General features: G+C 63.0%; 64 protein-coding genes and 2 tRNA genes (2 of these 66 running past the window's edge). 42 read left to right on the top strand and 24 right to left on the bottom strand.

Features of this window, described 5'->3' with window-relative positions; all coding sequences use genetic code 11:
* Both ACS0VV_RS00845 and ACS0VV_RS00850 read left to right on the top strand, forming a co-directional pair.
* Window positions 1-759: the 3' portion of a zinc-ribbon domain-containing protein gene (locus ACS0VV_RS00845; protein ID WP_483530856.1), read on the top strand. Its footprint begins 147 nt before the window's first position; the window shows 759 of its 906 coding nt (coding positions 148-906); the start codon falls outside the window, past its left edge; its stop codon occupies window positions 757-759.
* Between the two features lie 110 nt (window positions 760-869).
* Window positions 870-956 (top strand) — tRNA-Leu (locus ACS0VV_RS00850).
* Window positions 957-1,015: 59 nt separating this feature from the next.
* Here the strand turns inward: ACS0VV_RS00850 and ACS0VV_RS00855 are convergent.
* The gene (locus ACS0VV_RS00855) at window positions 1,016-1,234 is read right to left on the bottom strand and encodes a hypothetical protein (protein ID WP_483530857.1); all 219 of its coding nucleotides are present in this window, start codon (window positions 1,232-1,234) and stop codon (window positions 1,016-1,018) included.
* A 638-nt stretch (window positions 1,235-1,872) separates the two neighbouring features.
* Between ACS0VV_RS00855 and ACS0VV_RS00860 the strand changes: the two genes are divergently transcribed.
* The 5 genes from ACS0VV_RS00860 to ACS0VV_RS00880 all read left to right on the top strand — a co-directional run bounded on the left by ACS0VV_RS00860 (window position 1,873) and on the right by ACS0VV_RS00880 (window position 5,030).
* A complete protein-coding gene (locus ACS0VV_RS00860) occupies window positions 1,873-3,894 on the top strand; it encodes a ribonucleoside-diphosphate reductase subunit alpha (protein ID WP_483530858.1) in 2,022 nt (673 codons plus the stop codon).
* An 84-nt stretch (window positions 3,895-3,978) separates the two neighbouring features.
* On the top strand, window positions 3,979-4,152 hold the full coding sequence (locus ACS0VV_RS00865) for a DUF4160 domain-containing protein (protein WP_483533472.1): 174 nt from the start codon (window positions 3,979-3,981) through the stop codon (window positions 4,150-4,152).
* Window positions 4,133-4,399: a DUF2442 domain-containing protein gene (locus ACS0VV_RS00870; protein ID WP_483530859.1), complete on the top strand. Its 267-nt coding sequence runs from the start codon at window positions 4,133-4,135 to the stop codon at window positions 4,397-4,399. The genes ACS0VV_RS00865 and ACS0VV_RS00870 overlap by 20 nt, the downstream gene beginning before the upstream one ends.
* 50 nt (window positions 4,400-4,449) lie before the next feature.
* Window positions 4,450-4,632, top strand: a complete 183-nt coding sequence (locus tag ACS0VV_RS00875; RefSeq protein WP_483530860.1) for a hypothetical protein — start codon at window positions 4,450-4,452, stop codon at window positions 4,630-4,632.
* Between the two features lie 119 nt (window positions 4,633-4,751).
* A complete protein-coding gene (locus ACS0VV_RS00880) occupies window positions 4,752-5,030 on the top strand; it encodes a hypothetical protein (RefSeq protein WP_483530861.1) in 279 nt (92 codons plus the stop codon).
* 6 nt (window positions 5,031-5,036) lie between these two features.
* Here ACS0VV_RS00880 and ACS0VV_RS00885 read toward each other — a convergent pair whose 3' ends face one another.
* Window positions 5,037-5,888, bottom strand: coding sequence for an arylamine N-acetyltransferase family protein (locus ACS0VV_RS00885; RefSeq protein ID WP_483530862.1), 852 nt, complete (start codon window positions 5,886-5,888; stop codon window positions 5,037-5,039).
* A gap of 104 nt (window positions 5,889-5,992) precedes the next feature.
* On the opposite strand from ACS0VV_RS00885, the gene ACS0VV_RS00890 reads away from it, so the two are divergent.
* From ACS0VV_RS00890 to ACS0VV_RS00920, 7 genes are all read left to right on the top strand, one after another.
* Window positions 5,993-6,298: a hypothetical protein gene (locus tag ACS0VV_RS00890; protein ID WP_483530863.1), complete on the top strand. Its 306-nt coding sequence runs from the start codon at window positions 5,993-5,995 to the stop codon at window positions 6,296-6,298.
* A 64-nt stretch (window positions 6,299-6,362) separates the two neighbouring features.
* Entirely contained in the window at window positions 6,363-6,836 is a 474-nt protein-coding gene (locus ACS0VV_RS00895; protein WP_483530864.1) for a hypothetical protein, read from the top strand.
* A 132-nt stretch (window positions 6,837-6,968) separates the two neighbouring features.
* A complete protein-coding gene (locus tag ACS0VV_RS00900; RefSeq protein WP_483530865.1) occupies window positions 6,969-8,033 on the top strand; it encodes a ribonucleotide-diphosphate reductase subunit beta in 1,065 nt (354 codons plus the stop codon).
* A gap of 3 nt (window positions 8,034-8,036) precedes the next feature.
* The gene (locus ACS0VV_RS00905) at window positions 8,037-9,770 is read left to right on the top strand and encodes an AIPR family protein (protein ID WP_483530866.1); all 1,734 of its coding nucleotides are present in this window, start codon (window positions 8,037-8,039) and stop codon (window positions 9,768-9,770) included.
* A 67-nt stretch (window positions 9,771-9,837) separates the two neighbouring features.
* Window positions 9,838-10,092 (top strand): HP1242/YdcH family protein, encoded by a 255-nt coding sequence (locus ACS0VV_RS00910; RefSeq protein WP_483530867.1) that lies wholly within the window; start codon window positions 9,838-9,840, stop codon window positions 10,090-10,092.
* A gap of 233 nt (window positions 10,093-10,325) precedes the next feature.
* Entirely contained in the window at window positions 10,326-11,195 is an 870-nt protein-coding gene (locus ACS0VV_RS00915) for a M28 family metallopeptidase (RefSeq protein WP_483530868.1), read from the top strand.
* Window positions 11,196-11,436: 241 nt separating this feature from the next.
* Complete coding sequence (locus ACS0VV_RS00920) at window positions 11,437-11,601, top strand: excalibur calcium-binding domain-containing protein (protein WP_483530869.1); 165 nt, start codon at window positions 11,437-11,439, stop codon at window positions 11,599-11,601.
* A gap of 18 nt (window positions 11,602-11,619) precedes the next feature.
* On the opposite strand, the gene ACS0VV_RS00925 is transcribed toward ACS0VV_RS00920, so the two are convergent.
* Window positions 11,620-12,270 (bottom strand): hypothetical protein, encoded by a 651-nt coding sequence (locus ACS0VV_RS00925; RefSeq protein WP_483530870.1) that lies wholly within the window; start codon window positions 12,268-12,270, stop codon window positions 11,620-11,622.
* Window positions 12,271-12,648: 378 nt separating this feature from the next.
* Between ACS0VV_RS00925 and ACS0VV_RS00930 the strand changes: the two genes are divergently transcribed.
* The 5 genes from ACS0VV_RS00930 to ACS0VV_RS00950 all read left to right on the top strand — a co-directional run bounded on the left by ACS0VV_RS00930 (window position 12,649) and on the right by ACS0VV_RS00950 (window position 15,691).
* Window positions 12,649-12,834, top strand: a complete 186-nt coding sequence (locus ACS0VV_RS00930; protein ID WP_483530871.1) for an HP1242/YdcH family protein — start codon at window positions 12,649-12,651, stop codon at window positions 12,832-12,834.
* Between the two features lie 128 nt (window positions 12,835-12,962).
* A complete protein-coding gene (nhaA, locus tag ACS0VV_RS00935) occupies window positions 12,963-14,171 on the top strand; it encodes a Na+/H+ antiporter NhaA (RefSeq protein WP_483530872.1) in 1,209 nt (402 codons plus the stop codon).
* 77 nt (window positions 14,172-14,248) lie between these two features.
* Window positions 14,249-14,545 carry a pentapeptide MXKDX repeat protein gene (locus ACS0VV_RS00940; protein WP_483530873.1) on the top strand — a complete coding sequence of 99 codons (297 nt, stop codon included), beginning with the start codon at window positions 14,249-14,251 and terminating at the stop codon, window positions 14,543-14,545.
* The gene (locus tag ACS0VV_RS00945) at window positions 14,529-15,149 is read left to right on the top strand and encodes a DUF6969 family protein (RefSeq protein WP_483530874.1); all 621 of its coding nucleotides are present in this window, start codon (window positions 14,529-14,531) and stop codon (window positions 15,147-15,149) included. Before ACS0VV_RS00940 ends, ACS0VV_RS00945 begins: the two co-directional genes overlap by 17 nt.
* A gap of 41 nt (window positions 15,150-15,190) precedes the next feature.
* Window positions 15,191-15,691 (top strand): YegJ family protein, encoded by a 501-nt coding sequence (locus ACS0VV_RS00950; RefSeq protein WP_483530875.1) that lies wholly within the window; start codon window positions 15,191-15,193, stop codon window positions 15,689-15,691.
* A gap of 22 nt (window positions 15,692-15,713) precedes the next feature.
* Here the strand turns inward: ACS0VV_RS00950 and ACS0VV_RS00955 are convergent, their stop codons facing one another.
* The 3 genes from ACS0VV_RS00955 to ACS0VV_RS00965 form a co-directional block, all read right to left on the bottom strand.
* A complete protein-coding gene (locus tag ACS0VV_RS00955; protein WP_483530876.1) occupies window positions 15,714-16,241 on the bottom strand; it encodes a thermonuclease family protein in 528 nt (175 codons plus the stop codon).
* A 3-nt stretch (window positions 16,242-16,244) separates the two neighbouring features.
* On the bottom strand, window positions 16,245-17,018 hold the full coding sequence (gene ppk2 / locus ACS0VV_RS00960; RefSeq protein ID WP_483530877.1) for a polyphosphate kinase 2: 774 nt from the start codon (window positions 17,016-17,018) through the stop codon (window positions 16,245-16,247).
* Window positions 17,019-17,081: 63 nt separating this feature from the next.
* Window positions 17,082-17,249 carry a hypothetical protein gene (locus ACS0VV_RS00965; RefSeq protein WP_483530878.1) on the bottom strand — a complete coding sequence of 56 codons (168 nt, stop codon included), beginning with the start codon at window positions 17,247-17,249 and terminating at the stop codon, window positions 17,082-17,084.
* 179 nt (window positions 17,250-17,428) lie between these two features.
* Here ACS0VV_RS00965 and argB point away from each other — a divergent pair, with 179 nt between their 5' ends.
* From argB to ACS0VV_RS00985, 4 genes are all read left to right on the top strand, one after another.
* The gene (argB, locus tag ACS0VV_RS00970) at window positions 17,429-18,307 is read left to right on the top strand and encodes an acetylglutamate kinase (protein WP_483533473.1); all 879 of its coding nucleotides are present in this window, start codon (window positions 17,429-17,431) and stop codon (window positions 18,305-18,307) included.
* A 93-nt stretch (window positions 18,308-18,400) separates the two neighbouring features.
* Window positions 18,401-18,658 (top strand): YggT family protein, encoded by a 258-nt coding sequence (locus ACS0VV_RS00975; RefSeq protein ID WP_483533474.1) that lies wholly within the window; start codon window positions 18,401-18,403, stop codon window positions 18,656-18,658.
* A gap of 31 nt (window positions 18,659-18,689) precedes the next feature.
* Window positions 18,690-19,463, top strand: a complete 774-nt coding sequence (locus ACS0VV_RS00980; protein ID WP_483530879.1) for a hypothetical protein — start codon at window positions 18,690-18,692, stop codon at window positions 19,461-19,463.
* Between the two features lie 3 nt (window positions 19,464-19,466).
* Window positions 19,467-20,090, top strand: coding sequence for a MarC family protein (locus tag ACS0VV_RS00985; protein ID WP_483530880.1), 624 nt, complete (start codon window positions 19,467-19,469; stop codon window positions 20,088-20,090).
* A gap of 133 nt (window positions 20,091-20,223) precedes the next feature.
* Here ACS0VV_RS00985 and ACS0VV_RS00990 read toward each other — a convergent pair whose 3' ends face one another.
* Window positions 20,224-20,835, bottom strand: a complete 612-nt coding sequence (locus ACS0VV_RS00990) for an LON peptidase substrate-binding domain-containing protein (RefSeq protein WP_483530881.1) — start codon at window positions 20,833-20,835, stop codon at window positions 20,224-20,226.
* A 126-nt stretch (window positions 20,836-20,961) separates the two neighbouring features.
* Complete coding sequence (locus ACS0VV_RS00995) at window positions 20,962-21,921, bottom strand: tetratricopeptide repeat protein (RefSeq protein WP_483533475.1); 960 nt, start codon at window positions 21,919-21,921, stop codon at window positions 20,962-20,964.
* Window positions 21,922-22,151: 230 nt separating this feature from the next.
* Here ACS0VV_RS00995 and ACS0VV_RS01000 point away from each other — a divergent pair.
* A tRNA-Gly gene (locus tag ACS0VV_RS01000) sits at window positions 22,152-22,226 on the top strand.
* 73 nt (window positions 22,227-22,299) lie between these two features.
* Here ACS0VV_RS01000 and ACS0VV_RS01005 read toward each other — a convergent pair.
* On the bottom strand, window positions 22,300-23,199 hold the full coding sequence (locus ACS0VV_RS01005) for a LysR family transcriptional regulator (RefSeq protein WP_483530882.1): 900 nt from the start codon (window positions 23,197-23,199) through the stop codon (window positions 22,300-22,302).
* Between the two features lie 111 nt (window positions 23,200-23,310).
* On the opposite strand from ACS0VV_RS01005, the gene ACS0VV_RS01010 reads away from it, so the two are divergent.
* From ACS0VV_RS01010 to trxB, 4 genes are all read left to right on the top strand, one after another.
* Window positions 23,311-24,012, top strand: coding sequence for a pirin family protein (locus tag ACS0VV_RS01010; RefSeq protein ID WP_483530883.1), 702 nt, complete (start codon window positions 23,311-23,313; stop codon window positions 24,010-24,012).
* Between the two features lie 127 nt (window positions 24,013-24,139).
* Entirely contained in the window at window positions 24,140-24,733 is a 594-nt protein-coding gene (locus ACS0VV_RS01015) for an FMN-dependent NADH-azoreductase (RefSeq protein ID WP_483530884.1), read from the top strand.
* A 53-nt stretch (window positions 24,734-24,786) separates the two neighbouring features.
* A complete protein-coding gene (locus tag ACS0VV_RS01020; protein WP_483530885.1) occupies window positions 24,787-24,993 on the top strand; it encodes a hypothetical protein in 207 nt (68 codons plus the stop codon).
* 165 nt (window positions 24,994-25,158) lie between these two features.
* Entirely contained in the window at window positions 25,159-26,130 is a 972-nt protein-coding gene (gene trxB, locus ACS0VV_RS01025; RefSeq protein WP_483530886.1) for a thioredoxin-disulfide reductase, read from the top strand.
* A gap of 174 nt (window positions 26,131-26,304) precedes the next feature.
* Here the strand turns inward: trxB and ACS0VV_RS01030 are convergent, their stop codons facing one another.
* Both ACS0VV_RS01030 and hisC read right to left on the bottom strand, forming a co-directional pair.
* Window positions 26,305-27,210, bottom strand: coding sequence for a prephenate/arogenate dehydrogenase family protein (locus ACS0VV_RS01030; protein WP_483530887.1), 906 nt, complete (start codon window positions 27,208-27,210; stop codon window positions 26,305-26,307).
* Entirely contained in the window at window positions 27,200-28,303 is a 1,104-nt protein-coding gene (hisC, locus tag ACS0VV_RS01035; RefSeq protein WP_483530888.1) for a histidinol-phosphate transaminase, read from the bottom strand. The genes ACS0VV_RS01030 and hisC overlap by 11 nt, the downstream gene beginning before the upstream one ends.
* A gap of 214 nt (window positions 28,304-28,517) precedes the next feature.
* Here hisC and metX point away from each other — a divergent pair, with 214 nt between their 5' ends.
* From metX to metW, 3 genes are read left to right on the top strand one after another with little or no spacing between them, the layout of a single operon-like run.
* A complete protein-coding gene (gene metX / locus ACS0VV_RS01040) occupies window positions 28,518-29,621 on the top strand; it encodes a homoserine O-acetyltransferase MetX (RefSeq protein ID WP_483530889.1) in 1,104 nt (367 codons plus the stop codon).
* Window positions 29,618-30,058 (top strand): GNAT family N-acetyltransferase, encoded by a 441-nt coding sequence (locus ACS0VV_RS01045; protein WP_483530890.1) that lies wholly within the window; start codon window positions 29,618-29,620, stop codon window positions 30,056-30,058. The genes metX and ACS0VV_RS01045 overlap by 4 nt, the downstream gene beginning before the upstream one ends.
* Window positions 30,055-30,642, top strand: a complete 588-nt coding sequence (gene metW, locus ACS0VV_RS01050; protein ID WP_483530891.1) for a methionine biosynthesis protein MetW — start codon at window positions 30,055-30,057, stop codon at window positions 30,640-30,642. The genes ACS0VV_RS01045 and metW overlap by 4 nt, the downstream gene beginning before the upstream one ends.
* On the opposite strand, the gene fghA is transcribed toward metW, so the two are convergent.
* From fghA to ACS0VV_RS01070, 4 genes are read right to left on the bottom strand one after another with little or no spacing between them, the layout of a single operon-like run.
* Window positions 30,639-31,478, bottom strand: coding sequence for an S-formylglutathione hydrolase (gene fghA, locus ACS0VV_RS01055; RefSeq protein WP_483530892.1), 840 nt, complete (start codon window positions 31,476-31,478; stop codon window positions 30,639-30,641). The two genes, metW and fghA, sit on opposite strands and share 4 nt — an antisense overlap.
* A complete protein-coding gene (locus ACS0VV_RS01060; RefSeq protein WP_483530893.1) occupies window positions 31,478-31,873 on the bottom strand; it encodes a VOC family protein in 396 nt (131 codons plus the stop codon). The genes fghA and ACS0VV_RS01060 overlap by 1 nt, the downstream gene beginning before the upstream one ends.
* Window positions 31,874-31,885: 12 nt before the next feature.
* Window positions 31,886-32,992 carry an S-(hydroxymethyl)glutathione dehydrogenase/class III alcohol dehydrogenase gene (locus tag ACS0VV_RS01065; protein ID WP_483530894.1) on the bottom strand — a complete coding sequence of 369 codons (1,107 nt, stop codon included), beginning with the start codon at window positions 32,990-32,992 and terminating at the stop codon, window positions 31,886-31,888.
* A 12-nt stretch (window positions 32,993-33,004) separates the two neighbouring features.
* Window positions 33,005-34,435, bottom strand: coding sequence for an NAD-dependent succinate-semialdehyde dehydrogenase (locus tag ACS0VV_RS01070; protein ID WP_483530895.1), 1,431 nt, complete (start codon window positions 34,433-34,435; stop codon window positions 33,005-33,007).
* A gap of 111 nt (window positions 34,436-34,546) precedes the next feature.
* On the opposite strand from ACS0VV_RS01070, the gene ACS0VV_RS01075 reads away from it, so the two are divergent.
* From ACS0VV_RS01075 to ACS0VV_RS01090, 4 genes are all read left to right on the top strand, one after another.
* A complete protein-coding gene (locus tag ACS0VV_RS01075) occupies window positions 34,547-34,897 on the top strand; it encodes a hypothetical protein (RefSeq protein WP_483530896.1) in 351 nt (116 codons plus the stop codon).
* 56 nt (window positions 34,898-34,953) lie between these two features.
* Window positions 34,954-35,625: a glutathione S-transferase family protein gene (locus tag ACS0VV_RS01080; RefSeq protein ID WP_483530897.1), complete on the top strand. Its 672-nt coding sequence runs from the start codon at window positions 34,954-34,956 to the stop codon at window positions 35,623-35,625.
* Window positions 35,626-35,898: 273 nt separating this feature from the next.
* A complete protein-coding gene (gene msrB / locus ACS0VV_RS01085) occupies window positions 35,899-36,321 on the top strand; it encodes a peptide-methionine (R)-S-oxide reductase MsrB (RefSeq protein ID WP_483530898.1) in 423 nt (140 codons plus the stop codon).
* A 110-nt stretch (window positions 36,322-36,431) separates the two neighbouring features.
* Complete coding sequence (locus ACS0VV_RS01090; RefSeq protein WP_483530899.1) at window positions 36,432-38,564, top strand: transglycosylase domain-containing protein; 2,133 nt, start codon at window positions 36,432-36,434, stop codon at window positions 38,562-38,564.
* Between the two features lie 87 nt (window positions 38,565-38,651).
* Here ACS0VV_RS01090 and ACS0VV_RS01095 read toward each other — a convergent pair whose 3' ends face one another.
* The 3 genes from ACS0VV_RS01095 to hflK all read right to left on the bottom strand — a co-directional run bounded on the left by ACS0VV_RS01095 (window position 38,652) and on the right by hflK (window position 42,366).
* Window positions 38,652-40,184 carry a trypsin-like peptidase domain-containing protein gene (locus tag ACS0VV_RS01095; protein ID WP_483533476.1) on the bottom strand — a complete coding sequence of 511 codons (1,533 nt, stop codon included), beginning with the start codon at window positions 40,182-40,184 and terminating at the stop codon, window positions 38,652-38,654.
* A 150-nt stretch (window positions 40,185-40,334) separates the two neighbouring features.
* Complete coding sequence (gene hflC, locus ACS0VV_RS01100) at window positions 40,335-41,195, bottom strand: protease modulator HflC (protein WP_483530900.1); 861 nt, start codon at window positions 41,193-41,195, stop codon at window positions 40,335-40,337.
* Window position 41,196: 1 nt separating this feature from the next.
* Complete coding sequence (gene hflK, locus ACS0VV_RS01105) at window positions 41,197-42,366, bottom strand: protease modulator HflK (protein ID WP_483530901.1); 1,170 nt, start codon at window positions 42,364-42,366, stop codon at window positions 41,197-41,199.
* 94 nt (window positions 42,367-42,460) lie between these two features.
* On the opposite strand from hflK, the gene ACS0VV_RS01110 reads away from it, so the two are divergent.
* The 3 genes from ACS0VV_RS01110 to hemH are packed head-to-tail and all read left to right on the top strand — an operon-like array spanning window position 42,461 to window position 46,727.
* Window positions 42,461-43,426 (top strand): Mrp/NBP35 family ATP-binding protein, encoded by a 966-nt coding sequence (locus ACS0VV_RS01110; protein WP_483530902.1) that lies wholly within the window; start codon window positions 42,461-42,463, stop codon window positions 43,424-43,426.
* Window positions 43,423-45,696 (top strand): molybdopterin cofactor-binding domain-containing protein, encoded by a 2,274-nt coding sequence (locus ACS0VV_RS01115; protein WP_483530903.1) that lies wholly within the window; start codon window positions 43,423-43,425, stop codon window positions 45,694-45,696. The genes ACS0VV_RS01110 and ACS0VV_RS01115 overlap by 4 nt, the downstream gene beginning before the upstream one ends.
* Window positions 45,693-46,727 (top strand): ferrochelatase, encoded by a 1,035-nt coding sequence (hemH, locus tag ACS0VV_RS01120; protein ID WP_483530904.1) that lies wholly within the window; start codon window positions 45,693-45,695, stop codon window positions 46,725-46,727. The genes ACS0VV_RS01115 and hemH overlap by 4 nt, the downstream gene beginning before the upstream one ends.
* On the opposite strand, the gene ACS0VV_RS01125 is transcribed toward hemH, so the two are convergent.
* The 3 genes from ACS0VV_RS01125 to ACS0VV_RS01135 form a co-directional block, all read right to left on the bottom strand.
* Window positions 46,724-46,951, bottom strand: coding sequence for a BrnA antitoxin family protein (locus ACS0VV_RS01125; protein ID WP_483530905.1), 228 nt, complete (start codon window positions 46,949-46,951; stop codon window positions 46,724-46,726). The genes hemH and ACS0VV_RS01125 overlap by 4 nt on opposite strands.
* Window positions 46,932-47,216, bottom strand: a complete 285-nt coding sequence (locus ACS0VV_RS01130; protein WP_483530906.1) for a BrnT family toxin — start codon at window positions 47,214-47,216, stop codon at window positions 46,932-46,934. The genes ACS0VV_RS01125 and ACS0VV_RS01130 overlap by 20 nt, the downstream gene beginning before the upstream one ends.
* Before the next feature lie 148 nt (window positions 47,217-47,364).
* Window positions 47,365-47,520 carry a DUF1674 domain-containing protein gene (locus ACS0VV_RS01135; protein ID WP_483530907.1) on the bottom strand — a complete coding sequence of 52 codons (156 nt, stop codon included), beginning with the start codon at window positions 47,518-47,520 and terminating at the stop codon, window positions 47,365-47,367.
* Window positions 47,521-47,670: 150 nt separating this feature from the next.
* On the opposite strand from ACS0VV_RS01135, the gene ACS0VV_RS01140 reads away from it, so the two are divergent.
* Window positions 47,671-48,885 carry an RsmB/NOP family class I SAM-dependent RNA methyltransferase gene (locus ACS0VV_RS01140; RefSeq protein WP_483530908.1) on the top strand — a complete coding sequence of 405 codons (1,215 nt, stop codon included), beginning with the start codon at window positions 47,671-47,673 and terminating at the stop codon, window positions 48,883-48,885.
* Window positions 48,886-48,934: 49 nt separating this feature from the next.
* Here the strand turns inward: ACS0VV_RS01140 and ACS0VV_RS01145 are convergent, their stop codons facing one another.
* Both ACS0VV_RS01145 and msrA read right to left on the bottom strand, forming a co-directional pair.
* The gene (locus tag ACS0VV_RS01145) at window positions 48,935-49,357 is read right to left on the bottom strand and encodes a DUF4259 domain-containing protein (protein WP_483530909.1); all 423 of its coding nucleotides are present in this window, start codon (window positions 49,355-49,357) and stop codon (window positions 48,935-48,937) included.
* A gap of 6 nt (window positions 49,358-49,363) precedes the next feature.
* A complete protein-coding gene (gene msrA, locus ACS0VV_RS01150) occupies window positions 49,364-49,891 on the bottom strand; it encodes a peptide-methionine (S)-S-oxide reductase MsrA (protein WP_483530910.1) in 528 nt (175 codons plus the stop codon).
* Between the two features lie 99 nt (window positions 49,892-49,990).
* Between msrA and ACS0VV_RS01155 the strand changes: the two genes are divergently transcribed.
* The 3 genes from ACS0VV_RS01155 to folK all read left to right on the top strand — a co-directional run bounded on the left by ACS0VV_RS01155 (window position 49,991) and on the right by folK (window position 52,273).
* The gene (locus tag ACS0VV_RS01155; RefSeq protein WP_483530911.1) at window positions 49,991-50,848 is read left to right on the top strand and encodes a class I SAM-dependent methyltransferase; all 858 of its coding nucleotides are present in this window, start codon (window positions 49,991-49,993) and stop codon (window positions 50,846-50,848) included.
* Window positions 50,849-50,854: 6 nt separating this feature from the next.
* Entirely contained in the window at window positions 50,855-51,718 is an 864-nt protein-coding gene (gene aguB, locus ACS0VV_RS01160) for an N-carbamoylputrescine amidase (protein WP_483530912.1), read from the top strand.
* Window positions 51,719-51,787: 69 nt separating this feature from the next.
* Window positions 51,788-52,273 (top strand): 2-amino-4-hydroxy-6-hydroxymethyldihydropteridine diphosphokinase, encoded by a 486-nt coding sequence (gene folK, locus ACS0VV_RS01165; RefSeq protein WP_483530913.1) that lies wholly within the window; start codon window positions 51,788-51,790, stop codon window positions 52,271-52,273.
* A 146-nt stretch (window positions 52,274-52,419) separates the two neighbouring features.
* Here folK and ACS0VV_RS01170 read toward each other — a convergent pair whose 3' ends face one another.
* On the bottom strand, window positions 52,420-52,530 hold the final stretch of the coding sequence (locus ACS0VV_RS01170) for a hypothetical protein (protein ID WP_483530914.1). It continues 489 nt past the right edge of the window; only the last 111 of its 600 coding nucleotides appear in the window; the start codon falls outside the window, past its right edge; the stop codon is at window positions 52,420-52,422.

The raw sequence follows: 52,530 nt of genomic DNA on the forward strand, positions 1-52,530 counted from the left end.
CCGGCGAGCGAGGTCTCTCCGGTGGTGCCGCGCCCCGTTGCGCCAGTGGCAAAGCCGGAGCCTGAGCCTGAGCCCGAAGTCGCTCCGCCGCCCGCGCCGCGTCCGCCGATCCCCGAGCATCCGCAGGTCGAAGATAGCGTCACCGGGCCGGATGGCGAACTTGCCGACACGGTTGAAGACCCGCCGCTCCCCGAAACCGATAATACGGTGCCCGAAGGCCCTTCGCGTGAAAGCCTGCGCGATGAAATCCGCCCGCCACGCCAGTCGGCCCCCGCCGATTTCGGCGATCCGCCTGCATCGCCCTTCGATCCCGAGCCGCCCTTCCGCCCGCGCCGCAATCCTCTGAAAGTGCTCAACTGGGCTGCGGGGATTTTCGCGGTGGTCGCTGCCGCGCTGATCTTTGCGGTGTCCTATTGGGGCCTGCCCGACTGGGTGCCGGTCGAGCGCCCGACCTTCGCGGCGGGCGAGCCCGATCTGCAGCTCGATTTTCCGGCCGACCAGCAGGACCGGCGGCAATTGCCCAACGGCACCGAATTCTTCGGCGCGAGCGGTACGATCACCAACATAGGCAGCGAAACGCGCACCATCCCGACGATCCTGATCGTGCTGCGCGACGCGCGCGGGCGCGAAGTCTACAGCTGGGAAGTCCCCCCGCCGCAGCGCACGATTGCGCCCGGCGAATCGGTGCCCGTGGCCGAAGCCGTCACCGATATTCCGCGCAGCGCCCGCGAAGTGCAGATTGGCTGGAAACCGGAGTAACCGGCACCTTTGTCACCACGGTAAAGAGTGTGCTTGCAGGGGGCAGACCCTTTTGCTAGTGGCGCGCTCCTACCGAGGCGGGCCAAGGCTGCTCGCCCCATCATTGATGTGCGGTCGTGGCGGAACTGGTAGACGCGCAACGTTGAGGTCGTTGTGGCCGAAAGGCCGTGGAAGTTCGAGTCTTCTCGACCGCACCATCTTTTCCTGAACTGCAGCCGGAATGCCCGCGCCCTTGGCGTGTCGCGTTGCGCTGTTGTCAGTCCAGCATCAGCACGATGAAGAACGCCAGCAGCGTGCCGCCGATGAACAGCATCCAGCTCCAGTAGAAATCGAAATCGATCCCGTATTCGGGGAAGTAGACGTCGACGCGAAAGATCTCCAGCATCCCGCCGGTCGCGCCGCCCGATCCCATGAACAGCGCGATCAGGATGGTGAGCAGGGCGCCAAACGGCACGGCTTTGAAGAATGCGATCATCGGACACCTGTCTTCATTCGGGCCAACATAGCCGGTCGCGCGGGCGATCCGGCATCAGGGCCTGCCCGCATTGACGCAAAATTGGCTCCATCGCCAGAGCGCGTCCAGCCCCTGCGGACAAAAAGTTCACAAATTGCGCGATGCGATTCGATTGATTCAAAGCCCTGTTCGAAAGATTCCCACATCTGAAACCGCACAGATTTTTTTCCAGAGATTGATTTACCCTCTTGCGCACCGCGCCAGCCGTGGATTTTCCACGCGTCGCGGCGTGTTACAAGCGCGATACACCCCTGCGAAATGGCCTGCGGTCGCGGTAAATGCACTTTAACCCTCTTGCGCCCGACTCCCCGCTGATTCACTATGGGTTGTGGTCGCGATGCCGGGGGCACCCACTAGACCTAGTTTCCGAAGCCAAACCGCCGATTCGGCGAACGGGCCCGGAGTCACTATGGTTGCGGGACAAATCCGGGGATGCGGCGTGGAAAAGCCGGGACAAATAAAGTCTCGGACAGGCGTGTAGATTGGTGCGTGAACGACTACATAGGGGGCTTGGCTCCGAGTCGAACACAAATAGAACAAAGCGGCGGGCTGTCCGGTCAGGATGAACCCGCGCCAGGGCAAGAACAGGAACGGGGCACATGGAATTCAGAAGCGGAGACGAAGCAGCAATGGGACTGGGCGAAAATGTCACCACCGGAGCGCCCGCTGCGGAAAAGAAAGCCCCCAAGGCGAAGGCAGTGAGCATGGATATCAAGGACGCAGGGTCAGAAGCGCTGGTGGCAACCGCCACGGCAGGCGCGCTGGCCGAAGCCGCGAAGGCTGCGGCGAGCGAGGCGAAGAGCGACTCCAAGTCGATTCTGCCCCGCCGTTTCAGTATCCGTACCGACGAGGCACGCGATGCGAACCTCACCGATTTCGGCAAGGAAACGCTCACCGACCGTTACCTGCTGCCCGGCGAGAATTATCAGGACCTGTTCGCCCGCGTCGCCGATTATTACGCTGACGATGCCGATCACGCGCAGCGTCTGTATGATTACATCTCCAACCTGTGGTTCATGCCCGCAACGCCCGTGCTGTCGAACGGCGGCACCACGCGCGGCCTGCCGATCAGCTGCTACCTCAACTCGGTTTCGGACAGTCTCGACGGGATTGTCGGCACGTGGAACGAGAATGTCTGGCTGGCGTCGAAGGGCGGCGGCATCGGCACCTATTGGGGCAATGTGCGCGGCATTGGCGAGCCGGTGGGCCTCAACGGCAAGACTAGCGGCATTATTCCTTTTGTGCGCGTCATGGACTCGCTCACCTTGGCAATTTCGCAGGGGTCGCTGCGGCGGGGCTCGGCGGCCTGCTATATCGACATCCACCACCCCGAAATCGAAGAGTTCCTCGAAATCCGCAAACCGAGCGGAGACTTCAACCGCAAGGCGCTGAACCTGCACCACGGCGTGCTGGTGACCGATGATTTCATGGAAGCGGTGCGCGCGGGCGGCAGCTACGATCTCGTCTCGCCCAAGGATGGCAGCGTGCGCAAGACGGTGGATGCGCGCAGCCTGTTCCAGAAGCTGGTCGAAACCCGGCTGGCTACGGGCGAGCCCTATATCGTCTTCGCCGACACGGTGAACCGCATGATGCCCAAGCACCACCGCGAGCTGGGGCTGAAAGTCTCGACGTCGAACCTGTGCAGCGAAATCACCCTGCCGACCGGCATCGACCATCTCGGCAATGATCGCACCGCGGTGTGCTGTCTGTCCTCGCTGAACCTTGAAAAGTGGGACGAGTGGAACGGCGACAAGCAGTTCATCGAGGACGTGATGCGCTTCCTCGACAATGTCCTGCAGGACTATATCGACCGTGCCCCCGACGAAATGGCCCGCGCCAAGTATTCTGCCGCGCGCGAGCGCAGTGTCGGCCTCGGCGTGATGGGCTTCCACTCCTTCCTCCAGTCGAAGGGCCTCGGTTTCGAGAGCCCGATGGCGAAGGCGTGGAACCTCAAAATGTTCAAGCACATCCAGTCGAAGGCGTCCGAGGCCTCGATGCTGCTGGCGCAGGAGCGCGGCGCTTGCCCCGATGCCGAGGAAATGGGGGCGATGGAGCGGTTCAGCTGCAAAATGGCGATTGCGCCGACCGCGTCGATCAGCATCATCTGCGGCGGCACCAGCGCGTGTATCGAGCCGATCCCGGCGAATATCTACACCCACAAGACGCTGTCGGGCAGCTTCGTGGTGAAGAACCCCTATCTGGAAAAGATCCTCGACAAGAAGTCGAAGAATTCGGCCAATGTGTGGAATTCAATCCTGGAGAAGGGCGGCAGCGTCCAGCATCTCGATTTCCTCACCGACGAGGAAAAGGCCGCATTCAAGACGAGCTTCGAGATCGACCAGCGCTGGCTGCTCGAATTCGCCGCGGACCGCGCGCCCTATATCGATCAGGCGCAGTCGCTGAACCTGTTCATCCCCGCCGATGTCGACAAGTGGGACCTGATGATGCTGCACTTCCAGGCGTGGGAGAAGGGCATCAAGTCGCTCTACTACCTGCGCTCCAAGAGCGTGCAGCGTGCGGGCTTTGCCGGCGGCGTGGAGGCGGACAACACCGTCGATGCGGCGAAATACGAGCTGCAGGCCGAACAGACCGATTATGAGGAGTGTCTGGCCTGTCAGTAGTGTAGGTAGGCCGTGCCAAAGGTTTTCGAATGGCGCGGTTACCGCTTCCATTTCTTCTCTTTTGAAGGAGACCCGCGCGAGCCGGTGCATATCCATGTATCGCGGGCGGGGCAGGAGGCCAAATTCTGGGTGCAACCGCGAGTTCGGCTCGCAAGCAGCCGCAATTTTACCCCTCTTGAACTGCGGCGGCTGGAAAAGGTAATAGAGCAGCACAGTAGCGAAATCATCAAGGCGTGGCATGGACACTTCCCTCGATAACGTCCCCGAACCGGTAAAAGTCCGTTTCGACGAAGCAACGATGTGGGTCGAGCTGTCCGACGGGCGAACGCTCGGAATGCCGCTTGCATGGTATCCGCGCCTGAAAGATGCGTCGCTGGAGGATCTGGAAGCCTATTTCCTGACCCCTTCGGGCGTGCACTGGGACACGCTCGACGAAGACCTTTCGGTGCGCGGGATGCTGCTGGGACTGAAAGACCAGACTTTCCTCCCCGCCCACGCCGCCTGAGGCGAAAGTCGCATGGTGTTCGCGGCTGAAATGTCCTTTATGGCTGACGCATGACCAACGACACCATCTTCATCAGCGCCGTTGTGATCGCCTTGCTGCTCGCGCTGGCCAATGCGTGGCGCGGGGCGGTGTTGATGCGGTCGGGGGACGTGACGGGCGGCAGGCGCGCGCTGGTGTTGGGGCTGAGTATGCTGATGCTCGCCGGATTTGCGGTGTATCTCCGCCCGATCTGACTGCTCCCGCTTTACAGAACCCCCCGCACCAGACCTCCCGCCACCAGACCCTCTTGTCCGCCGCGCGGGCTTACTGTATTATCGTGCCAATACAGCAACACTCGACAAGGGAACCGCGCATGGCCCGCATCCTCATCGCCCTAACCGCCGTCCTGCTGCTCTCTGCCTGCGCGTCGCAGATCGATGCGGGGGTCTCCGCCGCGCCCGAGGCTCCGGGCTTCTGGTGGGGGCTGTGGCACGGCTTCATCTTCCCGTGGTCGTTCCTCGGCTCGCTCTTCAGCCCCGATATCGCGGTCTACGCTGTGCCCAATTCGGGCGGCTGGTACGATTTCGGCTATTTCTGCGGGATCTGCTTCCTCGGCGGCGGGACCATCGGCAGCGCGAAGGCGCGGCAGTAGCGCCCCTTAGAATAGCGGCAGTCTCGCCACATCCGCAGCGGGCAACACCAGCCCGAATTCCGCCTCCAGCATCGCGGCATATTCGGCAGGCGAAGCCAGCGCGCGCCGTTCGGGCGGCACATCCTTGCGCCAGCGGGTCAGCGCGCGGTCGGTCAGGCTGACAAAGCCGTCGGGCAGGCAGCGGCTCACCACGGTGAGATTGGTGAAGCGCGAGGCGGGATGCGTCGCCGACCAGTGACAGCCGAGCGCCATATCGGCGGGTGCGACTTCGGCGAGATCGAAGACATATTGCGCCTCCCACGCGCTGTCGCTTTGCGCCCGGCCATCGGTGGCGAGCACCGGGCCTTGGCGTTCGAGCAGCCACGCGCCGGGCAGCGCGCCCTCCGCCCCCAGACGCCGCAAGCGGTGCTGCGCACCATCGCCGCTGACCGCCCGCGCGCCATCCACCAGCGGCAGGGGCGGGGCATATGCGCCGCCAAAACCCGCATCGGCAATCCACGCTTCCTCGCCAAAGCGCACCAGCACCAGGCAATGCGTGCGCGGCGGCAGCTCCGGCGGATTGCCCAGCAGCACCCGCGCCAGCAGCAGCCGCGCGGCAAATCCCGCTGCCTCCAGCATATCGGCGAACAGCCGGTTTTGCTCGAAACAGAAGCCGCCGCGCCGCGCCTCCACCAGCTTGGTGAAGACCGGGGCGCTCTCGCAGGCAACGCCTTCGCCGAGCGGGATCGAGAGGTTCTCGAACGGGATCGCCTGCCGGTGCGCCGACTGCATTTGCGCCAGCCCCTCGGGCGTCACCGGAACCGGCGCGGCAAAGCCGATGCGCGCAAAATAGCGGGCGAGCGGATCGTGCATCTCCATCGCCGCCATCCCTGCCGCAAGCACCAGGCAAGCGCAATCGCCCCGCGCCACTCGCCGCCCATTCGTAAGACAATACTAACCATTTGCGCGCTATGGCCAGAGGCATGGCAGCAGGACGCAACAAACGGTTTCTGACCCATCACGGGTATGGCGAGGTGAAACTCTCGCGCTACTTCGCGTTGTATCTCGCGATGGTGGGCTGGTTTGTGCTCGGCTTCTACCTCTATTCGGGTGCCTATTGGCCCAGCTCCTGCCAGCCGGAAAACCTGCTCGAAGTCTATGGCTGCTCGTCCCGCCTGCCGCAGGATGGTGGCGGCTGGCGCGAGGCGGGCCTGCTCACCTGGCTGTGGGCAACGCCGATCCTGATCGCGCTGGAAATCAGCCGCCGGATCAACAAGAAAGAGATGTGATCGGCGCGCGGCGTAATGCCGCGAGACTGGCAAGACGCTCTCCCTTGTGGCATGATTTGCCACCATGGCGAGTGTTCTCGAATTCCTGCAAACGCGCGACGGCGGAGACTGGGTCTGGCTGTTAAGCGCCCCTCTTATCGCTTTTGCGCTGATCTGGTGGCCATTGCTGCACTATCGCGTCGCCACATGGCGGTTGGAGCGCAAACTGGCACAGCGCGACGTGCTCTTCGCAGACGAGCGGATCGAGCTTGCGATGAGCGTTCCTGCAAAGCCGGAGCCTTTGTCGTGGAAGGCGGGCGTCTTGAGTGCACTCTTTGTGGCGCTGGTCTGGTTCGCGATTGAATTTGCCCATTGGCGCGAAGCGAGCGCGATTTGGATTCTTGGCCCGCTCTGGTGCTGGATTTTAAGTGTACACCTCTACCGTTGGCGGCGCTACGGCCTTTCAGACGGGGTTCCCAAAGAAGCGCTGCAGGGCTTTGCCGTTGCGATGGTCTTACTTGCCATGGCTTTTCTGGTGTTCGTGGTTACGGCCGACTGATCGCGCCCCACCTGCCCCAAAGCCCGTCCGGCAATACCCGAATTATCCCCGACCCAAAGTCCCTGCTTGCTATCGAATCACGGCTATGATTCACTATGTAGATAGCTCGCACTCAGAAGCCGGAGATACCAGATGTCGTTGCTCGAAGCCCGCAAGACCTACAAGCCCTTTGAATATCCGTGGGCTTACGAGTTCTGGAAGCGGCAGCAGCAGGTGCACTGGATGCCCGAGGAAGTGCCGCTGGGCGAGGATTGCCGCGACTGGGCGCAGAACCTCACCGATCACGAGCGCAACCTGCTCACGCAAATCTTCCGTTTCTTCACCCAGGCCGATGTCGAGGTGCAGGATTGCTACCACGAGAAATATGGCCGCGTGTTCAAGCCGACCGAGGTCAAGATGATGCTCGCCGCCTTCTCCAATATGGAGACGGTGCACATCGCCGCCTACAGCCACCTGCTCGACACGATCGGGATGCCCGAAAGCGAATACGGGATGTTCCTCGAATATGAGGAAATGAAGGCCAAGCACGATTACCTGCAGGAATTCGATGTCGATACGGACGAGAACATCGCCCGCACGCTCGCCATGTTCGGCGGCTTTACCGAAGGGCTGCAGCTGTTCGCCAGCTTCGCCATGCTGATGAACTTCCCGCGCTTCAACAAGATGAAGGGCATGGGCCAGATCGTCAGCTGGAGCGTGCGCGACGAAAGCCTGCACTGCGAAGGCATAACCCGCCTGTTCCACGCCTTCTGTGCCGAGCGCGACTGCCTGACCAAGGCGGTGAAGGAAGACATCATGGATATGTGCCAGAAGACGGTGCGGCTGGAAGATGCCTTCATCGATCTGGCGTTCGAAGACGGCCCCGTACCCGGCATGACGGCGAAGGAAATCAAGCGCTACATCCGCTACATCGCCGACTGGCGCCTGTCGCAGCTGGGCCTGCCGAGCATCTATATGGTGGAAGACCACCCGCTCCCGTGGCTCGCCCCGCTGCTGAACGGCGTGGAGCACGCGAACTTCTTCGAAACCCGCGCGACCGAATATTCGAAAGGCGCGACGAAGGGCAACTGGCAGGACGTGTGGAGTAGCTTCGACAAGCGCCAGAGCGCGAAGACCGTCGCCGCGAACGAAGCCGAGGATGACGGGCCGGATATGTTTGGTGAGAGCGCGTCGCCCAAGGGTGTTGCGGCGGAGTAGTACGTGGCGAAGCAGAAAGATAACGCTCAAGTTGTACTTGATGATATACTTCAGGTATTCAACGAAGAGCGAGCTCCTTCTCTAAGCGCAGAAGAGTTTTTTGAACTTTTCTGCGCCGAACAGCTGCTGAAAGACTACGAGCTAAGTTACGACGAACTCTACGATGGTATCGTCGATGGCGAGCATGATGGTGGTGTCGACTCCGTCTACGCATTTGCGAATGGCGAGTTGATTACTGATGACTTCGATCCTGGCACGCTGAAAAAGAGTGTCCATGTCGAGTTGTTTGTGATTCAATCGAAGACAAGTACTTCCATAAAGGAAGAGCACGTAAACCGGCTCATATCGGTGACGCAGAAACTCCTGAACCTATCGAACGATGTCGATAGTTTCTCCGAATTGAATGAACAAGTGCGAGGGAAATTTCGCTCTTTCCGCGACGCTTACCGTGCGCTTGTTGCTCGTTTCCCAAGCTTGGCTATCACCTATGTTATTGCCGCTAAGAGAGCCGATGAGGAGATCCCCAAGAATTTGCGGGCTAAGCTAGATGAATTAGCTTCAACTGCGGGGAATATGTTCGATGGCGCTACCATTTCGGTTAAAGCACTGGGCGCGGCCGAGCTGAGGGACTTGGCTGCGCGTCAACCGCAGGTAAGTTTTGAGCTAAAAACTAGAAAGAGCGTCACTGCTGACGAAGGTGTTATCGCGCTTTGCAAACTGAGCGATTATAACCTCTTCCTAAGGGATGAGGAAGGCCGGGTTAGGAAGAATATATTTGATCTGAATGTGCGCGATTTTCAGGGGAATACCGAAGTCAACGCTGAGATCAAAGGAACTCTAAACGACGGTGATGCACCAGAATTCTGGTGGATGAACAACGGTGTAACAATCCTCGCGGAGAAAGCGACTGTCTCAGGTGACATTGTCACTATCTCGGGGCCGCAAGTCGTGAATGGTCTCCAGACATCAACGCAAATTTATGAACAATTTGATGAAGGGACTGTACAAAATCCAGATCAAAGCGTTCTCGTCAAAATCATTTCGTCTGAAGACGAAGAGATCCGAGACAAAATAATAAAGGCCACTAATAGTCAAAACGCGATCCAGCCGGCAACGCTGCGAGCCACCGACAAAATTCAAAGGGACATCGAAGCCACACTCAAGGCACGTGGACTTTTTTATGATCGTCGGAAAAATTTCTATAAGAATCAAGGAAGGCCCGCAGAGAAGATTGTAAGTATCCCGTTGATGGCGCAGAGCCTTATGGCGACGCTTCTTGGTCGACCTGACGATGCGCGGGCGAGGCCATCGTCGCTGATTAAAAACGACGCCAATTACGTTCAAATTTTCGCCGCCGACACGCCGATGTCGGCATATGTCGTGGCAGCGACACTGATAAAGCTAGTTGAGTTGCGTTTGCGTGCGCATCAGAACCTAGAAGCGCGGGATCGCAACAATCTTCGCTTTTATGTACTCGCCTATTTGGCTTGGTCGAAGGTAGGAAAAGCGAATCCCACAGCTGCTGAATTAGGTGCAATCGATACCGATAACCTCGCTGACGCGGAGGTAGACGCTGTAATCAAGAAGGTGATCGCGACATATAACAGCCTTGGAGGAACCGATCAGGTTGCAAAAGGAACTGAGTTGAAGGCAAAACTAAGGCAAGACTTCGAGGCCAAGACACCTGACTTGTTCAGCTCAGTTAATGGAAATAGTCAATTACTCCCCCCAATTTGATCCACCTCAAAGCCCGCTCCGCTCGTGCGCGCTAGGCTCCGTCTGTAACAACAGGAAGGATGCCACAATGTCGCAGCACACGCCCAACGAGCTTACCGAAATCTTCAAGCGGGATCGCGATCTGCTGACGCGGTTGAAGGCCGAGGACGGGCATTACGCGCGGCTCGCGGAGGATTACCACGCGGTCAATCGCGAGGTGCACCGGATCGAAGCCGAAACCGAAGCCGCCAGTGACGAGCGCACCGAAGCCCTCAAGAAACAACGCCTCAAACTGCTCGACGAGATTACCGGCATTGTCGATGCCGCGCGGGCGGGGGCTTAGGAAGGCGCTCCCTCCCCTATTTCGTCATTCCGGCGTAGGCCGGGAGTCGTAGACGTGCACAGCACAATCCATTTTGCCGCTTGGTGGCTCCGCTCTGGATCCCGGCCTGCGCCGGGATGACGTTGGGGGCGGGCGCGGGTGAATATCCGCCAGATAATCTGACACACGCCCGAAAACCGCGTATGGCTGCCGCAGTTTAGGCATCACACTAGGTATTTGGGGGCATCCCTCGCATGATCATCCGCAACACGCTCGCGCTGGCTCTCTTGCTGGCGGGCAGCGCCGCCTGCACCACCGTTCCCGCCAGCACCGGTGCGCCGCCCACGGCTGCGAGCGACTGCGCGGAGCCGTGCTTCCTGCTGATGACCGAACGCTCCACCCCCGAACAGCGCGACGCCGCGCGGGCGGCTTTGCTCGCCGAGTTTGCGCGGATCGGCATTGCGGCAGAGGCGCGGCCCTATGCGACGGACGAGGTTTTTCCCGGCACGCAGCGCGGGCTCACCGGCGCGAATGTCGTCGCGACGCTTCCGGCGACGGACGCGGGCAGCACCCGCCATATCGTGATCGCCGCGCATTTCGACACCGTGCCGGGCAGCCCCGGCGTCGATGACAATGGCAGCGGGGTGGAGATCGTATTGGAAGTTGCGCGCAGGCTCGCAACGCTGGAAGAGCGCAGCGCGACTGTCCATTTCGTGATGCTCGATCAGGAGGAGCTCGGCCTGGTCGGCGCGCGGGTGAATGCGGCGCGGTGGCGGGCATCGGGCGTGCCGCTCGAATCGATGCACAATATCGACATGGTCGGCTGGGACAGCGACAATGACGGGGTGATCGAGTTCGATAGCAATTCGGCAGAACTGACCGCGCTTTACCAAGAGGTGGCCGCAAGCCTGCCCGTCTCGCTGTTGGTGACGACCTATCCCAACACCGATCACGAGGCGTATCGCCGCGAAGGCTTCACCGTCGCCAGCGTGAGCCAGGAATTCGAGGACGGGAGCGAAAACCCCGCCTACCACTCCCCCCGCGACACCGCGATCCAGCGCCCCTATTACGAAGGCACCCGCGACCTGATGCTGGGCGTGTTCGAACGGCTGGTGTCGGAGTAGGGGGCGGGCACTTAACCTCCTACAAACGCTTTCGGATTATGGGTAGGGTATGGTCGAGCGTCCTAGATTCTCTGCAAATAGGCCACGTCGCCTTCGCGAGGTGGTTTTTTCCGATGACGGGTTGCGATTGGGCAGCTCTGCCGCGCCTCAGCGACGAAGGTCGTCCGGCAAAGACATTGCTCTTTGCAGCGTCGTCGCGTTTGGTGCCACTTGGTTCATCGCGGACTATTCCGAGGCGGCCATGATGTCTCCCGAAGAACGCGCGGCTATCGAACAAAGCGTATATTACGCGGGCTGCGACGAAGTGCGCGCACAGGGCCGCGCCCCGCTTTATTCAGGCCAGCCCGGCTATCGTGAAGGCATGGACGGCGACGGGGACGGGGTCGCCTGCGAGCCATACCGTTAGTGGCTCGGGTCTAAGAAGTCACCACCCCCAAGCCGGAGGCGGCGGGGTCACCGGTTCGCTCGCATCGAAGGCCACGCGGAACAGGCGGGTCGGGTCGTTGCCGCGCGTGAGCTGGTAGACAAACGCCGCGCCTTCCGTGCCCGCCGGGTCGACTTCCAGCCGCCAGACATTGGTGACCGACGCGGGCAAGCCCTCGCGGCCAAACATGGCGATGCTTTCGGGATCGACGGGGAAGTTCTGCGCATTCGCCGTGCCGGGCAAGTCCGTGGTGCCGCCATATTGCGTCACCGCGTCCTCGCTTCCGTCCTCGTGGCGGTGGTCGTGCTTGAGAGTCAGCACAGGATAGGCGACAAGGGTGCTCTCTGCGACGACATCGCGCGTCACCACCCACGTCCTGCTCCGGTTCCAACCATCGGGGTCTTCTGCCGCCTCGATATGGAAGGCGATCGCGATGCGGTTGTCCGAGCATTCGGCCCAATGCGCCACCATCGCGCGGCCTTCCCAATCGGCATCGCGCGCGTCCTCGCTCACCAGTTCGCCGCGATAGGCGTTTCCGCAATGGCTGGAGAGCGCGCTCCAGAACGCCTCCTGCGGACTAGGCGCGGCGGGCATGGTGGCGCAGGCGGCGAGGAGGGGCAGGGCGCAGAGGGGAAGGGCGCGATTGGTCATGCCAGCGGTCTGCCACGCGGCGGCCTTTCCTACAATGGCGGGTGTGTGCCACCGCCTGCGCTATGCCGGATAAACTGCCCCAATCCCGCTCCAATCGTGCCGTTGCGGCGGTTTTGCGCGTGGGAAGGGTTTTCCCTCCAGGACTGTGTAACAGGTGTAACAGGTTCGCCCCCGCAGCTTTCGCAACCCGGCGGGAACCGCTTGCGTGTTTGTGCATTACACTTTCGCGGACCGGGCCCCTCTGGCGTGCGTTTAGGCGCACGTGATGTCGGACCGCATCGGACAGCCGATGCGTGTTGGATGGGGTCGCGGAATGCCTCCCCCAAGCAAAACCTTGGTTGACCGATCACCCTGTAACCCTCGTTTGGGAGAAGAAGGATGACGGCCCGTTTCTATCGTTTGACCGAGCTTCACGCGAAGCTTGACGAGGCGCTGCGCCGCGAAACCGCGAAGCGCGTGCCTGACCATGTGACGCTGACGGCGCTCAAGCGCCGCAAATTGTGGGTGAAGGATATGCTCACCCGCCTCGCATTCGGACCCCTGCGCCCGGCTGGAGCCGGGTGACCCCTCAGGCGGGAAGCGGGTGGCGGGCGCATACGTCCCAACCCTCCCCATCGCGCCAGCCGCATACCGCTTCCCGCCGTTTTTTGGGCTCCGAATACCCCGATTGAAAGCAGACAGAGAGAACTGCCATGCTCGCCAAAGTTACCCCGATGCTCGCCGATTTCCTGAAGAAGGAAAGCGCTGGCGGCATCACGCTGATCATCGCCGCCGCGCTGGCGCTGGTGATCGCCAACTCGCCTTTCGCCGCCGGATATTTCAGCGCGCTGCAGATCCCCGTTGTCGCAGGCATTGGCGAAGCGATGATCGACAAGCCGCTGCTGCTGTGGATCAATGACGGGTTGATGGCGGTGTTCTTCTTCCTCATCGGTCTGGAAGTGAAGCGCGAGGCGCTGATCGGACAGTTGAACAGCTGGGACAAGGCCAGCCTGCCGCTCGCCGCCGCGATTGGCGGAATGGCTATCCCTGCCGCGATCTTTGTCGCTTTCAATTGGGGCACTCCTGAAAATCTGAGCGGCTGGGCGATCCCCGCCGCGACCGATATCGCCTTTGCACTCGGCATCCTCTCGCTGCTCGGCCCGCGCGTGCCGGTGGCGCTCAAGGCATTGTTGCTGGCGATTGCGGTGATCGACGATATCGGCGCGATTGCGATTATCGCCATCTTCTACACTGCCGAAACTTCGGTGAATATGCTGATCGGCGGCGCGATCACGCTGGCGGTGCTGGCGATGTTCGGGCGAGGCAAGGTTGCCTCCAGCGTGCCCTATGTCATCCTTGGCATCGTGCTGTGGGTGTTTGTCCTGAAGAGCGGCGTCCACGCGACCCTCGCAGGCGTAGCGGCGGCCATGTGCGTGCCGATCGCGGGCAAGAACGGCGTGGCCCCGCTCGAGCGGATGGAGCACGCGCTGCACCCCTATGTCGCTTTCCTTGTCATCCCGATCTTCGGCTTTGCCAATGCGGGTGTCTCGCTGAGCGGCATCGGTTTCGACGCGCTGCTTGCGCCGCTGCCTTTGGGCATTGCGCTGGGGCTACTGATCGGCAAGCAGGTCGGTATTTTCGGCTTTGCCTGGCTTGCGGTGAAGGCGGGTATTGCCAAGCTGCCCGATGGCGTGGGCTGGAAGCAGGTGCACGCGGTCTCGCTGCTTGCGGCTATCGGTTTCACCATGAGCCTCTTCATCGGCAATCTCGCTTTCGCCGATCCGGCGCAGGTCGATGCGGTGAAGATCGGCGTGCTGTCGGGCTCGCTGGTGGCAGCGCTGGCGGGATATTTCCTGCTCAAAGCGACCCTGCCGCGCGAAGCCGCGCCGCCGGTCTCGCGCGAAATGGCGGAGGCGATGTAACCCGCTCGGCGCGCGTGTCGAACAGCTTCGCTGGAGCCGCCCGCAATCGGGGGGACGCACCAGAGGAGATGAGTTCGATGCCTGAAACCAATCTTTCCCGCCTGCTGGCGGTCGCCGGAGGCCTTGCTCTTGCCGCACCTGCGCTTTCCGCCTGTAGCGGCTGCGGAGCCTGCGGCGCGTGCTGCGCTGCCGTTGCCGAAGCTGATGACGCGATGGCCGATGAAAGCGTGAATGCGGATGCCATGGCCGAAGACAGCATGGAAGGCGAAACCATGGAAGGCGAGGCTATGGAAGGCGACGCGATGGAAGGCGAAACCATGGAAGGCGAGTCCATGGAAGGCGAAGCAATGGAAAGCGATGCCGCTGCCCAGTAACCGCGATGACGCTCTGGCCGAGCTGGTGTCCCTCAGCGAGGCCATGGCAGGCGAGGGCAGGGCGCTGATTCAGCGCGTCCTGCCCGAACCGCCTGCGACCTATACCCAATGGGAGCATTACCCGAAGGGCGATGCCATCGACCCGGTGAGTAAAGCGCGCTGGTTCTACCATGCGCACCCGCCGGAACAGCGGGGACCCAAAGAGCATGGCCACTTTCACCTGTTCCTGCCGCTCGGCGCGTTTGACGGGGTGGAGCCGCTGGCAAAGCCGGTGAAGGAAAAGCCCGCCAAGGTCGTCCACGTTGCCGCCCTGTGCTTCGATACAGACGGATTGCCGACGCACTGGATCGCGACGAACCAGTGGGTGACCGACGAATATCTCTACCCGGCAGAAGCGATCATCGCGCGGCTGGAGCAGATGGATATGAGCGATGCAGGCGTGGCGAAAGACATCCCCCATGTCGGGCGCTGGCTCACTTGCGCGCTGGCGGTGGCACGAAGTGATGTCGAGGCGCTGCTGCGGGAACGCGATGTGCAGCTGGCAAAGGTTGACCCGCAAGACCGCGATGCGGAGATTCTGGCGAGCGCGCCCTTCCGCGTGTGAATCGGTTGGCAGGTGGCCGGTCGGTGGTTAAGCTCCTCGCTATGCTGACAAAGTTTCACACTGCCGCCCTCGCAATCGCCGCTTGCCTCGCCACGCTTTCGCTTCCGGCGCACGCGCAAAAGGCGCAGCCGGTCGCGGACAACAATCGCGATCCCGTGGTGCAAGTCTCGGCGCAGGACGCCCAGATGAATGCTGCCATCGCCGATGCACAGTCGACGCTTGCGATCTTCCTTGAGACGCTGGCGGAGCCGCCCGAAGGGGCCCATTCGTTCAGTTTCAAATTTCCGCTGGGTGGCTACGAGCATATCTGGGTGAGCGACGTGCGGCAGGACGGCAACCGCTTGCGCGGTACGCTGTCCAACCATCCTTTTCAGGAAGGATGGCGCCTTGGCGATCCCGTTGTCGTTCCGCTATCCGAGGTGAGCGACTGGAGCTATGTCGACGCGCAGGGCTACACCCATGGCGGCTACACGATCAGGGTCTTGCTGGATTACCTCGGGCCGGCGGAGGCGGCGCAAGTGCGTGCGGCCTATGGCTGGTAAGGCACTTCCCGCTTAGCCAACTTTAAGCGCACCAGTCGATCTGCCCCCAATCATCGGCGAACATCCAGCTGTTTTCGGTCGCCAGACCGAGCCCGATCATGTGATCGGACAACCGCACATTGCCGCGTCGCGCCTCGGCAAGTTCGCGGCCATATTTGTCGCGCGGGCGGTCGGTCCCGGCTTCCAGCTGGAACGGCCCTGCGCTCAGCCAGCGTGACAGTTCGAATTGTGCTTCGACGGCCTTGAGCCGCTCGTTCTCGCACTCGCCGTCGAGTTCGGGCGCGTCATAGCTGGACAGGCGGATGCGCCGCTCGCCAATCGCCAGCGTGTCCCCGTCGATCACGCAGCCCGCCCCGCGCGTGGCCGTTCCGCAGACGGGGAATTGCTGCGCCATTTCCTCCCACTCGCCATCGCCCCAACCGGCGTGGCGCGCCCATAATGCCAGTGCCGCGATGATCGCCAGCCCCAGTACCCAGCGCCAGCGCCGCCACAATGCCTTCCACCGGCGTTTGCGGTTCCACGCCGCATCGAAGCGGACGACTTTGGCCATGGTTCAATCTTCCAGCGGGAAAGGCGCAATCGGCTGGAGCAGGGCGAAATCCTCTTCCTGCGGTGCATGGCCCAGCTCCGGCCAGTCCAGCGGTTCCTCCGGCACGTGCGTGTCGGGCAACCGGTCGAGCAGGTCGCGGATCAGCGTCAGGCGGCCATGTTTCTGGTCTTTGTAATCGACCACCGTCCACGGCGCGTGCTGCGTGTGTGTCGCGGCAAACATCGCCTCGCGCGCGACGGAATATTCGGCGAATTTGGTGCGGCTGGCGACATCGATGGGCGAGAGCTTCCAGCGTTTGAGCGGGTCTTCCCGTCGCTCCGCAAAGCGTTCCTCTTGCGCAGTCTGGTTGGCACTCAGCCAATATTTGAACAGCCTTATGCCGTCATCCACCAGCAGCCGCTCGAACACCGGCGCTTCGTGGAGGAATTTCTCCACCTGCGCATCATCGGCAAAGCCCATGACTTTCTCGACACCCGCGCGGTTGTACCAGCTGCGGTCGAACAGCACGATCTCCCCGGCTGCGGGCAGGTGCGGCACATATCGCTGGAAATACCACTGCGTGCGCTCGGTATCGCTCGGCTTGGAGAGCGCAACCACGCGGCACTGGCGCGGATTGAGGCGGGCGCTGATCGCCTTGATCGTGCCGCCCTTGCCTGCCGTGTCGCGCCCTTCGAGGAGCACACAAATGCGTTCGCCCGTGGCTTTCGCCCAGCGGGCCATCTGCACCAGTTCCTGCTCCATGGGTTCGAGCAGCTCTTCATATTGCTTGGTTTTCATGGGGCAATATCATGCCCCAGCGCGCCTGCTTTGGCCAGCGGCCAGCGCTACTTCTGACCAGTGCTATTTCTGGTAGACGCGCGGCAGCTTGCGGCGGTCTTCCCCGCTGCGGCGCTCGCCCAGGCGGCGGTCGGGCCCATCGAAAGGCAATTGCGCCTTGCGCCGGTCTTCCCCGCTGCGGCGGCCGCCGAGGCCCACCTCGTCTCCGGTTTCGTCTTGTGGCTCGGCCATATGCCGTTCCTTTGCGAATATCCGCGCCAGATTGCGACGCATCTGGGAGAGTATAAGGCAAAAAGGTTAACAGAGGGGTCGCCTTGGGCGATTGCCGGAAATGCTGGCGATCTGCGCCAACTGGCCCTAACGCAGGCGCCATGAGCACGACCAATCAATCACCGCCGGATTCCGACCGGATGCTGGCCAAGGCCGAAACGCTGATCGAGGCGCTGCCCTATTTCCAGCGCTATGCGGGCAAGAGCTTTGTGGTGAAATATGGCGGCCACGCCATGGGAGACCCCGAAGCCGCGCGCGATTTTGCCGAGGACATCGTGCTGCTGAAAGCGGTCGGTATCAATCCGGTGGTGGTGCATGGCGGCGGACCGCAAATCGGCGCGATGCTCAAAAAGCTGGGCGTAGAAAGCACCTTCGTCGACGGGTTGCGCGTCACCGACAAGGCCACGGCCGACATCGCCGAAATGGTGCTGTCGGGCGCGATCAACAAGGAGCTGGTCGGCTGGGTCAACCAGGCGGGCGGCAAAGCCATTGGCCTTTCCGGCAAGGACGGCAAGATGGTGCGCGCCGAGAAGGTCACCCGCACGGTGAAAGACCCTGACAGCCAGATCGAACAGGCGATCGATCTCGGCTTTGTGGGGGAGCCGGTGGAAGTCGATACCGCCGTGCTGCAAACCGCGAGCGCGGCGGGCATGATCCCGATTGTCGCACCGATTGCGAGCGACGGGGCGGGGCACACCTACAACATCAATGCCGACACCATGGCGGGCGCTCTGGCGGCGGCCTTGGGCGCGGCGCGGCTGTTCCTGCTGACCGATGTGGCGGGCGTGCTGGACAAGGAAGGCAAGCTCCTCACCGATCTCTCGCCCGCCGATATCGCCGGTTTGCGCGAAGACGGGACGATCAGCGGCGGTATGATCCCCAAGCTGCAAACCTGCGTCGACGCGGTGGAGGCGGGCTGCGAAGCGGCGGTGGTGCTTGACGGACGGGTTCCGCACGCCATGTTGCTCGAATTCTTCACCAGCCGCGGGGCAGGGACTTTGGTCAGCCTTGCGGGATAGCCTTACCTGTATTAGGTGAATGATACACTTGGTTTCAGACCGGGGCGGGCAATTTAGGAGTTTTGCGTGCTAGCGCTTTTGCAAATCGTCGACATGATCGCGAACATCGTCATCATGATCGTCATCATTCAGTTCGTGATCGGCCTGCTGTTCGCCTTCAACGTGGTGAGCCCCAGCAACCAGTTCCTGATGCAGGTCTACCAGTCGCTGAACGCTCTGCTTGAACCGGTTTTGCGGCCAATCCGGCGGGTGATGCCCGATACCGGCGCGATCGATTTCTCGCCCATGGTGCTCATCATCCTGCTGAACATCGTGATGATCGTTCTGGGAAATATGGCGGTCGCTCTTTGACAAGAGGCGGTGCCGGGAGCAGGGGCGCAGAATGATCGCAAGAACCCTCCTTACCGCCCTCGCGCTGTCCGCCATGCTCGCCGCCTGCACCTCGCCGCGCCAGCAAGCGATCAGCCGTCAGGCGCGCGCTGCCGAGCGCACTTTGGAGCGGCTGCCGACGATTGGCGATCCGGGCCGCGTGGCCGCTGCCGATATCGCTTTTGCCCGGCAAGCACGCGACGAAGGGATGTGGACCGCCTTCCGCGCTTATGCCGCGAGCGGTGCCGTCGTGCACGGGCCGAACGGGCCGGTGCCGCTCGAAACCTTCATCAATGGCCGCGCCAATCCCGAACAGGCCGTTTCGTGGACGCCTGCTGATATCTGGTCGAGCTGCGACGGCACGCTGGCGGTGACGTTCGGTCGGCTGCAAATGCCTTCGGGCGAAGTCGGCTCTTACGTCACCGTGTGGCAGTTGCAGAGCGACCGCAGCTACAAATGGATCTACGATATTGGCGCGCTCGACAATCCGCAGCCCGCGCCTGAAGTCGATCCCGATCTGCCGGAAGACGCGATTATCGTGCCGGGGATGCTGGCGATTAACGGGCGGATTGCTGATTGTCCGGCGGAGGGCGCAGCGGTGCCGCAGCCGCCGATCAATATCACTCCCGGCGCGCTGCCCGAGATCGGCGAATGGATGTCAGCCGACGGCACGCTCAAAGTCGAATGGCGGCAATATGCAGGGGGAACCCGGAACGTTATCGTCGAATGGTATCGCGGCGGCGAATGGCAAATCGCCGATACCTTCAGCGTGCCCGCAGGCGGTTAAGCCATGATCGAACTCTTCCTCTCCGCCTTTATCACGCTGTTCGTCGTGATCGACCCGCCGGGATGCGCGCCGATCTATGCCGGGCTGACCAAAGGCGCGACGCCAGCGCAGGCGCGCAATATGGCGATCCGCGCGTGTATGATCGCCTTTGTTATCCTCGTGATCTTTGCATTGTTTGGGCAGAGCCTGCTCGGCGCGCTGCATATCGAGCTCGACAGTTTCCGCATCGCGGGCGGTTTCATGCTGTTCTGGATCGCGTGGGAAATGGTGTTCGAGAAACGCACCCAGCGGCGCGAGGAGCGCGCGGAAAAGGTCGCCGCGACGCCCGAAGTCGAGGACGTCTCGGTCTTTCCTATGGCGATGCCTATGCTCGCCGGGCCGGGCGCGATTGCGGCGGTGATGCTGCTGCAGAACGAGGCCGAGGGCTATGAAGGCACCATGGTCGTGCTCGGCGCGCTGGTGAGCGTGCTTTTGATCACGATGATCGCCCTGATCGCCGCCGGACCACTGATCCGCCTGCTCGGCGCGCGTGTGGAAGCGGTGATCACGCGATTGCTGGGCGTGCTGCTCGCCGCGTTGGCGGCGCAATATGTGATCGACGGGCTAAGAGGGGCTTTTGGGATTTAGTTCCTCCCCGGAACGGGGAGGGGGACCGCGACGCGAAGCGGCGGGGTGGAGGGGCACTTTCAGCCGCTCGGAGCATTCGCGGGTGCCCTTCCACCTGGCTGCGCATGGTCCCCCTCCCCCGCTGGGGGAGGAATTACTGCAGCGTTACGTGCCCCTCATCAGGATCACCCCTAGCGAAGAACTCCAGCAGGCTGACCAGCAGATCACACCGTTCGCGCAGGTTCGGCGCTTCTAATAGCGCCTGCTTTGCCGCCGAATCGAAGGGCGCAATCTGCGACACGCCGTTGATCAGCGTTACATCGTCGAGCCGCGCGACCGAGTCCCAGTCGATCGCGTATCCCTGACTGTCGGCATATTTGCGCGCCTCGTGCTCGAAACTCGCGCGTTCGCCAAGCGAGAGATACTCCTCCTTCGGCTCGTCGAACAATTCGGCTTCGACCTGGCGGAAGGGCGTTGTCACTTCCAGTTCGCGCACCACGCGGAAGCGCGCCTCGCCGGTCAGGATGATGTTGTAGCGCCCGTCCTCGCTTGTTTCGACATCCTCGATCTTGCCGACGCAGCCAATGTCGTAGAGCGGCGCGCCTTCGACCGAATCCTTGGGCTGGATCATCGCGATCCGCCGGTCGCGCGCCAGCGCATCGCCGACCATGGCACGGTAGCGCGGCTCGAAAATATGCAGCGGCAATTGCAGCCCGGGGAAGAGCAGCGCGCCGGTGAGCGGGAAGATCGAGAGGCGTTTGGTCACTTGGCTACCTCTATCCGCTCATGCTGAGCCTGTCGAAGCATAGCCCTTACTTCGGGCATGCGGTGCAAGAAGAAAAAGCAACCCTTCGACAAGCTCAGGGTGAGCGGAGTATGGGATGCAGCCATCTCAACCAAACAGAATAAGCGAGAGCTTGCGCCGCTGGCTCGCCACCCACGGGTCTTCCATGCCTACGGCTTCGAAAATCTCGAGCAGTTTCGTCTTGGCGGGGCTGTCTTCGGGCCTTTCGGCGGAGGGATCGTGCGACGCCTGAATGGCGCGCAGCAGCACATCCGCCGCCTCGTCGCGCTCGCCTGCGGCGACGGCGGCCTCGGCAAAGGCGATCTGCGCATCGGTGTCGGCGGGACGCTCCGCCGCCGCCGCACGCAGCGCCTGCAACTCGCTATCATCGACCTTGTTTTCGACCAGAGCGAGCGCCTTATGCGCTTGAGCCACCAGTTCCTCGCCCTGCACTTCCGGCGGCAGTGCATCATAAGCGGCCTGCGCTTCTTCGGCGCGACCTGTAGCGATTAGCGCGCGGATCAGACCGGCCTGCACTTCGGGCTTCATGGCGATGGGGGGAGGGGCGTTGGCAGCGATCTGCTGGAAAATCTCCACGGCTTTCTCGTTCTCGCCATCGGCCAGCGCCTGTTCGCCCATGGCGATGATCTGGCCTATCTGTTCTTCCATCGCCGCCATTTGCGCGGCTTCGGGGTCGCCATCCGCTGCGCCTGCCTGAACCGGCAATTGCGCCAGCAACTGGTCGAGCGCGCCCTTGAGCTGCGATTCGGTGCGCGCGGGCGTCAGGTCGGCCACAGGCTGCCCCTGGAACATCGCATAGACGGTGGGGATCGACTGCACCTGAAACTGGCTGGCGATGAAGCGTTCCTCATCGACATCGATCTTCGCCAGCACCACGCCCTTGTCGGCATATTCGGCCGCGACTTTCTCCAGCACCGGAGCCAGCGCCTTGCACGGCCCGCACCATTCGGCCCAGAAATCGAGGATCACCAGCTTGGTCTGGCTCGGTTCCACAACCTGTTTGCGGAATCGGTCGACTGCCTTCTGCTCGTCGAGATTGAGGCCCATGCTTGCCAAGGTAATGCTCCTGTTTCGTGCGCTTTGCGTATGAGGGGCAATGTGGCACCTTTGCGCGGTTTGTGAAGGGGGGAAGGGGCCGAAGGGGCGATTGCGGCGGCAATAGCGGCTGCGCGGCGCATTTCGTGCAGATTCCCTCTTGCGGGGTGGAAGAGCCGGTGCTAACCGCGCCGCTCCCCATCCGGATCAACGGGTTTTGTCCCGCCGGAAAACGCCAGTGAGCGGGCGTAGCTCAGGGGTAGAGCATCACCTTGCCAAGGTGAGGGTCGGGCGTTCGAATCGCCTCGCCCGCTCCATTTTCCAGATAGATGATGATTGTGCGAAGCCGTCCTTTAGGGCGCAGGATGCCCTCCGCGCGTCGCACCTGATCTAAATCTGCGCGCAAAGCCGCTCCCTAAACGCATCGATCACCCAGCTCGCCGCCGGTCCCGGCTTCGCATCGCGGCGCCATACTGCGCTGAAGCCGTAGGTTGCGCCCGGCTTCTCGGGCAGGTCGAGCACCACCAGTGCGCCGCTGGCGAGGTCCGCCTCCACCATCGGGCGGGGCATATTTCCCCAGCCTATGCCTTGGCGCAGCAGCTCGTGTTTCGCGCTCAGATCGCCCAGTCGCCAGCTGAGCGGGCTGAGCACAGAAAACTCGCGACCCTTGGTCAGCGAAGAGCGGTCGGTGAGGACGAGTTGCAGATGCTCGCGGCTCTGTCCCGGCGCGATGCCTTTGCGGGCGAGCGGGTGGCCGGGGGCGGCGACGGGGACGAGCTCGGTCTCGCCAATCGCCTGCCGCTCCAGCTCCGGATGATCGCCCAGCACCGGCCCGCCAATCGCCAGATCCGCCTCGGCATCGAGCAGGCAGGCGGCCACCGCGCCCAGCCCCTCCACCTGCAGGCGCAGCGCCACAGTGGGGAACATCACGCGAAATTCGCGCAGCACCTGTGCGGTGACTTCGCCCGGCACCATGACATCGACGACAAGGCCGAGATCGCTTTCCAGCCCGGCATGGAGGCTGCGGGTCTTGGCAATGAGCGCGTCCGAGCGGTCGGTGATCGCTTTCGCCTCGCTCAAAAGGCCGCGCCCCGCATTGGTCAGCACTGGTTTGCGCGAGCCTTCGCGGGCGAAGAGGGTCACGCCCAATTGCGCTTCCATCTGCGCGATGCCGTAGCTGATTGCCGAAACCGCGCGCCCCATGCGCTTCGCCGCCGCACCGAAACTGCCCTCCTCCTCCACCGCGAGGAAGATGCGGAGTTGGTCCAAGGTAGGTTCGCCCAGCTTCATTGTTCGGATTTCCTGAACATCTCAGCCGATTTTATCGCAGTTATCAGGTGGAACGCCAAGCCCTATCTGTTCATCATCACAGCAACACTTCCCCGAGAAGGGAGATATGACATGATCGAACTGCGTCCTTTCGAAACCCTCGGCTCGGCCAATCACGGCTGGTTGCAGGCAAACCACCATTTCTCTTTCGCCAATTACCATGATCCGGCGCGCGTCCACTGGGGTGCCCTGCGGGTGTGGAACGATGACACCATCGCGCCGGGCACAGGCTTCCCCACGCACCCGCACAGCGACATGGAAATCATCACCTATGTCCGCAAAGGCGCGATCACGCATCGTGACAGTATGGGCAATGAAGGCCGCACCGAAGCGGGCGATGTGCAAGTGATGAGCGCGGGCAATGGCGTGCAGCATTCGGAATACAATCTGGAAGGCGAGGAATGTACGCTCTTCCAGCTCTGGATCATTCCATCCGAGCGCGGCGGCGCGCCGAGCTGGGGTGCGCGGCAATTCCCCAAGGATGACCGCGCAGGCCAGTTCGTGCCGCTCGCCAGCGGGGTGGCCAATGACGATGACGCGCTTCCGATCCGCACCGATGCCCGTGTGCTGGGCGCGACGGTGAAGGCAGGAGAGAGCGTCACCTACACCCCGCGCGATGCGTCGCGTCACCTCTACCTCGTCCCCGCCACCGGCAAGGTGCGGGTCGAGGACGTGGAGGCGAAAGCGCGCGACGGTGTCGCCATTACACAGCGCGACAGCGTGACCATCACCGCGCTCGAAGACAGCGAGCTGGTGCTGGTCGACGCGGCATGACCCGAAACTCCCCTCCCCGTGGGGAGGGGCCGGGGGTGGGGGTTCGACGGCAGTTTCTGGCGCCGCACACCCACCCCTAACCCCTCCCTCAAGGGAGGGGAAATCGATCCCAACAGGAGAACCATCAATGCCCAATATCTTGCACATCACCGCCAGCATTCGCGGCGGGGAATCGGTCAGCCGTGACCTCAGCACCCGCATTGTCGCCAGCCTCACCGCCAAGGGCGATGCCACTGTTGTCGAGCGCGATCTCTCGGCCAACGACCTGCCGTTCGTCGATGGCGCGCGTTTCGCCGCCAACCTCGCCCCCTATGCCGAGCGTTCGCCCGAGCAGCAGGAACTGGCCGCGATTGCCGATACGCTGATCGAGGAATTGCAGAATGCCGACACGATCGTGATGGGCATTCCGATCTACAATTTCTCTGTCCCCGCCACCGTAAAGGCATGGGCCGATCTGGTTGCCCGCGCCGGGACCACGTTTGAATACACCGCCGAAGGGCCCAAAGGTAAGCTCACCGGCAAGAAGGTCTATCTCGCGATCGCATCGGGCGGCACGCCGGTGGGCAGCGATTACGATCACATGACCCCGTGGCTCAAATTCTTCCTCGGTTTCCTCGGCATAACCGACATCGAAATGGTCGCAGCCGACGGCATTATGGGCGAAGGCGGCGAAGAGAAAATCGAAGAGGCAAAGGCGAAGGCGGCAACGCTGGCCGCGTGATGCCGGGAACAGGCGCCGGGGCTTGTCCGTTGATAAGTCAAAGGAGATTTGACATGATTGGCAAGATTATCGGCGCCGGTGTTGGCGCGGCACTCAGCAAGCAGACCCGCAAGATCGGCGGCCCCGCAGGCGCTATTATCGGCACCGTGGCTGTCCCCGCCATCGCCCGGATGAGCATCCCCGCGATGCTCGCACTGGGCGCGGGCGGCTACGTGGTGAAGAAGGCGATGGACAAGCGCCGGGCGCCTGCGCAGGCATAACCGCGTCCAAAATTGAACCCCCCGCAGCGGCCGTGCTTCCCATCGGAGCGCGGCCGTTTTGCTGCCTGTGGGCATCTCTTGGGATGAAACCGCTGCCTCGCTTGATGCGAATGTCTCTGCACACTACCTCAAAGTGCGAAACAGCAGACAGATTCGAGACTTCCTATGGCGACCCACACCACCCGTATGCTCATCATCGGTTCCGGCCCCGCCGGCTATTCCGCCGCCATTTACGGCGCGCGCGCGGGGATGCAGCCGATTGTCGTGCAGGGCATCCAGCCCGGCGGGCAGCTGACCATCACCACCGATGTCGAGAACTATCCCGGCTTTGCCGATGTCATCCAGGGCCCGTGGCTGATGGAGCAGATGCAGAAACAGGCCGAACACGTCGGCACGCGGATGATGTGGGACACGATTGTCGAGGTCGATCTGGCAAACGGCTCGCCCTTCCGCGCCATCGGCGATTCCGGCGACGAATATATCGGCGATGTGCTGGTGATCGCGACGGGTGCGCAGGCCAAATGGCTGGGCGTTCCGGGCGAGCAGGAACTGGGCGGCAAGGGCGTTTCCGCCTGCGCCACGTGCGACGGGTTCTTCTATCGCGGCAAGAAGGTCGCGGTGATCGGCGGCGGCAATACCGCTGTGGAAGAGGCGCTGTATCTGACCAACCATTCGGACGATGTGACGCTGATCCACCGCCGGGACAGCTTGCGCAGTGAGAAGATCCTGCAGGATCGCCTGTTCGCCAGCGACAAGATCACGCCGCTGTGGAACAAGACTGTCGAGCGGTTTGTCGAAGGCGAGAACGGCAAGCTGCACCACCTTGAACTGCGCGATACGGTGACGGGCGAACTGTCCACCCTCGAAGTCGACGGAGCCTTCGTCGCCATCGGTCACGCGCCTGCAACCGAGCTGTTCAAAGGCAAGCTGCCGACCGATGAAAGCGGCTATCTGATCGTCGAACCCGGCACGCCCAAAACCTCCATTCCCGGCGTTTTTGCCTGCGGCGATGTGATGGACCACACCTATCGTCAGGCGGTAACCGCGGCGGGCACGGGCTGCATGGCAGCGCTAGATGCCGAGCGGTTTTTGGCGACGCTGGAACACGCACGGCACGAGGCTGTGGCGGCGGAATAGGTCTTGGGGAATTGAGCGTGCGCGACGCACCCCCCCCTTCCCTGTGGGGAAGGGGTTGGGGGATGGGGGTGCAACGCCAAATTATCGAACGCAGCAAGCCCACCCCGCTGGGACTAGGCAACAAGCCGCCAAGTCTCGCTGCCCCTCCCTCAAGGGAGGGGGGCGCAAAATCCCTTACTCATGCCCCCGCCCAAAGTCAGGCCGCGCGTCGTCTTGGCCCTGGTCGAGAATGCCGCGGCGGATAGCGCGGGTGCGGGTGAAGAGGTCGAACATCGCTTCGCCGTCCTCCGCCTCGATCGCCTGACGCATCGCGCCCAAATCGGCTTCGAAACGCTGCATCATCGCCAGCACCGCGTCCTTGTTGTGCAGGAACACATCGCGCCACATGGTCGGATCGCTGGCGGCGATGCGGGTGAAGTCGCGGAAGCCGCCGGCGGAATATTTGATGACTTCGCTGCGCGTCACTTCCTCCAGGTCGCTCGCCGTGCCGACGATAGTGTAGGCGATGAGGTGCGGGATATGGCTGGTGACCGCGAGCACCATATCGTGATGCGCGGCGTCCATGATCTCGACCGTAGAGCCAAGCGCCTCCCAGAAAGCGGACAGCGCTGCGACCTTGGCTTCGTCCGCGCCTTCGGGCGGCGTCAGAATACACCAGCGGCCTTGGAACAGGCTGGCAAACCCGGCATCCGGCCCCGACTGCTCGGTGCCCGCAACGGGGTGGGCGGGGATGATGTGGTGGCCGGGCAATTCCTCGGCGAGGGCATTGGCCAGCCGCGCCTTGGAGGAGCCGACATCGCTGATGATCGCCTCTGCCGACAGTCCCGGCGCGATGGCCTTGGCCGCGCTGCGCATCGCGCCCACCGGCACGCACAGGATCACCAGATCGGCCCCGCGCACAGCCTCTGCCGCATCGTCGGCTACGGTGTGGACAAGCCCGCGCTCGCCCGCCCGCTGGCGCACGGCGGCATCGGCATCGAAGCCGGTAAGCTGCACGTCCGGCAAATACTCCTGCACGGCCAACCCCACAGAGCCGCCGAGCAGACCCAGCCCGATAATCGCAACCCGCTCAATCGCCATGCGAAGCGCCTGTCAGCGTGTCGAGCACATCGGCGATGGTGTCCATCTGCTCCGCCGTGCCGATTGTAATGCGCAGGCAATGCTCAAGTTCGGGCAAATGCCGCACAGCATATCCTGCCGCTGCAATGGCATCGAGCGCGGACTTCGCGGACACCGTGCCGTTGAACTCGACCAGCACGAAATTCGCTTCGCTCGGCACGGCGCGCAATCCGTGATTGCCGAGCGCCTCAATGCGCGCCACGAAGCGCGCGCGCTGGGCGGCGTTGGCTTCGCGGCTGGCGCGGACGAAATCCTGATCCCCCAAGGCTGCCAAGCCCGCTCTCTGCCCGCTGGAGGTCACGTTGAAAGGCCCTCTGATGCGGTTCACAGCATCCACCAGATGCGGCGCGCCGGTCGCCCAGCCGATCCGCTCGGCGGCGAGGCCGTAGATCTTGGAGAAAGTGCGGGTGACCAGCACATTTTCGTTGGCTTCAGCGAGGGCAAGTCCCGCGTCATCATCCTCAGGCGAAAGATACTCGGCATAGGCCTGGTCGAGCACCATCAGCACATCGGCGGGTAAGCCAGCGTGCAGCCGCGCAATCTCCGCGCGCGGCAGGAACGTGCCCGTCGGGTTGTTCGGGTTAGCGATGAAAAGAACGCGGGTGCGCTCGGTCACTGCGGCGAGTAGCGCGTCGACATCGGCGGTGTAGTTGCTGTCCGGCACGATAACCGGCGTCGCCCCGCAGCGTTTGGCGGCGATGTCATAAACGGCAAAGCTGTAGCGGCTGAACAGCACTTCGTCGCCCTCTCCGGCGAACCCCTGCGCGGCGAGGTTGAGCAATTCGTCCGAGCCGGTGCCGCACACAATGCGCGCGGGATCAATCCCGTGCAGCGCGCCGATGGCTTCGCGCAAAGCCGTCGAACCCGGATCGGGGTAGTCTTGCGGTTTCCCCGCCTCTGTCAGTGCCACTAAAGCGGCGGGCGAGCAGCCGAGCGGGTTCTCGTTCGCCGACAGCTTCACCAGCGGCTTGCCATCGGCAGCCTTGCTTTTGCCGGGAACATAGGCGTGAATTTCGGCCACATAGGGCTTCATCTGCGGGCGTATGCTAGTCATCGCGGCGCGTGTAACGCGCGCCGGAGGCGCTTTCCAGTTTTTACGCTCACAGAGGCACAAAGGCACAGAGAAGTCGCGCAACTCCTCTGTGCCTTTGTGCCTCTGTGAGCGCATATTGAATGCGGCTTCGCCGCTGGCGCAACGTATCGGGGCCTGCACTCCCCACGCGAACCGATTGACACAAACCAACACCTCCCCCAAGTCGCTGTCCGCCATGGCCAGTGCCGCAACCCTAGATCTCCAGCGCGTGACGCTGCCCCAGCCATTGCCGCTCGATAGCGGGCGTGAGCTTGTGGGCGTACAGGTTGCTTACGAGATCTATGGCGATCTGGCCGAAGACAAGTCCAACGCCATCCTCCTTTTCCACGCGCTGACGGGTGACCAGTTCGTTGCGAGCGAGCATCCCGTCACCGGCAAGCCTGGCTGGTGGGAACGGATGGTCGGCCCCGGCAAACCCATCGACACGAACCGTTTCCACGTCATCTGCGCCAATGTGCTGGGCAGCTGCATGGGCTCGACCGGCCCCGCGAGCACCGGCCCACGCGGCACGCCCTACGGCATGGATTTCCCCGTCATCACCATCCGCGATATGGTGCGCGCGCAGATCGCGCTGCTCGATGTGCTAGGGATCGGGACACTGCACGCGGTCGTCGGCGGGTCGATGGGCGGAATGCAGGCCTTGTGCTGCGCTGCCAATTGGCCCGAGCGCACCGCTCGCGTCCTCGCCATCGCCACCACCGCGCGCCACACCGCGCAGAACATCGCCTTCCACGAGGTCGGGCGGCAGGCGATCATGGCCGATCCCGATTGGCAGGGCGGCGCCTATTATGGCGGAACATCGCCCGACAAGGGGCTCGCCGTGGCGCGGATGGCTGCGCATATCACCTATCTTTCCGAACAGGGGCTGACCGACAAATTCGGGCGGCAATTGCAGGACAGGGACGCGAAAAGCTTCGGTTTCGACGCCGATTTCCAGGTCGAAAGCTATCTGCGCCATCAGGGGATCAGCTTCACCGACCGCTTCGATGCGAACAGCTATCTCTACATCACCCGCGCAATGGACTATTTCGATTTGGCGGAGGAGGCGGGTGGCCGCCTGGCCGATGCCTTCGCCAAGGCAAGCGATACGCGCTTCTGCCTCGTCAGCTTCGACACCGACTGGCTCTACACCACCGCCGATATGCGCGAAGTCGTGCACGCGCTGAACGCGGTCGCCGCACCGGTGAGCTTCGTCGAGCTATCCGCCCCCTACGGCCATGACAGCTTCCTGCTCGATGTGCCGGCATTGGACCGCGTGGTGAAGGGGTTCATCGAATGATTGCGCTGCCTGCCGGATACGAACTGGTGAGCGATGCCGACCGTATTGATCCGGTCGCCGCGCACGCATATCTCACGCGCAGTTACTGGTCGCCGGGCATCCCGCTCGAAATCGTCAGCCGCGCAATCGCGAACAGCCTCGTGGTTGCGGTGTCCAAGGATGGCAAACAGGTAGGCATGGCACGCGTGGTCACTGACCGCGCCACTTTCGCATACCTCGCCGACGTCTATGTGCTGGAGGAGCATCGCGGGCTGGGACTATCCAAGGCCATGGTACAAAACCTGCAAGACCATCCCGAGCTGCAGGGGCTGCGGCGCTGGGCCTTGCTTACGCTCGATGCGCATAGCCTCTACGAGCAGCTCGGCTGGAGCCTGCTGTCCCACCCGGAGCGCGGTATGGAACGCGTTTTTCCGGACATCTATCGGGTGCCCGCTTGAGGCTGCGTCCTGACCTCGCCAAGATTGCCAGCCTCGTGCCGCATGGCGCGCGGGTGCTCGATGTCGGCTGCGGTGACGGGGCGTTGATGGCGGAATTGCGAGACGGCAAGGGCGCGGATGCGCGCGGGATCGAGATCAATCCCGAAGAGGTCGAACGCGCGGTCGCCAAGGGGCTTTCCGTGGTGCAGGGCGATGCAAATCGCGACCTTGCGGACTATCCCGACAAGGCCTTCGACGTGGCGATCCTAAGCCAGACTTTGCAGACGGCAGAGCGGCCCGACTGGTTGCTCGACCAACTGCTGCGCGTGGGCCGCACGGCCTTCGTCAGCTTCCCCAATTTCGCCTATTGGCGGATGCGGCTCGCGCTGCTGCGCACCGGGCGGATGCCGGTGGTGCGGCACTTGCCCGAAAGCTGGTATGCGACGAAGAATATCCACCATCTGACCGTGGAAGATTTCCGCGATCTGCTCGCCGAAAAAGGTGTGAGCGTGGACGGCGCATGGTTCTTCGCCCGCGGGCGCGAGATTGGCGGGAGCAACGCCAATCTGCGCGCCGAGCACGCGGTTTTCAGGCTAAGCCGCTAACCCTTCAACCGTTCCGCGTGCCAGGCGATGTGGTCGGTGATGAAGGTGCTGACGAAGAAATAGCCGTGGTCATAGCCTTCGTGCATCAGCACGTCGGCCTCCATTCCCGCTGCGGCAATTGCATCGGTGAAAAGGTGCGTTTTCAGCTGTTCTTCCAGCCATTCGTCACCCGTCCCCTGCTCGACGCGGAGCTGTTCGATCCGCGCGCCATCCTCGATCAGCGCGACGCTGTCATATTCACGCCAAGCCGCGCGATCTTCGCCCAGATAGCCGGTAAGCGCCTTGTCGCCCCACGGGCAATTGAGCGGTGAGACGATGGGGGCGAAGGCTCCGGTCGAGCGGAAACGGCCGGGATTGCGGAGAGAAACGGTCAGCGCGCCGTGACCGCCCATCGAATGGCCGGAAATCCCCTGCCGCGCCATATCGACGGGGAAATTGGCGGCGACCAGTGCGGGCAGCTCTTCCTCGATATAGGCGCGCATATGGAAATGCTCGCTCCATGGTCCCTGCGTCGCGTTGACATAGAACCCCGCACCCTGGCCGAAATCATAGGCCTCGTCATCGGGCACACCGTCACCGCGCGGAGAGGTATCGGGGCACACGAAGATAATCCCGTGCTCGGCGCAGGCGCGCTTGTATTCGCATTTGATCATCGCGTTTTCATGCGTGCAGGTCAGGCCCGACAGCCACCAGATCACTGGCAGCTTTGCGCCTTCCGCGTGATCGGGGATGTAGATGGCAAAGGTCATCGGCGTGCCGGTGCTTGCGCTCTGATGCCGCCAGACCTGCTGCTCGCCCGCATAACAGCGCGCGGTGGAGATGTGCTCGATTGCCATCAGCCCACCCGGTGCAGACCGCAGATCTTGTGGCCATCGAGATCGCGGAAATAGCACAGATGCAGATCGCCCACAGCGCGCCCTTCGCGCAGGCCCGGCGGGTCTTCGACCGAATTCGCGCCATTGGCCACCGCGACATCGTGCAATTCCTTCACCTGCTCGGGCGAGGAGCAGGCAAAGCCGATGGTCATGCCGTTGGCGCAGGTGGCGGGCTCGTCATTGATCGGTTCGGACAGCATGAAGACATTGCCGCCATGCACAAACATCGCGCGGCGGTGGCCGGTTGGCGCATCGTTGAAACGCGGTGCGGGGGCACCGACAACCGCGAGGACTTTCTCGTAAAAGGCGGCGGCGCGGTCGAGATCGCTGGTGCCGATCATGATGTGGCTGAACATTTGGGTTTCCTCTCAATAAACGACGACGCTGCGGATGGTTTCGCCCGAATGCATCAGGTCGAAGCCTTTGTTGATTTCTTCCAGCGTCAGCCGGTGGGTAATCATCGGGTCGATCGCAATCTTGCCGTTCATATACCAATCGACGATCTTGGGCACATCGGTGCGCCCCTTCGCCCCGCCAAACGCGGTGCCGCGCCAGTTGCGGCCCGTGACGAGCTGGAACGGGCGCGTGGCGATTTCCTTGCCTGCTTCGGCAACGCCAATGATGATGCTGGTGCCCCAGCCTTTGTGGCAGCATTCGAGCGCGTCGCGCATCACATCGGTATTGCCGGTGCAATCGAAGGAGTAATCCGCGCCCCCATCGAGCAGTTCAACGAGGTGCTCCACCACATTGGCGGTCTCCTTGGGATTGACGAAATCGGTCATCCCGAATTTCTCGCCCCATTCCTTCTTCGCCGGGTTGATGTCGACGCCGACAATCCGGTCTGCCCCGGCCATTTTCGCGCCCTGGATGACGTTGAGGCCGATTCCGCCAAGGCCGAACACCACGACATTGTCGCCCGGCTTCACCTGCGCCGTGTTCACCACCGCTCCCACGCCGGTGGTCACCCCGCAGCCGATATAGCAGGACGTATCAAACGGCGCGTCAGTGCGGATCTTGGCGACGGCGATTTCAGGGAGGACGGTGAAGTTCGAAAAGGTCGAGCAGCCCATATAGTGGTAGATCGTCTCGCCCTTGTAGCTGAAGCGGCTGGTGCCATCGGGCATCAACCCCTTGCCCTGCGTCGCGCGGATGGCGCTGCACAGATTGGTCTTGCCGGAGAGGCACATTTTGCACTGGCGACATTCGGGGGTGTAGAGCGGAATGACGTGGTCACCCGGTGCGACACTGGTCACCCCTTCGCCAACTTCCCGCACGATCCCTGCGCCTTCATGGCCGAGAATGCTCGGGAAAATGCCTTCCGAGTCCAGCCCGTCGAGCGTGTAGGCGTCGGTATGGCAAATGCCCGTCGCCATGATCTCGACCAGCACTTCGCCGGCCGTGGGGCCTTCCAGATCAAGCTCGACAATTTCGAGCGGCTGCTTGGGTGCGAATGCTACGGCGGCGCGGGTTTTCATCGGACTCTCTCCTCAGCCTTCGTGGACGGTCTTGACCACCATGCAGGCGCGCACGCCCTCGGCGCCGTCTTCGCTGCCATAGCCTGACCATTTCACCCCGCCAAACGGCGCGTCGACGGTCGAGACGCTGCCGCCATTAATGGCGAGCATCCCTGCTTCGATATCGGCAGCGAGGCGGCTGCGGCGGGCGGGATCGCTGGTCCAGGCATAGGCGGCAAGGCCGTAAGGGAGGCGGTTGGCCTCTGCGATCATCGCCTCCTCGCCCTTCATGGGGTTGAGCACGGCGACAGGGCCGAACGGTTCTTCGTGCATGATCTTGGCATCGAGCGGCACTTCGGCAAGCACGGTCGGCTGGTGGAAGAAGCCCTGATTGCCGATCCGCTCCCCGCCCGCGAGCACTTGCGCGCCCGCTTCCTTCGCATTGGCGATGACTTTCTGGATATTCTCCAGCCCGCGCGCATTGGCCATCGGGCCCATATCGGTGCCGCTTTCCAGCGGATTGCCGACAGTCACGCCCTTCATCTTTTCGACGAAACCGTCGCGGAAGCGTTCGAACACATTCTCTTCGATCAGGAAGCGCGTGGGGCTGACACAGACCTGCCCGGCATTGCGCAGCTTGGCCTGGAACATCACCTGCACCGCGCGATCTACGTCGCAATCGTCGAAGACCAGCACGGGGCCGTGGCCGCCCAGCTCCATAGTGGTGACCTTGAGATCTTCCGCTGCCAGCTTCGCCAGATGCTTGCCCACCGGAGTGGAGCCGGTGAAGGTCAGCTTGCGGATGATGGGGGAGCCGAGCAGGTGTTCGCTCACATCGCTTGGTACGCCGAATACGCATTGCACGACGTCGCCCGGTACGCCTGCGTCCCACAATGCCTGCACCACCGCGATGCCGCTGGCGGGCGTTTCCTCCGAGGGTTTGACAATCGCCGAGCAGCCCGCCGCGAGCGCGCCGCCGATTTTGCGCATCACATTGATGGCGGGGAAATTCCACGGCGCGAAACCGGCGACGGGGCCGACCGGGTGATACTGCACTTCGGCGCGCTGGCCTTCGGGGCGCACCAGCGTGCGGCCATAATTGCGCTTGATCTCCTGCGCATAGAATTCGAGCAGATTGGCCGAATACATGAATTCCCCGCGCCCTTCGGCGAGCGGCTTGCCCTGTTCGGTCGAGAGGATTTCCCCCAGCTCGCCTGCCCGTTCGCGCAGCAGGTTGGCGGCTTTGGTGAGGATGCTGGCGCGCTTGTCGGCAGAGGTCTTGCGCCAGGTCTGGAAGCCGCGCTTTGCCGCTTCGAGCGCGCGGTCGAGATCGGCGCTGGTCGCGTGGGGCAGCTGGCCGAGAACCTCTTCGGTGGCAGGATTTATGACCTCCTCGCTCTTGCGGCCATCGCCTGAAAGCTGCTCGCCGTCGATCAGCAGGTGCAATGCGGGGTAATCGGTCATGTCTGTCTCCTCTTGGGCGCCCATATCTGTGGCTCGCCGCGCGAGCACAAGGGTGAATCTGGGGCGAATATGCAGCTTGGGTTCACTTGATAGGACTAGTAAGGGCAGGTGATGTTCCGAAGTCTTCTCGCTCTTACCCTGCTTGCCGCTCCCGCCACTGCTTTCGCGCAGGAGGCCGAGCCCGAATTGACGCTGGAGCAGCGGATGCTGCTGCGCTGTTCGGTGGCCTTCGCCATTGTCGCAGGCGCGCAGGAGCGCGAGGAGGAGCAGGCGCTGCAATATCCACCGCTGGCCGAAACCGGGCGCGAGTTTTTCGTTCGCGCGCTGGTGCGGGTGGTCGATGAAACGGGACTTCCGGCAGAAGCCGTTGCCGATATCGCCAGTGACGAAGCGCGCGCGATTCTGGCCGATGGCGCCGAATACCAGCTGATGCCCGTGTGCCTGCCGCTTTTGCCGGAATAAGTGTGCCCGTCCGGCTAGACCGGCGCGCACGCTTGCGGCAATAGCGTGTTACAACCATGTGGCATCTCTATCACTTCCCGCTCTGTCCGTTCAGCCGCAAGGTGCAGCTCTCTTTGGGCGAGAAGAAGATCGGCTATGATCTGATCACGCTCTATCCGTGGGATGCGGGCGACGATTTCCGCCGGCTCAATCCGGCAGGCCGTGTGCCGGTGCTGCACGATGCGGAAAAGCGGGTGACGCTGATCGATAGCCAAGCGATTTGCGAATATCTGGAAGAGACCGTGGCGGATCGCCCGCTGATTATCGGCTCCGCTCGCGCGCGGGCGGAAATCCGGCGGCTGGTGGCGCTGTATGACGAGACCTTCTTTGCCGATATCACCGGGCCGCTGCTGCACGAGAAGGTGAAAAAGCGGCTGGTGCTGCGCCAGTCACCCGATAGCCGCACTTTGCGGCAGACAACGCGGCTGCTGCACGAGCATCTCGATTATCTCGACTGGTTGGTGGACAATCGCCGCTGGCTGGCAGGCGCGCAGTTGAGCCTCGCCGACTTCGCCGCCGCGGCGCAGCTTTCGGTGGTCGATTATCTCGACGGGATCGACTGGACGGGCCACCAGAGCGCGCATGGCTGGTACCGCGTGATCAAAAGTCGCCCCAGCTTCTCGCCTTTGCTGCGCCAGAAAATGGACGGCATCCCGCCACCGAAGCATTACGCCGACGTCAACGCCTAGCTTGCGCCGAAGGCGCTTTACAGAGTTTCGCTCACAGAGGCACAAAGGCACAGAGATTGGCGGCTCTACTCCGTGCCTCTGTGCTTCTGTGAGCGTAAGAAGGAAGTTTTCACACAAAGACACGAAGACGACGAAGAGGGCATTCCTTCGCCATTGGCGGAACCTCTTCGTGTCCTTAGTGTCTTAGTGTGAAATCCTGCCTGCGGCGCCGAGTTTCTCGGCGTTGCAGGTTCTGGCGCCAAGCCCCATATCTTCGGTCAAAGGAGCACTCCGATGACTGAGAAGATGAATCTTACCGAAGCCGAATGGCGCGAGCGGCTTTCGCCCGAGCAGTATCACGTCCTGCGCGAAGGCGGGACGGAGCGGGCGTTCACCGGAAAATATGAAAAGAACAAGGCCGAGGGACTCTACAAATGCGCCGGCTGTGGGCTGCCGCTGTTCGATAGCGGCACCAAATACAATTCCGGCTCCGGCTGGCCCAGCTTCACCGCGCCTGCCGACCAGCAGAATGTCGATATGCATCAGGATACCTCGCACGGCATGGTGCGCACCGAAGTCACCTGTGCGCGCTGTTCCGGGCATTTGGGGCACGTCTTCCCCGATGGCCCCGGCCCCGAAGGCCTGCGCTATTGCATCAACTCCGCCTCGCTCGCCTTTGAGCCAGAAGACGAAGTTGGCGACAAATCCGGCGATTAAGCGAGAATTGGCGTTCACCCCGCATTATGATTGCATTATGCAGTGGCGGTTTTCGTCATATCGGGTGACGGGCAAGGCGCCCCTCGCCGCTGCGGAGTAGTGACAGGCTGATGGCCAGAGGCAGGAGCAGCGGCTCCACCACACCCAAGCGCAAGAAGCAGCCGGGCACCGGCTGGAAAGCGGGCCTGTGGCGCTGGACAAAGCGTCTGGTTCTGCTCGGCGTGTTTGTCGGCTTTCTCGGCATGATTGCGCTGTTCACCTCGGTCTATTTCGCCGCGCAATCCATGCCCAGCTTCTCCGAACTCAGGGAAAGCCAGAACGCGCAGACCATTCTGGTGCGCGCGCGCGACGGCTCCGAAATCGTCGAACTGGGGCCGAGCTATGGCCAGTGGCTGGAAGCCGACGAAATCCCGCAAGTGATGAAAGATGCAATGGTCAGCGTGGAAGACCACCGCTTCTATTCGCATTTCGGCGTCGATCCGATGGGGCTGGGCCGCGCGGTCTACAACGCCTTCAACGAAGACCGGCAGGTGAGCGCGACCAGCACGATCACGCAGCAGCTGGCGCGCAATGTGTTCTTGAATTCCAACCGCACGCTTGATCGCAAACTGCGCGAGGCGGTGCTGGCGATGGCGCTGGAATGGAATTTCACCAAGGACCAGATTCTCGAGCTCTATCTCAATAAGGTGTATTTCGGCGGCGGTGCCTATGGCATCGATTCCGCCAGCCGCCGCTTCTTCAGCCATCCGGCCACCGAGCTGAGCCTGGAAGAGGCGGCGATTATCGCCGGTCTGGTAAAGGCGCCAAGCCGCTATTCGCCCACCGCCGATGCCGAAGCGGCGGTGAGCCGCGCCAATGTCGTGATCGGGCAGATGGTGCGCTACGGCGATCTCGATCCGTCGGTCGCGCGCGAGGTGCAACTCGATTCGGTCAATCTGCGCGAGGTCGAGGGACAAACCTCGATCCGCTATTTCACCGACTGGGCGCTGCCGCAGCTCGACCTGCTGCTGACCGAGGAGACCAACGAGCCGATCGAGGTGTGGACGACGCTCGATGTCGGGATGCAGCGCGCGGCGACCACCGCAATCCAGAGCAACGCCCCCGATGGCGCGCAGGGCGCGATGGTCAGCATGGACCGCGATGGTGCGGTGCTGGCGCTGGTCGGCGGCACCGATTACGTCACCAGCAATTACAACCGCGCCACCGATGCGCTGCGCCAGCCGGGTTCTGCGTTCAAGCTGTTCGTGTTCCTTGCCGCGCTGGAAGCAGGTTATACACCCGAGGATATCGTGCAGGACGTGCCGGTGACGATCAATGGCTGGAGTCCGCGCAATTCGGGCGATTCCTATGCCGGCCAGATCGATATCCGCACTGCCTTTGCCTATTCGAAGAATTCGGTGGCGGCGCAATTGGGCAATGAAGTCGGCTTCTCCAACGTTGCCAGCATGGCGCGGCGGTTCGGCATCACCACCGCGATCAGCACCGTGCCTTCGATGACGCTGGGCTCCAACGAAGTGCGGCTGATCGACATGACCCGCGCTTTTGCGGCGGTGTCGGCGGGCGGCAACTCGGTCGAACCTTACGGCATTGTGCGCGTGACCACGGCGAGCGGGGAGGAGATTTACCGGCACCGCGAAGAGCGCAGCTATCGCCTCGTGCCCGATTATGTCGCCGCCGGGATCACCGACCTCCTGCAAACCGCAGTCGCCACCGGCACCGGCCGTGCCGCGCAGATCGGGCGACCGGTGGCGGGCAAGACGGGCACCACCAACACCAATCGCGACGGTTATTTTGTCGGCTTCTCCAGCGGCATCACCACCGGCGTGTGGATGGGCCGCGACGACAATGGCCGTGTGGGCGGGCTGCAAGGCGGCACCGCACCGGCCCGCGCTTTCGCCGCCTTTATGCGCTATGCCGTGCGCGATCGGCCGGTGGAGGAATTCGACACCGAGCTGGAACTGCCGCAATGGCAGCTGGAGCCGGACGAGGAATATTACGGCGAAGAAGGCGACTATTATTACTACATCGACGAGCAGGGCAATCTCGTCGAACCGGGCCGCACCAGCCGTCCGGGTGATAACGGCTTCGACGTTGACGGCGAACGCGGCGGTACCTCGCAAGACAAGCCGCCGCCAGCCGCCAGCGACGATTTCCTTGAGGAGGCGATCGGACGCGATATCCCGCGCGAAGCCCCGCAGCAGCGCCGCCTGAGCGAGGATTTGCGCAACGAGGAGCGGTTCTAGCGGCTGGCTTGCACGATTGATGGAGCATCAAAAAAGGCCCGGCTCTGCACGTGCGGAGCCGGGCCTTTTTGTCAGCGTTTCGCGCAACTATTCGTTGTTGAGGCGCACCGGAACCGATTGTGGCTGGCCACGGCGGGCCTGCACGCGCAGCAGGATCGCCCCGCGACCGGCGGCGCGCGCTTCTGCGATCACTTGCTCCAAGGCTTCGAGCGTCGGCACCGCGCGGCCATTTGCCGAGAGGATCATCACCCCGCGCGCAAGGCCGCGCCGCTCGGCATCGGTGCCCGGCGCGACAGCGGTGATCGCCAGCCCGCGTGTATCGGTGGATACGCCCAGCTGGCGAGCAATCGTCGCGTCAATCGGGATGGCCTGAATGCCGAGTGCGTCCTGCACCAGGCTGGAGGAGCCTTCCGGCGCCATTGCGTTCGGCTGGTCTTCCTCGTTCTGGAACATCTGCTGGCGCGCCAGCTCTTCCGCACTGGGGCGGCGACCGACAGTAACGGTCACGCGCTGGCGCTCGCCATCGCGGATATAGACCAGCGGCACCCGCGTGCCCGGCGCGATATTGGCAACGATGAAGGACAAGGTGTTGTCCGGCGTCACATCCTCGCCATTGACCGAGATAACCACGTCGCCCGCGCGCAGGCCTGCGTCGTCGGCAGCTTCGCCCGGCTGCACGCCCTGCACCAGTTCGCCACGATTGCGCTCGATGCCGAGCGCTTCGGCGATGTCTTCATTGACCGGCTGGATCTGCACGCCAAGGAAGCCGCGTTCGATCGTCTCGCCCGCGATCAGCTGGCGCACGATGGGCGCAGCCACTTCGGCGGGGATGGCAAGGCCGATGCCGACACTGCCGCCCGATGGCGAGAGAATGGCGTTGTTGATGCCGATCACATTGCCCTGCATATCGAACAGCGGGCCGCCCGAATTGCCGCGATTGATCGCCGCATCGGTCTGCAAATAGCGGTCATACGCGCCCGATCCGACATTGCGCAGCACCGCCGAGACGATGCCGCTCGTCACCGTGCCGCCCAGGCCGAAGGGGTTGCCGATGGCAATCACCCAATCACCGACACGCGCCTCGCTCGAATCGCCGAAGCGCACGAAAGGAAAAGGCTCCCCGCGGGTAATCTTGAGTACGGCCAGATCGCTGTCGGGATCGGTGCCCACCAGTTCCGCCTCGTATTCGCGGCCATCGGGCAGAGTGACGGTCACCTCTTCCAGCGTGGCGCGCGCATCGGGCGCGACAACGTGGTTGTTGGTGACGACATAGCCGTCTGCCGAGACGAGGAAGCCCGAGCCAAGCGATTGCGCCTCGCGCGTTTGCGGGCCTTGCTGGCGCGGCTGCTGCTGGAAAAACTGGCCGAACGGCGTGCCTTCGAACGGGTTGCCCTGCGCTTCCACCGTGATCGACTGGCGGGTGGAGATATTGACCACCGCCGGCTGCAATTGCGCGGTCAGGTCGGCAAAGCTCGCCGGGGCGCCCGCGCGCGGCACGATATTGCTCATCGGCGCGGAATCGTTCTGCGCCACCTGCGCGCCCGCAGGCTGGCCGGTGATCATCGAAATGGTGGCGCCGCCCAAAAGCAGCGCGCTGGTGATGCCGTAGGAGTATTTCACTGGCTTCACGTCCTTATCGTCCTTTGTCTCAATCGGTCTTCACGCAACGCGCGCGCACCGCATTCTATCCCGAGGGCAGTGCAGCGCACAGCGGCTGAACGCGCGTTTAACGACAGATGTAGTCGCTATCGCGCGCGTTCATGCAGAAGCTTATCGTCCGCCGCGGAACTGGCGGAGGTAATCATTGTCCGGGCTCAGAATAACCGCGCTCTCGCCGACATTCTCGCCTTCACGGGCGGGGCCGAAGGTTGTGCGATAACTCTGCATGGCGCGGTAGAAATCGTAAAAGCCCGGGTCCTGATTGTAAGCTTCGGCATAAATCCGCGCGGCTTCGGCCTCGGCCTCTGCCCGGATGATCTGCGCATCGCGTCGACCGCCCGCGCGGATCGTTTCCGCCTCTTCCTGCCGGTCCGATTCCATTCGCTGGAATGCAGCATTGAGCGGGCGGCCTTCGGGCAAGTCGGCGCGCTTGATGCGCACGTCGATAATCTGTGCACCATAGCTGCGGGCTTCGGCATCCAGAGCGTCGCGAATGTTTTCCATCGCTTCCCCGCGTTCCGGCGTGAGCAAGCTGACAAACGGTCTGCGACCCAATTCCTGCCGCAACGCAGAGGACAGGATCGGTTCAAGCTGGCCGGTCAAATTCTCCTCGGTGCGTGCGCGTTCGACAAACAGCACCGGATCGAAAATGCGATAGCGCGCGTAGGCGTTGACTTCGAGGCGTTGCTGGTCGTTCGACAACACGGTTTCGCCTTCCATATCGAGGCTGAGAATCCGGCGGTCGACCATTTGCACACGTTCAAGGAACGGAATGCGCCACTGGATTCCCGCACCCGTACCGCCGAATTCCTGCGTCGGATCAAAACGGTTGATGACCCGGTGCGGCTCCCCGGCGCGGATGACCACGCCCTGCTGCGTTTCGGGCACTACCACCAGCGTGCTGAGCGCCACCGCAATCAACGCGATAACCGCGAAGACCGAGCTTTTATGGTTCTGGAGAAACGAGTCCATTTTACTGTCCTCCCTGCGGGTTCGGCGTGACGGTGAGCGTATTGCCTTCACGTGCGCGGCGATTGACTTCGGGCAGCGGCAGATAGGGCGTGACCCCGTCGGCTTCCACAATCACCTTGTCGGTGCCGCGCAGCACGCTTTCCATGGTTTCGTAATAGAGGCGCCGCCGCGTCACTTCGGGCGCGAGCACATATTGTTCGTAAATCTCGTTGAACTGCGCCGCGTCACCCTGCGCCTGCGCCAGCAATTGTTGCTCATAACGGCGCGCTTCGTTCAGCGCCTGCTCGCGGTTCTGACGCGCGGCCAGCACATCGTTGAAGGCGTCGATGACTTCTTCGGGCGCCTCGGTGCGGTTGATTTCCACCCCGTCGATGGCGATCCCCGCGCCATAGGCGTCGAGAATTTGCTGCATCCGCGTGCGCACCCGCAACTGTACCGATGCGCGTCCTTCACCCGACAGGACATTGTCCAGCGTGGTCTCGGCAATCGCAGCGCGCATGGCGGCTTCGGCCACCTCTTGCAGCGTGTCCTGCGGATCTTCCAACTCGAAGCGGTACTGCACCAGATCGCTCACGCGCCAGCGCACCAAGTAAGAGAGGTCGACGAGATTCTGGTCCCCTGTCAGGATGAGGTTGTCACCCCCTTGGTCCCCAATCGGCAATTCGCGGATCTGGTCGGTATTCTCGATATCGACGGTCTGGATCGGCCATGGCGCGGTCAGGTTGAGGCCATCGTTCAGATCGCCTGCATAAGCACCGCCGAACCACGTCTTGATGCCCTTTTCCGAAGGCTGGACGATATGCACAGAGGTGATGCCGACCCATATAAGCACGATGCCGACAAGCATGACCGGCAGCCAGCTTTTGCCGCCGGGCCGTTCGGGCAGGCGGAAATTGGGGCCGCGCGGGCCACCGCCGCCGCCGCGACGCGGGCCTTCGGGGCCGCGGTTCCTGAAAATGTCTTCGATATTGGCCGAGCGACGCGGGCCATCGCTGCCGCTGCCACCGGGCACCCAAGGATTGCGCGGCCCGTTGTCGGAGCCGCCAGACGAGCCATCGCCCCCGTCTCCGCCATCATCACCACCGCCACTGCCAGAGGGCTTGCCCCAAGGGTTGCGCTTGCCGGCCATTGCCAGACCGATCTTTTCGAATAATCCGCCGAAACGTTCCATATGTCTCTCTATAAGAACCCGCCGCGCAAAAAACAGGGGTTTGATCGCGCAAAATTGCTGACCGCGCGTGGCAGAGCCGCTAGCAGGCGTTGATATGAGCTCCGATACCGCAATCAGGTCAGGCCTTCCGCCCGAACTTTCGGGCCTTGTCCGCAGCGCCTCTTTCAAAGACGGTACCGCCACGATTATCGCCGATGCCACCGGCCTCGGCAAAGCCGCCGCCGCGCAATTGCAGCGCGAGCTGGAGGAAGCGGCAGGCGCGGTTGCAGGCGTGGAGCAGGTGCGGGTCGCCATGATGGCGGACAAGGTAGAGCGGCAGATCATCGCCGTGGGATCGGGCAAGGGCGGCGTCGGCAAATCGACGCTCACCGCCAATCTCGCCGTGGCGCTGGCGGCGACGGGCAGAAAAGTCGGCGTGGTCGATGCCGATATCTACGGCCCCTCGCAGGGGAAGTTGCTCGGCAGCGAGGGCGTGAAGCTGCGCGCGACCGAGAAGATGCTGATTCCGCACGACAGCGCATACGGCGTGCGCATGGTTTCGATGGCGCAGCTCATTGATCCGGGCAAAGCGCTGGCGTGGCGGGGGCCGATGGTTGGTAGCGCGCTTGCGCAGCTGATGGAGGCCGATTGGGGCGATACCGAAGTCCTGCTGGCCGATCTGCCGCCGGGCACGGGCGATGTCCAGCTGACCATGCTGCAGAAGTTCAAGCCGGTGGGTGCAGTGATCGTTTCCACCCCGCAGGATCTGGCATTGATCGACGCCGCCCGCGCTATCGACCTGTTTAATCAGGCGAATGTTCCGATCCTCGGCATTGTCGAGAATATGGCTGGCTATCTCTGCCCGCATTGCGGCGAGGCGAGCCATCCCTTCGGGCAAGGCGGTGCGGAAGCGGCGGCGGCTGAGATCGGCGTGCCGTTTTTGGGCCGCATCCCGCTCGCCATGGCTATCCGCGAGCAGTCCGATGCGGGCACGCCGCCTGCATTTGCGGACGAAAAAGCGGGCGAACCCTTCCGCATACTGGCTGCACAATTGGTTCAACAGCTGGAGCGCGCACGGTGAAGCTCTCGCGCCGCGGCCTGCTGACCGGCGCTGCTTTGGGCGGCGGACTGTTGGTCGCATGGTCGCTGGTGCCGCGCAGTTTCGATCACCCGCTCGAACCCGGGCCGGGCGAGGCGGCGTTCGATGCCTGGCTCAAAATCGCCAGCGACGGGGTGGTGACCGTGGCCGTCCCGCAGCTGGAAATGGGGCAGGGGGTGACCACCATCCTGCCGCAGATCGTGGCGATGGAGCTGGGCGCGGACTGGCGGCAAATCGCGGTCGAGCCCGCGCCCGCCAGCGGGGCCTATGCCAATCTTCCGCTCGCTGCCGCTTGGGCGCCCCTGTGGAAGCCGTGGGTGGAAAGCCTTGCGGACGAGCCCGATGACCGGATGCTCAAACGCTGGGCGCAGGATAACCGCTTCACCGTCACCGCCGCCGGATCGACGCTCGCCGCCTATGAAGAGGCGTGCCGCAATGCCGGCGCTTCCGCGCGTGCCATGCTGGCGATGGCCGCTGCCGAGCTATGGGACGTCGAGTGGGAACAATGCCGCGCCGAGGCGGGCTTTATCTATCACGATGACAAGCGCGCCAGCTTTGCCGAACTGGCGCTGGAGGCCGCGCGCCAGTCTCCGCCCGATCCGCCGCCCTTGCGCTCTGCACCGCCTGCCGAAAGCGCGCCGGTTGTCGACGCGGAAGATGACGAGCGCGTTTTGCCTTTCCCCCGCCTCGATCTGCCGAGCAAGGTTGATGGCAGCCATATCTTCGCAGGCGATGTGCGCCTGCCCGACATGGTCTTCGCGGCAATCCGCCACGGGCCGTTCCGCAAGGCCGAACTGGGCGAATTCAACGAGAACCGCGCGGCGGGCCAGCAGGGCCTGATCAGCGTGGTGCGCGGCAAACGCTGGCTCGCGGCAGTGGCGGAAAACTGGTGGGCGGCGGAAGAGGCGCTGCGCAAGATCGCGCCCAGCTTCCGCATCGAAGGCGCGGTCGACAGCTTTACAATCGCCGAAGCGCTCGACAATGGGGTGCGCAGCGGCCCGGCTTTCAATGTCGACCAGCGCGGCGCAGGCGATGAAGGCTACGCGCCCGATTTCGCCTTGCGTTACGACGTCGCCCCCGCGCTCCACGCCACGATAGAAACCACCAGCGCCACCGCGCGCTTTACCGACGGCTTCCTCGAATTGTGGATGCCCACGCAAACCCCCGAAGCCGCGCGTGCGGCGGCGGCGAAGGCTTTGGGCATTTCGACCGCCAACACCGTGCTCTACCCCGTCTCGGCAGGCGGCAGTTTCGACCGGCGGCTGGACAATCAGGCGGCCATCGAAGTCGCTTTGATCGCGCGCGAGGCGGGGCGTCCGGTGCAGCTCACCTGGTCGCGCTGGCAGGAACACGCCGCCTCCTATCCCCGCGCGCCGGTCGCCGCCTTTATCGGAGCCGAATTGCGCGAGGAAGGCTCCATCAGCCAGCTGCGTGCGCGCATTGCCTCGCCATCGACCATGCGCGAATTCGGCCACCGCCTGTTCGACAACACCGCCGACTGGGCGGCGATGGCGGGTGCGGGCGACCAGCCCGACCGTTCGATGGTCGAAGGGATGATGCAGGCCTATGCCATCCCCGATGTGCAGATCCAGCATATCCCGGTGGAGATCGACCTGCCCACCGCAAGGATGCGTGGCGGCGCGGACGGCTACACCGCCTTCTTCCGCGAATGCTTTATCGACGAGGTGGCGCTGCGCCACAGCCGCGAACCGCTGAGCTACCGCATCGCCATGCTGGGGCAGGATGCGCTGATGGCCGATGTGCTGCAACGCGCCGGACGGCTCGGCGCGTGGGACGGCGCGAGCGAGGGCAGCGGGCAGGGCCTCGCCTGCCACCGGATGGACGCTTTCGGCGCAACCGGTCGCATCGCCGTTGTGGCAGAGGCGAGCGCAGGCGAAGGCGGCGTGCGCGTGCGGCGGCTTTCCGCAGCGGTCAATATCGGGCGGATCGTCAACCGCGATATCGCCTTGCAGCAGATCGAGGGCGGGCTGGTATTCGGGCTGGCGCAGGCGCTGGGCGGGGCGACCGAATATGCAGCGGGTCTGCCCACATTGCAGCGGCTCGTCGCGCTGGGCCTGCCGACGCTCGCCGATTGCCCGGACATCCGCATCGAACTGGTCGAGAGCGAAGACCCGCCTTTCGATCCCGGCGAAATCGGCGTGCCTGCCGTGGCTCCGGCGGTTGCCAATGCCTTCTTTAGTGCTACTGGCCTTCGTCTCCGCCGCCTGCCATTGCTGTCTGCCTTTACATGACCCAACCCTTCTCCGGCCTTCCGCAGCAGCTTCCCGCTGACCACCCGCCTGTAAAGACGGGCAAGGTCGGCGTGCTGCTCGTCAATCTCGGCACGCCCGACGCGCCCGAGACCGGGCCGGTGCGGCGTTATCTGGCGCAATTCCTGTCGGACAAGCGGGTGATCGAAATCCCCTCGCTAATCTGGCAGCCGATTCTGCGCGGCGTTATCCTCAACACGCGGCCTGCGAAAAGCGCGGAAGCCTATAAGAAGGTCTGGTCGGACCGCGGATCGCCGCTGGCGGTGATTACGCAGGATCAGGCGGAAGATTTGCAGAAGCGCATGGGCGATGCCGTCCATGTCGATTGGGCGATGCGTTACGGCTCGCCTTCGATCCCCGACCGGCTCGATGCGATGAAGGCGGCGGGGTGCGAACGCATTCTGCTGGCGCCGATGTATCCGCAATATTCGGGCGCGACCTCGGCCACGGTGGTGGACAAGGTGGGTGACTGGCTGCGCGATCAACGCTGGCAGCCCGCCATGCGAACCATGCCGCCCTATCACGATGATCCGGTGTATATTGCCGCGCTGGCGAAGGACATTTCGGCGCAGCTGGACGCGCTCGCCTTTACGCCCGAAGTGCTGCTGCTAAGCTTCCACGGAATGCCGCTGCGCACACTGACGCAGGGCGATCCCTATCACTGCCACTGCCAGAAAACCGCGCGGCTGCTGACAGCGGAGCTGAACCGCCCCGATATCCGGATGGTGGTGAGTTTCCAGAGCCGCTTTGGCCCCGCCAAATGGCTCGAACCGGCGACGGATGATACGATATTGGCAGAGGCTGCCAAAGGCACCAAGCGCCTCGCCATCGCCGCGCCGGGCTTCTCCGCCGATTGCCTCGAAACGCTGGAAGAACTCGCGATGGAAGGCCGCGACGAGTTTCTCGAAGCGGGCGGCGAGGAATTTGCGACGATTGAGTGCCTCAATTCCCGCGCAACGAGCATGGATATGATCGAGACAATTGTGCGCCGCGAATTGGCGGGGTGGGTTTAGAGGCCTGCGACCTTGCGCAATTCATCGTTGATGCGCGTCTGCCAGCCTTCGCCCTTCTTCCTGAACCAGTCTAGCACATCGGCATCCAGCCGGATGGAAATCGGCTGCTTGGGATTGTCCGATTTCGGACGGCCACGACGAACCAGCTTCTTGCCGACAAAAGCATCCGCCTCGGCGAACCAGTCGTCGTCAAGCTCCGGCTTTTTATCCGGTGTCGCGTTCACGCGCTTCGTAATATTTCTGTCTTTCTCGGTCATTGGCTTTCCACATCGTAATAATGCGGCGCAGGTTGTCTCTCGGCGTCCATGTGACGATCACGACATCGGATGCGAGCATCCCGATGGAGTGGTATCTGTCTTCTTCCTCACTGTGTTTCGCGTCGAAGCGGGTGAGGTGGTAGCCTTCGAAAACCTCGCCAGCATCGGCCATATCGAGGCCGCGCTCGGTGAGAACCTGGTCGCGCTTATCCGCGTCGTACTCGATCTCCATTGGAGGTGCTCCGAATGCCGATCATCATAGGATGATCTCTGTGATTTTGTTCTAACATTTCGGCCTCCTATGCCGTGGGCATCACCGACTAATCTCGGCAATAAATCTCGTATATACGAAAAATGGACCGAGTCAATTACCGTATATACTAAAAATCAATCGCAATGCCCTTGTGCACCCAGTCGCCGTAGCGGGTGGGGCTGAGCTCTTCGTCGACCTTGCCTTCCTCCGGCTTGGGCGGCGGTTCGCTCGACCAGTGGGCGGGCTTTTTGAAGTCGGTTGGGCGTTTGGTTGCGCGTTTCATGGTTTTGGCAATGTAATCGCTTTTCCCGTCATTGCGAGGAGTGAAACGACGAAGCAATCCAGTCCCGTCGTTACTGGATTGCCGCGCGCCCTGCGGTCGCTCGCAATGACGAATTGATAGAGGCGGCGCATCGTCCTAGAGCCATCCCCCATGTCACAAATCCCCGGTCTCCTCCCGCGCCGTGCGGCGCTCAAAATGCTCGATGCGGTGTTGCGGCGGGGTGAGACGCTGGAGCAGGCGGGCGGCGCGGCGAATGGCCTGCCGTCCTTCTCCGACCGCGCTCTGGCCCGCGCGATTGCGGGTGAAGTGCTTCGCTGGCTCACCGATTTCGACGCGCTGATCGATTCGGCGACCAGGAAACCGCTGCCCGATGATGCCAAAGCGCGCATGGTGCTGCGCATGATGCTGGCGCAATGGCTGCGGCTGGAAACCCCGCCGCACGCGGTGGTGGCGACGGCCTTGCCGCTGCTCGATGGCGGGCCCAAGCGGCTGGCCCACGGTGTGTTTGCGACCCTGACACGCGGTGAGGCGGCATTGCCCGATGCGCCGAGTTTGCCCGAAGCGGTGGTGCAACGGTGGGGGGAAAAGTCCACGAGTATCGCCGCAGGCCTCTCCGCTCCGCCGCCGCTCGATCTGACCTTGCGCGGCGATGTGCCCGTCGGGCTGGAGGGCGAAAGCCTTGCCCCCGGCCACATCCGCCTGCCGCGTGGCACCGCTATCGAGAACCTGCCCGGTTTCGAGGAGGGCGCGTGGTGGGTGCAGGATCTCGCCGCTTCGATCCCCGCGCGACTGCTGGGGCAGGGCGAGGGACGAAACGTGCTCGACCTGTGCGCCGCGCCCGGTGGCAAGACGCTGCAACTGGCGAGCGCGGGCTGGCAGGTCACGTCGCTCGACAATTCGCCGCGACGGTTGGAGCGGCTGCAACAGAATCTGGAGCGCACCGGCCTCTCCGCGAAAATCGAACTGGCCGATGCGATGGGCTGGCATCCCGACGAACAATACGACGCGATCCTGCTCGATGCGCCCTGCACCGCAACGGGCACCTGCCGCCGCAATCCCGACGTGCTCCAACGTATTGGCGAGCGGCAAATCGACGCGATGGCGCTGCTGCAAAGCCAGTTGCTGGAGCGCGCGGCCAACTGGCTCAAGCCCGGCGGCACGCTGGTCTACGCGACCTGCTCGTTGGAACGCGAGGAAGGCGAGGACATTGCGGCGGGGTGCCCGCTAAACCCGCTCCCGATCACCGCAGAGGAGCTTCCCGCAGGCCTTCATCCAACGGCGGAAGGCTGGCTGCGCACCCATCCCGGAATGCTGAACGAAGCGGGCGGATTGGACGGCTTCTTCATCGCCCGCTTCAAGGGCTGAGCTGGACAGCAAGGTTAACTCGAGCGAACTCGAGCAGTTTCGCAAATCTTTACGCCGCGGCGGATAGCGCCCGCGCTTTGATCAGTTCTCGTTGGTCAAGAATCGCCGCCCACTCCTCATCGCCTTTCCATAACCTGTCCAGCTCGGTTTCGGCATCGGCAAGGCGCTCAAATGCGAAGGCAAGCCGCTCGGCAAGGTTGGGGATTCCAAGCGCGCCCTTTGCCAATTCCAGAGTCGCGACAATCTCCTGCGGAACTTCGCCCCCCCTTCGCCACTCTCCGAGGAGTGCCACCACTTCGCACATGGCCCAGAATTTCTGCTCTGTTTCCGCCGGGATATGGCCAAGCTCCGCAATGGCGTTCGGGATGCCGTTGAGCGCGGCAGCAACTGCAATCATTTGCCCCCGTTCAAGGAAGCCCAGCCAGTCTCTGGCAGCATCATTTTCGAAGACGCCTCCGCCAAACGTTCCCATTCGAGTTTAAACCTTCACCTTGCCCGCAAAGCTCTTGCGCAGTTTCATCAGCTTGGGCGGAATTACCGCCATGCAATAGGGATTGCGCTGCCCTTCGCCTTCCCAATATTCCTGGTGGTAGTCCTCCGCGGGATACCATTCGCCGGTCTCGATGGTCGTCACCGCGCCGCCGCCATGGCTTTCGTTCCAGCGGGCAATCGCGGCCTCGGCCTCGGCGCGCTGTTCGTCCGAGAGCGGGAAAATGGCCGAGCGGTATTGCGTGCCGACATCATTGCCCTGCCGGTTCAATTGCGAGGGATCGTGCGTGCCCATGAACATATCGTAGATTTCGGGAAGGCTCACCTGCGCCGGGTCGAAGGTGACTTTCACCCCCTCGGCATGGCCGGTGCTGCCGGTGCACACCGCCTTGTAGGTCGGGTTGGGCACGGTGCCGCCGATATAGCCGCTTTCGACGCTCTCGACGCCGATCACATCGTTGAACACCGCCTCGGTGCACCAGAAGCAGCCACCCGCGACAATTACTGTTTCGCTCATCACAATCTCCTTGGCCGCGAAGATGGGGACGATAGACCCGCTTGTCATCGGGCAAATGGACTGCCATTTCGCGTGGCACATATTCTTTGGGAGATTATCATGCGCAACACCCCCCTTCTCGCCGCCGCTGCCGCGCTGGCTTTTGCGGCACCGGCAATGGCACAAGACCATTCCGGCCACGGCGAACATCACGGTGCGCACCACGGCGAGCATCATGGCGGAGAGGCGCACCCGCTCGAGCATATCCTCGCCATGCCACACCGCGATGCTGACCGCGCGCGCGACCAGTATCGCCACCCTGCCGAAACGCTCGCCTTCTTCCGTATCGAGCCGACCATGCGCGTCGCCGAATATGGGCCGGGAGGCGGCTGGTACACCCGCGTGCTGCTGCCATGGGTTGCACCGCAGGGCCATTACCTCGCATTCCAGGCTGGCCGGGCACCTGCGGAAGACGGTTCCACCTGGCCGCAGCGTTTCACCGCTTCGATTGCCGCTGCCGATTGGGCTGGCGGCGCGGACATCACCGCGTTCGAAAGCAATGCCATTCCCGAAGACGTGGCCGGAACCGTGGACCGCGTGCTGATCTTCCGTTCGATCCACGGGCTGATGAACAGCAATTCCTCCGATGCCGAGCTGCGCGCGATCCGTTCGCTGCTGGCTGACGATGGCATGGTCGGCGTGGTGCAGCACCGCGCGCCCGAGGATGCGAGCTGGGATTATGCCAACGGCTCCAACGGCTATCTGCGCCAGTCGGACGTGATCCGCCTGTTCGAATTGCATGGGTTTGAGCTGGTGGATAGCAGCGAAGTCAACGCCAACCCCGCCGATCCCGCCAATTGGGAAGAGGGCGTGTGGACCCTGCCGCCCACGCTGACGCTGGGCGATCAAGATCGCGCGCGCTACGAAGCCATCGGCGAGAGCGACCGCATGACGCTGCTCTTCCGCAAACGGGGCTAACGCGCTTTGACCACGCTCAGCGTCGCCGCACTGCAACTCGCCCTCGGCAGCGAGGATGAGGGCGAGAACATCGCTGCCGTTTCCGCGCTGGTGGAAGAGGCGGCCGGCAAGGGCGCGCAGGTGATCCTGCCGCCCGAGCTGTTTTCCGGCCCCTATTTCTGCCGCGAGGAGAAGGACGCCTTCTTCGCGCTCGCCCGCCCGGTGCTGGAACACCCCTCGGTCATCGCCATGCGCGCGCTGGCCAAGGGACTAGGCGTCGCCATCCCGACCAGCTTTTTCGAGCGCGACGGGCACCATTATTACAACACGCTCGCCATGATCGGCCCCGATGGCGAGGTAATAGGCACATACCGCAAAAGCCACATTCCCGACGGGCCGGGATATGAAGAGAAATTCTACTTCCGCCCCGGGAATGACGGGTTCAAGGTGTGGGACGTTTTTGGTGCGCGCATCGGTGTCGGCATTTGTTGGGACCAGTGGTATCCCGAATGCGCGCGTGTGATGGCATTGAAGGGCGCGCAGGTGCTGTTCTACCCCACCGCCATCGGCAGCGAGCCGAAGGATGCCGAGATGGACACCAGCCGGATGTGGCGCCGCGCGATGATCGGCCATGCGGTGAGCAACTGCATGCCCGTCGTCGCAGCGAACCGCATCGGGCATGAAGGCGGCGAGGCGGACGGAACCCGCTTCTACGGCCACTCGTTCATCTGCGACGAATGGGGTGATTACATCGAAGAATACGGTGCCGAAGAAACCGGCGTACTGACCGCGACGCTCGATCTGGAGGCCGCCCGCGAACACCGCGCCAGCTGGGGCTTCTTCCGCGACCGCCGCCCGCAGCTTTACGGGCGGATTGCCGAGGATATCTAGACTCCCCTCCCGCCTGCCCCCGGCTTTCGCCGGGACGGGTATCGGGTCGGGGTAGGGGCCTAATTATCTATGCCAAGCTATCCCGACGACCACACCTATCTGATCGCGCTCGGCAGCAACCAGCGGCACCGCGTCTTCGGCGCGCCGCGCGAGGTGGTGGCGACCGCGATGGAATTGCTCGACGGCACCGCAGGCACCGTCACCGCCCGCTCGAACATCATCGACAGCGCGCCGGTAGGCCCGTCGCAGCGGCGCTATGCCAATGCCGCATTGCTGCTCGAGACGCGGCTGAACCCGCTCAACCTGCTCGCCGTGCTGAACGAGGCTGAGGCGGCGCTGGGCCGGGTGCGGCGCGGCCAGCGATGGCGCGCGCGCGTGCTCGATCTCGACATCGTGATGTGGAGCGGAGGGATTGTTGCCGAGCCCGATCTTCTCGTCCCGCATCCGCGCTTCCGCACCCGCGACTTCGTGCTCAAACCCGCCGCGCAGATCGCTCCGCAATGGCGCGATCCTCTGACGGGCCTGACGCTGCGCCAATTGGCGGCGCGGGTTTAGAAGGCACCACCATCCACCTGAGCAATTCTCCCCTCCCCTTGGGGAGGGGCCGGGGGTGGGGGTTCCACGCCAATTTGACGCCGTACCCCCATCCCAACCCTTCCCCAAGGGGAAGGGCTTTTTGGTGCGAAAGGCTGCCGGCGGGTTTAATCCAGCACCGAGCGCGTGCCGCTCACCACAATCGCCTGGCCGATCTCGACCGTCTGCGCTTCAAGCCCGAACTGGAGCGCGACAATGCCGTCGCGGCGCATCGCGCG

The organism is Aurantiacibacter sp. KMU-128 (genome assembly GCF_056933515.1).

Bases quoted from the DNA above. Each gene is read 5' to 3' on its own strand.
- msrB (WP_483530898.1), top strand. From the start codon at position 35,899: ATGACTGAGAAGATGAATCTTACCGAAGCCGAATGGCGCGAGCGGCTT.
- trxB (WP_483530886.1), top strand. From the start codon at position 25,159: ATGGCGACCCACACCACCCGTATGCTCATCATCGGTTCCGGCCCCGCC.
- ACS0VV_RS00870 (WP_483530859.1), top strand. From the start codon at position 4,133: ATGGACACTTCCCTCGATAACGTCCCCGAACCGGTAAAAGTCCGTTTC.
- ACS0VV_RS01075 (WP_483530896.1), top strand. From the start codon at position 34,547: ATGTTCCGAAGTCTTCTCGCTCTTACCCTGCTTGCCGCTCCCGCCACT.
- ACS0VV_RS01080 (WP_483530897.1), top strand. From the start codon at position 34,954: ATGTGGCATCTCTATCACTTCCCGCTCTGTCCGTTCAGCCGCAAGGTG.
- ACS0VV_RS00875 (WP_483530860.1), top strand. From the start codon at position 4,450: ATGACCAACGACACCATCTTCATCAGCGCCGTTGTGATCGCCTTGCTG.
- ACS0VV_RS01110 (WP_483530902.1), top strand. From the start codon at position 42,461: ATGAGCTCCGATACCGCAATCAGGTCAGGCCTTCCGCCCGAACTTTCG.
- ppk2 (WP_483530877.1), bottom strand. From the start codon at position 17,018: ATGAAAACCAAGCAATATGAAGAGCTGCTCGAACCCATGGAGCAGGAA.
- ACS0VV_RS00890 (WP_483530863.1), top strand. From the start codon at position 5,993: ATGGCAGCAGGACGCAACAAACGGTTTCTGACCCATCACGGGTATGGC.
- ACS0VV_RS01010 (WP_483530883.1), top strand. From the start codon at position 23,311: ATGATCGAACTGCGTCCTTTCGAAACCCTCGGCTCGGCCAATCACGGC.
- hemH (WP_483530904.1), top strand. From the start codon at position 45,693: ATGACCCAACCCTTCTCCGGCCTTCCGCAGCAGCTTCCCGCTGACCAC.
- ACS0VV_RS00920 (WP_483530869.1), top strand. From the start codon at position 11,437: ATGATGTCTCCCGAAGAACGCGCGGCTATCGAACAAAGCGTATATTAC.
- hisC (WP_483530888.1), bottom strand. From the start codon at position 28,303: ATGACTAGCATACGCCCGCAGATGAAGCCCTATGTGGCCGAAATTCAC.
- ACS0VV_RS00925 (WP_483530870.1), bottom strand. From the start codon at position 12,270: ATGACCAATCGCGCCCTTCCCCTCTGCGCCCTGCCCCTCCTCGCCGCC.
- ACS0VV_RS00880 (WP_483530861.1), top strand. From the start codon at position 4,752: ATGGCCCGCATCCTCATCGCCCTAACCGCCGTCCTGCTGCTCTCTGCC.
- ACS0VV_RS01155 (WP_483530911.1), top strand. From the start codon at position 49,991: ATGCGCAACACCCCCCTTCTCGCCGCCGCTGCCGCGCTGGCTTTTGCG.
- metX (WP_483530889.1), top strand. From the start codon at position 28,518: ATGGCCAGTGCCGCAACCCTAGATCTCCAGCGCGTGACGCTGCCCCAG.
- ACS0VV_RS00860 (WP_483530858.1), top strand. From the start codon at position 1,873: ATGGAATTCAGAAGCGGAGACGAAGCAGCAATGGGACTGGGCGAAAAT.
- ACS0VV_RS01130 (WP_483530906.1), bottom strand. From the start codon at position 47,216: ATGGAGATCGAGTACGACGCGGATAAGCGCGACCAGGTTCTCACCGAG.
- ACS0VV_RS00940 (WP_483530873.1), top strand. From the start codon at position 14,249: ATGCCTGAAACCAATCTTTCCCGCCTGCTGGCGGTCGCCGGAGGCCTT.
- ACS0VV_RS01135 (WP_483530907.1), bottom strand. From the start codon at position 47,520: ATGAAACGCGCAACCAAACGCCCAACCGACTTCAAAAAGCCCGCCCAC.
- msrA (WP_483530910.1), bottom strand. From the start codon at position 49,891: ATGAGCGAAACAGTAATTGTCGCGGGTGGCTGCTTCTGGTGCACCGAG.
- ACS0VV_RS00995 (WP_483533475.1), bottom strand. From the start codon at position 21,921: ATGGGCCTCAATCTCGACGAGCAGAAGGCAGTCGACCGATTCCGCAAA.
- hflC (WP_483530900.1), bottom strand. From the start codon at position 41,195: ATGGACTCGTTTCTCCAGAACCATAAAAGCTCGGTCTTCGCGGTTATC.
- ACS0VV_RS00975 (WP_483533474.1), top strand. From the start codon at position 18,401: ATGATCGCGAACATCGTCATCATGATCGTCATCATTCAGTTCGTGATC.
- ACS0VV_RS01020 (WP_483530885.1), top strand. From the start codon at position 24,787: ATGATTGGCAAGATTATCGGCGCCGGTGTTGGCGCGGCACTCAGCAAG.
- ACS0VV_RS01065 (WP_483530894.1), bottom strand. From the start codon at position 32,992: ATGAAAACCCGCGCCGCCGTAGCATTCGCACCCAAGCAGCCGCTCGAA.
- ACS0VV_RS00910 (WP_483530867.1), top strand. From the start codon at position 9,838: ATGTCGCAGCACACGCCCAACGAGCTTACCGAAATCTTCAAGCGGGAT.
- ACS0VV_RS00985 (WP_483530880.1), top strand. From the start codon at position 19,467: ATGATCGAACTCTTCCTCTCCGCCTTTATCACGCTGTTCGTCGTGATC.
- ACS0VV_RS01015 (WP_483530884.1), top strand. From the start codon at position 24,140: ATGCCCAATATCTTGCACATCACCGCCAGCATTCGCGGCGGGGAATCG.
- ACS0VV_RS01060 (WP_483530893.1), bottom strand. From the start codon at position 31,873: ATGTTCAGCCACATCATGATCGGCACCAGCGATCTCGACCGCGCCGCC.
- ACS0VV_RS01070 (WP_483530895.1), bottom strand. From the start codon at position 34,435: ATGACCGATTACCCCGCATTGCACCTGCTGATCGACGGCGAGCAGCTT.
- ACS0VV_RS00885 (WP_483530862.1), bottom strand. From the start codon at position 5,888: ATGGAGATGCACGATCCGCTCGCCCGCTATTTTGCGCGCATCGGCTTT.
- ACS0VV_RS01090 (WP_483530899.1), top strand. From the start codon at position 36,432: ATGGCCAGAGGCAGGAGCAGCGGCTCCACCACACCCAAGCGCAAGAAG.
- ACS0VV_RS01005 (WP_483530882.1), bottom strand. From the start codon at position 23,199: ATGAAGCTGGGCGAACCTACCTTGGACCAACTCCGCATCTTCCTCGCG.
- ACS0VV_RS00965 (WP_483530878.1), bottom strand. From the start codon at position 17,249: ATGGCCGAGCCACAAGACGAAACCGGAGACGAGGTGGGCCTCGGCGGC.
- ACS0VV_RS01145 (WP_483530909.1), bottom strand. From the start codon at position 49,357: ATGGGAACGTTTGGCGGAGGCGTCTTCGAAAATGATGCTGCCAGAGAC.
- ACS0VV_RS00950 (WP_483530875.1), top strand. From the start codon at position 15,191: ATGCTGACAAAGTTTCACACTGCCGCCCTCGCAATCGCCGCTTGCCTC.
- ACS0VV_RS00915 (WP_483530868.1), top strand. From the start codon at position 10,326: ATGATCATCCGCAACACGCTCGCGCTGGCTCTCTTGCTGGCGGGCAGC.
- folK (WP_483530913.1), top strand. From the start codon at position 51,788: ATGCCAAGCTATCCCGACGACCACACCTATCTGATCGCGCTCGGCAGC.
- ACS0VV_RS00895 (WP_483530864.1), top strand. From the start codon at position 6,363: ATGGCGAGTGTTCTCGAATTCCTGCAAACGCGCGACGGCGGAGACTGG.
- fghA (WP_483530892.1), bottom strand. From the start codon at position 31,478: ATGGCAATCGAGCACATCTCCACCGCGCGCTGTTATGCGGGCGAGCAG.
- ACS0VV_RS01045 (WP_483530890.1), top strand. From the start codon at position 29,618: ATGATTGCGCTGCCTGCCGGATACGAACTGGTGAGCGATGCCGACCGT.
- argB (WP_483533473.1), top strand. From the start codon at position 17,429: ATGCTGGCCAAGGCCGAAACGCTGATCGAGGCGCTGCCCTATTTCCAG.
- ACS0VV_RS00955 (WP_483530876.1), bottom strand. From the start codon at position 16,241: ATGGCCAAAGTCGTCCGCTTCGATGCGGCGTGGAACCGCAAACGCCGG.
- nhaA (WP_483530872.1), top strand. From the start codon at position 12,963: ATGCTCGCCAAAGTTACCCCGATGCTCGCCGATTTCCTGAAGAAGGAA.
- ACS0VV_RS00945 (WP_483530874.1), top strand. From the start codon at position 14,529: ATGCCGCTGCCCAGTAACCGCGATGACGCTCTGGCCGAGCTGGTGTCC.
- ACS0VV_RS00930 (WP_483530871.1), top strand. From the start codon at position 12,649: ATGACGGCCCGTTTCTATCGTTTGACCGAGCTTCACGCGAAGCTTGAC.
- ACS0VV_RS00900 (WP_483530865.1), top strand. From the start codon at position 6,969: ATGTCGTTGCTCGAAGCCCGCAAGACCTACAAGCCCTTTGAATATCCG.
- ACS0VV_RS01140 (WP_483530908.1), top strand. From the start codon at position 47,671: ATGTCACAAATCCCCGGTCTCCTCCCGCGCCGTGCGGCGCTCAAAATG.
- hflK (WP_483530901.1), bottom strand. From the start codon at position 42,366: ATGGAACGTTTCGGCGGATTATTCGAAAAGATCGGTCTGGCAATGGCC.
- ACS0VV_RS00980 (WP_483530879.1), top strand. From the start codon at position 18,690: ATGATCGCAAGAACCCTCCTTACCGCCCTCGCGCTGTCCGCCATGCTC.
- ACS0VV_RS01030 (WP_483530887.1), bottom strand. From the start codon at position 27,210: ATGGCGATTGAGCGGGTTGCGATTATCGGGCTGGGTCTGCTCGGCGGC.
- ACS0VV_RS00855 (WP_483530857.1), bottom strand. From the start codon at position 1,234: ATGATCGCATTCTTCAAAGCCGTGCCGTTTGGCGCCCTGCTCACCATC.